The organism is Halomonas alkalisoli (genome assembly GCF_021412585.1).
In the GTDB taxonomy this organism is placed as follows: Bacteria; Pseudomonadota; Gammaproteobacteria; order Pseudomonadales; family Halomonadaceae; genus Halomonas; species Halomonas alkalisoli.
Window position 1 is genome coordinate 1 of the sequence record NZ_JAKCMI010000026.1, and the last position, 57,671, is coordinate 57,671.

45 protein-coding genes and 1 pseudogene (1 of these 46 running past the window's edge) are annotated in these 57,671 nt (G+C 63.0%); 22 read left to right on the top strand and 24 right to left on the bottom strand.

What is annotated here, in order from left to right; translation table 11 throughout:
- From LY622_RS10760 to LY622_RS10780, 5 genes are all read right to left on the bottom strand, one after another.
- A partial coding sequence (locus LY622_RS10760; RefSeq protein ID WP_234290906.1) for a retention module-containing protein occupies positions 1 to 1,184 on the bottom strand: 1,184 nt, incomplete at its 3' end.
- 181 nt (positions 1,185 to 1,365) lie between these two features.
- Positions 1,366 to 1,989, bottom strand: a complete 624-nt coding sequence (locus LY622_RS10765; RefSeq protein ID WP_234290907.1) for a response regulator transcription factor — start codon at positions 1,987 to 1,989, stop codon at positions 1,366 to 1,368.
- The gene (locus LY622_RS10770; RefSeq protein ID WP_234290908.1) at positions 1,989 to 3,419 is read right to left on the bottom strand and encodes an HlyD family type I secretion periplasmic adaptor subunit; all 1,431 of its coding nucleotides are present in this window, start codon (positions 3,417 to 3,419) and stop codon (positions 1,989 to 1,991) included. The genes LY622_RS10765 and LY622_RS10770 overlap by 1 nt, the downstream gene beginning before the upstream one ends.
- Positions 3,419 to 5,590, bottom strand: coding sequence for a type I secretion system permease/ATPase (locus LY622_RS10775; protein ID WP_234290909.1), 2,172 nt, complete (start codon positions 5,588 to 5,590; stop codon positions 3,419 to 3,421). The genes LY622_RS10770 and LY622_RS10775 overlap by 1 nt, the downstream gene beginning before the upstream one ends.
- Positions 5,591 to 5,698: 108 nt before the next feature.
- Positions 5,699 to 7,933, bottom strand: coding sequence for a TolC family outer membrane protein (locus LY622_RS10780; RefSeq protein WP_234290910.1), 2,235 nt, complete (start codon positions 7,931 to 7,933; stop codon positions 5,699 to 5,701).
- A 520-nt stretch (positions 7,934 to 8,453) separates the two neighbouring features.
- On the opposite strand from LY622_RS10780, the gene LY622_RS10785 reads away from it, so the two are divergent.
- The 3 genes from LY622_RS10785 to LY622_RS10795 all read left to right on the top strand — a co-directional run bounded on the left by LY622_RS10785 (position 8,454) and on the right by LY622_RS10795 (position 13,751).
- Complete coding sequence (locus LY622_RS10785; RefSeq protein WP_234290911.1) at positions 8,454 to 8,735, top strand: hypothetical protein; 282 nt, start codon at positions 8,454 to 8,456, stop codon at positions 8,733 to 8,735.
- A gap of 154 nt (positions 8,736 to 8,889) precedes the next feature.
- Positions 8,890 to 10,365, top strand: coding sequence for a tRNA uracil 4-sulfurtransferase ThiI (thiI, locus tag LY622_RS10790; RefSeq protein WP_234290912.1), 1,476 nt, complete (start codon positions 8,890 to 8,892; stop codon positions 10,363 to 10,365).
- A gap of 167 nt (positions 10,366 to 10,532) precedes the next feature.
- On the top strand, positions 10,533 to 13,751 hold the full coding sequence (locus LY622_RS10795) for a transglycosylase domain-containing protein (RefSeq protein WP_234290913.1): 3,219 nt from the start codon (positions 10,533 to 10,535) through the stop codon (positions 13,749 to 13,751).
- On the opposite strand, the pseudogene LY622_RS10800 reads toward LY622_RS10795, so the two are convergent.
- Both LY622_RS10800 and LY622_RS10805 read right to left on the bottom strand, forming a co-directional pair.
- A pseudogene (locus tag LY622_RS10800) lies at positions 13,694 to 13,876 on the bottom strand (hypothetical protein); the annotation flags it as partial. The gene LY622_RS10795 and the pseudogene LY622_RS10800 sit on opposite strands and share 58 nt — an antisense overlap.
- Before the next feature lie 122 nt (positions 13,877 to 13,998).
- Positions 13,999 to 14,271, bottom strand: coding sequence for a hypothetical protein (locus LY622_RS10805; RefSeq protein ID WP_043511071.1), 273 nt, complete (start codon positions 14,269 to 14,271; stop codon positions 13,999 to 14,001).
- 181 nt (positions 14,272 to 14,452) lie between these two features.
- Between LY622_RS10805 and LY622_RS10810 the strand changes: the two genes are divergently transcribed.
- The 3 genes from LY622_RS10810 (at position 14,453) to LY622_RS10820 (ending at position 17,894) form a co-directional block, all read left to right on the top strand.
- Entirely contained in the window at positions 14,453 to 15,082 is a 630-nt protein-coding gene (locus tag LY622_RS10810) for a glutathione S-transferase family protein (RefSeq protein ID WP_234290915.1), read from the top strand.
- A gap of 159 nt (positions 15,083 to 15,241) precedes the next feature.
- Positions 15,242 to 16,570: a glycerophosphodiester phosphodiesterase family protein gene (locus LY622_RS10815; protein WP_234290916.1), complete on the top strand. Its 1,329-nt coding sequence runs from the start codon at positions 15,242 to 15,244 to the stop codon at positions 16,568 to 16,570.
- 160 nt (positions 16,571 to 16,730) lie between these two features.
- Positions 16,731 to 17,894: an LBF_2804 family protein gene (locus LY622_RS10820; RefSeq protein WP_234290917.1), complete on the top strand. Its 1,164-nt coding sequence runs from the start codon at positions 16,731 to 16,733 to the stop codon at positions 17,892 to 17,894.
- Here the strand turns inward: LY622_RS10820 and LY622_RS10825 are convergent.
- From LY622_RS10825 to LY622_RS10855, 7 genes are all read right to left on the bottom strand, one after another.
- Positions 17,876 to 20,269: a DNA polymerase II gene (locus tag LY622_RS10825; RefSeq protein WP_234290918.1), complete on the bottom strand. Its 2,394-nt coding sequence runs from the start codon at positions 20,267 to 20,269 to the stop codon at positions 17,876 to 17,878. The genes LY622_RS10820 and LY622_RS10825 overlap by 19 nt on opposite strands.
- A 35-nt stretch (positions 20,270 to 20,304) precedes the next feature.
- Complete coding sequence (locus LY622_RS10830; RefSeq protein ID WP_234290919.1) at positions 20,305 to 20,736, bottom strand: GFA family protein; 432 nt, start codon at positions 20,734 to 20,736, stop codon at positions 20,305 to 20,307.
- Positions 20,737 to 20,828: 92 nt separating this feature from the next.
- Positions 20,829 to 21,068, bottom strand: coding sequence for a CDGSH iron-sulfur domain-containing protein (locus LY622_RS10835; protein WP_234290920.1), 240 nt, complete (start codon positions 21,066 to 21,068; stop codon positions 20,829 to 20,831).
- A 217-nt stretch (positions 21,069 to 21,285) separates the two neighbouring features.
- Positions 21,286 to 22,017, bottom strand: coding sequence for an NYN domain-containing protein (locus tag LY622_RS10840; protein ID WP_234290921.1), 732 nt, complete (start codon positions 22,015 to 22,017; stop codon positions 21,286 to 21,288).
- Positions 22,018 to 22,458: 441 nt separating this feature from the next.
- Positions 22,459 to 23,067 carry a class I SAM-dependent methyltransferase gene (locus LY622_RS10845; RefSeq protein WP_234290922.1) on the bottom strand — a complete coding sequence of 203 codons (609 nt, stop codon included), beginning with the start codon at positions 23,065 to 23,067 and terminating at the stop codon, positions 22,459 to 22,461.
- A 466-nt stretch (positions 23,068 to 23,533) separates the two neighbouring features.
- On the bottom strand, positions 23,534 to 25,636 hold the full coding sequence (locus tag LY622_RS10850) for a putative bifunctional diguanylate cyclase/phosphodiesterase (RefSeq protein ID WP_234290923.1): 2,103 nt from the start codon (positions 25,634 to 25,636) through the stop codon (positions 23,534 to 23,536).
- A 360-nt stretch (positions 25,637 to 25,996) separates the two neighbouring features.
- Positions 25,997 to 26,266, bottom strand: coding sequence for a hypothetical protein (locus LY622_RS10855; RefSeq protein WP_234290924.1), 270 nt, complete (start codon positions 26,264 to 26,266; stop codon positions 25,997 to 25,999).
- A gap of 315 nt (positions 26,267 to 26,581) precedes the next feature.
- On the opposite strand from LY622_RS10855, the gene metG reads away from it, so the two are divergent.
- The 6 genes from metG to LY622_RS10885 all read left to right on the top strand — a co-directional run bounded on the left by metG (position 26,582) and on the right by LY622_RS10885 (position 33,857).
- Entirely contained in the window at positions 26,582 to 28,624 is a 2,043-nt protein-coding gene (gene metG, locus LY622_RS10860) for a methionine--tRNA ligase (RefSeq protein ID WP_234290925.1), read from the top strand.
- 179 nt (positions 28,625 to 28,803) lie between these two features.
- Positions 28,804 to 30,402: a diguanylate cyclase domain-containing protein gene (locus LY622_RS10865; RefSeq protein WP_234290926.1), complete on the top strand. Its 1,599-nt coding sequence runs from the start codon at positions 28,804 to 28,806 to the stop codon at positions 30,400 to 30,402.
- Between the two features lie 86 nt (positions 30,403 to 30,488).
- On the top strand, positions 30,489 to 31,271 hold the full coding sequence (gene rsxB, locus LY622_RS10870; RefSeq protein ID WP_234290927.1) for an electron transport complex subunit RsxB: 783 nt from the start codon (positions 30,489 to 30,491) through the stop codon (positions 31,269 to 31,271).
- Between the two features lie 22 nt (positions 31,272 to 31,293).
- Positions 31,294 to 31,932: an endonuclease III gene (gene nth, locus LY622_RS10875; protein ID WP_234290928.1), complete on the top strand. Its 639-nt coding sequence runs from the start codon at positions 31,294 to 31,296 to the stop codon at positions 31,930 to 31,932.
- 97 nt (positions 31,933 to 32,029) lie between these two features.
- Positions 32,030 to 33,091, top strand: coding sequence for a carboxysome shell carbonic anhydrase (locus LY622_RS10880; protein WP_234290929.1), 1,062 nt, complete (start codon positions 32,030 to 32,032; stop codon positions 33,089 to 33,091).
- A 16-nt stretch (positions 33,092 to 33,107) separates the two neighbouring features.
- Positions 33,108 to 33,857 (top strand): YdcF family protein, encoded by a 750-nt coding sequence (locus LY622_RS10885; RefSeq protein WP_234290930.1) that lies wholly within the window; start codon positions 33,108 to 33,110, stop codon positions 33,855 to 33,857.
- 36 nt (positions 33,858 to 33,893) lie between these two features.
- Here LY622_RS10885 and LY622_RS10890 read toward each other — a convergent pair whose 3' ends face one another.
- From LY622_RS10890 to LY622_RS10910, 5 genes are all read right to left on the bottom strand, one after another.
- Positions 33,894 to 34,820 carry a carbon-nitrogen hydrolase family protein gene (locus LY622_RS10890; RefSeq protein WP_234290931.1) on the bottom strand — a complete coding sequence of 309 codons (927 nt, stop codon included), beginning with the start codon at positions 34,818 to 34,820 and terminating at the stop codon, positions 33,894 to 33,896.
- Positions 34,796 to 35,206, bottom strand: coding sequence for a ketosteroid isomerase-related protein (locus LY622_RS10895; protein WP_234290932.1), 411 nt, complete (start codon positions 35,204 to 35,206; stop codon positions 34,796 to 34,798). The genes LY622_RS10890 and LY622_RS10895 overlap by 25 nt, the downstream gene beginning before the upstream one ends.
- Before the next feature lie 119 nt (positions 35,207 to 35,325).
- Positions 35,326 to 36,333 (bottom strand): ArsA family ATPase, encoded by a 1,008-nt coding sequence (locus LY622_RS10900; RefSeq protein ID WP_234290933.1) that lies wholly within the window; start codon positions 36,331 to 36,333, stop codon positions 35,326 to 35,328.
- 18 nt (positions 36,334 to 36,351) lie between these two features.
- The gene (locus LY622_RS10905) at positions 36,352 to 36,654 is read right to left on the bottom strand and encodes a cory-CC-star protein (RefSeq protein WP_234290934.1); all 303 of its coding nucleotides are present in this window, start codon (positions 36,652 to 36,654) and stop codon (positions 36,352 to 36,354) included.
- A 17-nt stretch (positions 36,655 to 36,671) separates the two neighbouring features.
- Positions 36,672 to 38,351 carry a carbon starvation CstA family protein gene (locus LY622_RS10910; protein WP_234290935.1) on the bottom strand — a complete coding sequence of 560 codons (1,680 nt, stop codon included), beginning with the start codon at positions 38,349 to 38,351 and terminating at the stop codon, positions 36,672 to 36,674.
- Between the two features lie 318 nt (positions 38,352 to 38,669).
- Here LY622_RS10910 and LY622_RS10915 point away from each other — a divergent pair, with 318 nt between their 5' ends.
- The 6 genes from LY622_RS10915 to LY622_RS10940 all read left to right on the top strand — a co-directional run bounded on the left by LY622_RS10915 (position 38,670) and on the right by LY622_RS10940 (position 46,934).
- A complete protein-coding gene (locus tag LY622_RS10915) occupies positions 38,670 to 38,957 on the top strand; it encodes a hypothetical protein (RefSeq protein WP_234290936.1) in 288 nt (95 codons plus the stop codon).
- 174 nt (positions 38,958 to 39,131) lie between these two features.
- Positions 39,132 to 39,503, top strand: coding sequence for a response regulator transcription factor (locus LY622_RS10920; protein WP_234279152.1), 372 nt, complete (start codon positions 39,132 to 39,134; stop codon positions 39,501 to 39,503).
- Positions 39,503 to 41,566, top strand: coding sequence for a 3'-5' exonuclease (locus tag LY622_RS10925; protein WP_234290937.1), 2,064 nt, complete (start codon positions 39,503 to 39,505; stop codon positions 41,564 to 41,566). The genes LY622_RS10920 and LY622_RS10925 overlap by 1 nt, the downstream gene beginning before the upstream one ends.
- Positions 41,563 to 41,775 (top strand): hypothetical protein, encoded by a 213-nt coding sequence (locus LY622_RS10930; RefSeq protein WP_234290938.1) that lies wholly within the window; start codon positions 41,563 to 41,565, stop codon positions 41,773 to 41,775. Before LY622_RS10925 ends, LY622_RS10930 begins: the two co-directional genes overlap by 4 nt.
- Before the next feature lie 4 nt (positions 41,776 to 41,779).
- A complete protein-coding gene (locus LY622_RS10935; RefSeq protein WP_234290939.1) occupies positions 41,780 to 44,512 on the top strand; it encodes a sensor histidine kinase in 2,733 nt (910 codons plus the stop codon).
- 424 nt (positions 44,513 to 44,936) lie between these two features.
- A complete protein-coding gene (locus tag LY622_RS10940; protein ID WP_305038580.1) occupies positions 44,937 to 46,934 on the top strand; it encodes a methyl-accepting chemotaxis protein in 1,998 nt (665 codons plus the stop codon).
- A 48-nt stretch (positions 46,935 to 46,982) separates the two neighbouring features.
- On the opposite strand, the gene LY622_RS10945 is transcribed toward LY622_RS10940, so the two are convergent.
- From LY622_RS10945 to LY622_RS10955, 3 genes are all read right to left on the bottom strand, one after another.
- Positions 46,983 to 48,122, bottom strand: coding sequence for a DUF294 nucleotidyltransferase-like domain-containing protein (locus LY622_RS10945; protein ID WP_234290940.1), 1,140 nt, complete (start codon positions 48,120 to 48,122; stop codon positions 46,983 to 46,985).
- A gap of 106 nt (positions 48,123 to 48,228) precedes the next feature.
- Positions 48,229 to 48,528, bottom strand: a complete 300-nt coding sequence (locus tag LY622_RS10950; protein WP_234290941.1) for an HlyU family transcriptional regulator — start codon at positions 48,526 to 48,528, stop codon at positions 48,229 to 48,231.
- Between the two features lie 62 nt (positions 48,529 to 48,590).
- On the bottom strand, positions 48,591 to 49,811 hold the full coding sequence (locus LY622_RS10955) for an argininosuccinate synthase (RefSeq protein ID WP_234290942.1): 1,221 nt from the start codon (positions 49,809 to 49,811) through the stop codon (positions 48,591 to 48,593).
- A 184-nt stretch (positions 49,812 to 49,995) separates the two neighbouring features.
- Between LY622_RS10955 and rnt the strand changes: the two genes are divergently transcribed.
- From rnt to LY622_RS10970, 3 genes are all read left to right on the top strand, one after another.
- Positions 49,996 to 50,661, top strand: a complete 666-nt coding sequence (gene rnt, locus LY622_RS10960) for a ribonuclease T (protein WP_066450400.1) — start codon at positions 49,996 to 49,998, stop codon at positions 50,659 to 50,661.
- A 654-nt stretch (positions 50,662 to 51,315) separates the two neighbouring features.
- Positions 51,316 to 53,889 carry a putative bifunctional diguanylate cyclase/phosphodiesterase gene (locus LY622_RS10965; RefSeq protein ID WP_234290943.1) on the top strand — a complete coding sequence of 858 codons (2,574 nt, stop codon included), beginning with the start codon at positions 51,316 to 51,318 and terminating at the stop codon, positions 53,887 to 53,889.
- Between the two features lie 106 nt (positions 53,890 to 53,995).
- Positions 53,996 to 55,984, top strand: coding sequence for a diguanylate cyclase (locus LY622_RS10970; protein ID WP_234290944.1), 1,989 nt, complete (start codon positions 53,996 to 53,998; stop codon positions 55,982 to 55,984).
- Between the two features lie 183 nt (positions 55,985 to 56,167).
- Here the strand turns inward: LY622_RS10970 and LY622_RS10975 are convergent, their stop codons facing one another.
- A complete protein-coding gene (locus LY622_RS10975; protein ID WP_234290945.1) occupies positions 56,168 to 56,521 on the bottom strand; it encodes a Grx4 family monothiol glutaredoxin in 354 nt (117 codons plus the stop codon).
- Between the two features lie 158 nt (positions 56,522 to 56,679).
- Here LY622_RS10975 and argF point away from each other — a divergent pair, with 158 nt between their 5' ends.
- Complete coding sequence (argF, locus tag LY622_RS10980) at positions 56,680 to 57,600, top strand: ornithine carbamoyltransferase (protein WP_234290946.1); 921 nt, start codon at positions 56,680 to 56,682, stop codon at positions 57,598 to 57,600.
- A 21-nt stretch (positions 57,601 to 57,621) separates the two neighbouring features.
- On the opposite strand, the gene LY622_RS10985 is transcribed toward argF, so the two are convergent.
- Positions 57,622 to 57,671, bottom strand: partial view of a putative bifunctional diguanylate cyclase/phosphodiesterase gene (locus tag LY622_RS10985; RefSeq protein ID WP_234290947.1) — the 3' portion only. The gene runs 1,936 nt beyond the window's last position; only the last 50 of its 1,986 coding nucleotides appear in the window; its start codon lies off the right edge, out of view; it ends in the stop codon at positions 57,622 to 57,624.

Here is a 57,671-nt window from a genome sequence, read left to right on the forward strand (position 1 = left end):
AGGGCCACGCTGACCGTCGGCACCTCGGCATCAATCACGCCGTTGTCACTGTCAGTATCGCTGTTGCCCGCCGGATCGGTGACCGTGGCGGTGACACTGACCGCGGTGTCGCTGTTTTCCAGGTCGGTGATGGTGACCACCAGGCCGTCATCCAGCATCGCCTGGGTCACCGGGCCGTTGAACAGCTCGTTGTCCTTGCCGTCGACCACCACCAGGGTGTCACCCACCTGGGTGCCGGCACCCAGGGTGACCGTGGCGTTGATGCCGTCTTCGATCTCCTCGGCGCTGTAGATGCCACCCGAGGCGTCTTCCAGAGCCACGCTGACCGTCGGGGCGGTGGCGTCCAGCACCGCCTGGTCAGTTGCAACTCTTGTTTCTCCAATCTGATCGACAGTGCTCGCGTTGACCGTAATAGGCCCATCGACGAGATTGCTAAGGTCGATCTCAGTCTGGTAACTCCCGTCGGGATTCACAATGGTGGTTGTAGTAGCTGTGTTTCCTTCCTGATCGGTCACTACGATGTTGACGGTGCTGCCTACCGGGACATTAGTTGTCGTCCCGGTAATAGGAACTTGAGTAACGTTTTCACTATTGATGTTGTCGATCGATACCGTGATGGAGCCAGGCGGCAACAGCTCGGGCTCAGGTATCAGTTCCGGCTCTTCCTCCGCTTCAGCAGCCAACAGCCCCGCCCCTTCAATTTCCGGCGGTTCTTCAAACGCTCCCATACCGAACTCGAACGCCAGCGGGTCGACGTTTTCCGCAATACGGGCCAACTGAACGAAGCTGTGGCCGCCATCGGCGCCGCCGCCCGGGCCGGCACCGGCCGCGGTGGCATCGAGCACGTCGAGGAGGTCTATGTCGTCATCGTCCAGGGCGGCTAGCAGGGCCTCCAGGTCTTCGTCCAGGGCGCTGAACTCGTCCATGTCCACAGGCAGGTCGGCATCGAGCTCAGGCGTCATGGCGACGACCTGGCCACCCTCGATGATGGTCGGATCCAGGTTGTCGGCAAAATCGAGCTCGACGCGTCCGTTATCGGACGTGACAAGCGACTCCCCCTCGGCCAGGGTGTCACCCACACGTAGCTCACGCATGTTGCCATCGGCGTCGCGCGCCCAGGCCTGACCGGAAATGGATACGACAGTAGCAATGCTCATGTGGTGACTCCCTGCGGACTTGGTCATTATCGGTGCCTGAACGGGTCGACCGGGAATATCCAGGGCAGGCCCATTACTGGCTTATGCTGTCACATTAGGTTACGAAGCACTGCATTGATATTGGACCGATGGACAGGGCCTGGATGAGAAACGCCCGACACGACGGCCGGGCGGGGTTACGAGCAGTAACGAAAATAGACGCGGAGAATCAGTGGCTGTGATCGGCAATGCCGACTTCCTGCTGGGAAAGCCGCAGCACCAGCTGCATGCGGTCACGGATGCCGAGCTTGCGGAAAATCGCCCCCAGATGCGCCTTGACGGTACGCTCGGTGATATCGAGCTCACGGGCGACGACCTTGTTGCTCTTGCCTTCGGCCACGGCGAGAGCCACTGTCCGCTCCCGTTCGGTCAACGCCGCCAGGGTCTCGCCGTGCATGCGTGCTCGCCCCCCCAGCGCCTTGAAGGTGCCCCCTACCACACTGCTCAAAAGCTCTGGCAGTACCCAGATGCCCTGGTTGCTTGTGACAAGCGCCACCTGACGCAGCAGTACCGCGGGGGAAAGCGCGTGGGCATAGCCGCGGGCGCCGGCATTCAGGGCGAGCGACGCTTCCGCGGGGTCCGGGGTGTAGCTCAGCACGACCAGAACCGCACCACGGTTCACGAGATCCCGTACCAGCGTCTCCCAGCCGTCGAGGTTGCTCATGACCCATGCCAGATCGCCCCGCCCGACCTGCTCCAGGGCCTGGGTCGGCCCCACCCAACTGGATTCGGGAAATGCCATGCGCCAGCGAGGAATCTCGTCGCGCCCGTGACAGACGAAGAAATGTGCCATCAACGCTCCCCCATAGAGTCACTCCATGCCCGCAGCACGGGCTTGAGCAAATACTGCATCACGGTGCGCTTGCCGGTCATGACGTCGACCTGGGCGGTCATGCCGGGTATCACCGACAGCTCGTTCGCGAGCTCCTCGCCGTCGACCGTCCGCACACGAACCAGGTAGTAGGTATTGCCTTCATCGTCGGTGATGGTGTCGGCACTGATATGATCCAGTTCGGCCTGCAGGCCGCCATAGATGGCGAAATCGTAGGCGGTCAACTTGATCGTGGCGGGCTGCCCGGGACGCAGGAAAGCGATGTCCTGCGGAGCGATTCGTGCCTCGACCAGCAGTTGGTCATCGCTGGGTATGATATCCACCACTTCCTGGCCGGCTTGCGCAACGCCGCCGATGGTGTTGATCGCCAGGCGCTGCACCACGCCAGCCACGGGGGAGCGCACTTCCGCCAGGCGGACCCGATCCTCGAGACCGGCACTCGACTCGTCCAGCGCGTTGATATCGCCCAGAGTCTGGGCCAGATCGTTGCGCCAGTCGCTGCGCCGTTCGATACTCACTTCACGCAGCTGTGTCCTCGACTCCTCCACCGCCGCCTCGAGCCTTGCCACCGCCGATGCCGCCTGGTTGCGCTCACCGGTGGCCCGCGACACCTCCCGCTCCAGCCGCAGAATGTCCACCTCTGAAACAGCGCCGGACTGCAGCAGCGGTCGGGTCAGGTTCAGCTCCTGGCCGGCCATGTTCGCCTCGCGCTGGGCGGTGTCCCGCCTGGCTTTCGCCTCGTTGAGCTCCTCCTCGCGCTGGCGGATACGGTCACGAAGGATACTCTCCTGCTCGCGCAGTTCTTCACGGCGGCTCTCGTAGACCTCGCGCTCCTGGGCCACGATATGGGGCGCCTCGGCACGCAGCTCCTCGTCCGGATCGAACGGGGTATCCGTTATCAAGGCACGGAGACGCTCGGCCCGGGCCTTGAGCGTCAAGGCCTGGGCCCGGTTCTCGCGGAAGTTGGCCACGAAGCGGGTGGGATCGATGCGCATCAATACCTCTCCCGCCTCGACCAGTTGCCCTTCCCGTACCAGGATCTCCTGTACCACCCCGCCGTCGAAGGACTGTACCTTCTGCAGCTGGCTTGAGGGGATGACCCGCCCGGTGCCACGCGTCACCTCGTCGATGGAGGCGAAGTAAGCCCAGGTGATCAGCGCTGCCACGGCCAGTGCAAAGGTGTAAAGGAAGGCCCGCGCCCGAATCGGGTCCTGCTGCATGCGCGCCCAGTCGGCGTCGCTGGCCCAGTCGCGGTTGAGGTGGGCCGATGTGACTCGCCGGGAAAAGAGCCGGTCGATGAATGGCCGGAACGGCTTGCCGCCCACCTCGGAAAAGCGCCCGATCGCCTCGAAACCCTGCTGCTCGGCCGTTGGCCCCTTCGGCTTCGCCATCAGTTGGCCCTCCCGATCTGACCCTTGCGCAGGGCCTCGACCACCTTGTCGCGAGGACCGTCGGCGACCACCTTGCCGGCGTCGATGACGATGATGCGATCGACCAGTGACAGCAACGACGTACGGTGCGTGACGACGATCATGGTCTTGCCCTTGGCATAGGACTGCAGGCTCGCCTTGAAGCTCTCTTCGCTGGCATGGTCCATGGCGCTGGACGGCTCGTCCAGCAGCAGTATCTGGGGGTCGTGAACCAGCGCCCGGGCAATGGCAACGGCCTGGCGCTGGCCGCCGGATAGCGACTGGCCGCGCTCACCCACCTGCAGGTCGACGCCGTGGGGGTGTGAGTTGACCAGGCCCTGCAGGCCGGCCAGCTCGATCGCACGCAGCAGCGCCTCATCGTCCACCCCATCGCTCCCGCCGCCCGCCACCACGTTGTCACGCAGCGAACCGAAGAACAGGCTGACGTCCTGGGGCACGTAGCCGATATGGCGCCTCAGCTGGATGGGGTCGAACTGGCGAATGTCCACCCCATCAACCAGAACGGCCCCGCCGGTGGGCTGGTAGAGGCCCAGCATCAGCTTGTTCAGCGTCGACTTGCCACATCCGACCCGGCCCAGCAGCGCCACCTTCTCGCCAGGCTCGATCTTCAACGAGATATCGCGTAGCGCATCGCGCTCCTCTTCCGGATAGCGCAGCGTCACCTTGTCGAAGCGGATCTCGCCGCGAATGACCGGGCGGCTGATGAACTGCTTGCCGTCGGGCCGTTCCACCGGCCGCTCCATCACGCCATTGAGTGACTGCAGCGCCGTTGACGACTGGTGATACTGCGCCAGCAGCGCAGCGGCCTGGCTGACCGGCGCCATGGCCCGGGACGAAAGCAGATAGGCCGCGATCAGGCCACCCTGGGTCAGCTGTCCATCGATGATCAGGTAGACGCCGATGATGATCACGCTGACGGCGACGCTGTGCTGCGCCCATTGCGCCACGCTGGTCACCGAGGAGCTGACCAGGCGTAACTGTGCTGACGTACGCGACAGGAAGGCGCTCGCCTTCTCCCAGGAGCCCTGGATGCGGCTCTCGGCACGCAGCGTCTTGACGGTTTCCAGGTGCGAGATCGATTCCACCAGGGTGGCGTTGCGCTGCGCACCGATCCGCCAGGTCGTCTCGGAAAGCTCATGCAGCTTGCCCTGCGCCGCCATGGCATAGAGCAGGACGAACAGGATGCCGGCAATCACGGGCAGCACCAGTGGCGGGCCGATCAGCGCAATGATGCCGGCAAAGAGCAGCACGAACGGCAGGTCGACCAGGGAGACCACCGTTGCCGAACCAATGAAGGCACGCACCGATTCGAAGGACTGCAGGGTGGCCGCGAAGGAACCCGTGGAAGCCGGCCGCGCCTCCATGCGCAGGCCCAATACCCTGGCCATGATGGAGGACGAGAGCTTGACGTCGGCCCGGCTGGCGGCGAGGTCGACGAAGGCGTTGCGCATCAGGCGCAGCACCAGGTCGAAGCAGAGCACGACAAAGATACCGGCTGCCAGCACCCAGAGCGTTTCTGTCGCCTGGTTGGGCACCACGCGGTCGTAGACGTTGAGCACGAACAGCGGCATCGCCACGGCAAACAGGTTGATCAGCAATGAGCCGATGATGACGTCGCGGTAGAGCTTGCGGTTCTCGCGAATGACGCCCCAGAACCAGTGGCGAGCCCGCTGTTGCTTGACTTCCGGACCACGCTCATCGAAGCGGAAACGCGGACGCACGTAGATGGCCTGGCCGCTGTAGCTGCCGAGCAAGCCATCGAGATTCACTTCGGTAACGGCTTCCCCCAGTTCGGGGAAGATCACCTTGGCCTGTCGTGTCTTGATATCCAGGGCGACGAGCACGCAGGCACGACCCGGCTCGAGCAGCAGGACGACAGGAAAAAGGGCTGGATTGAGCTGCACCAGGCGGCTCTTGACGATTCTTGCCGTCATGCCTGCCCGGGTGGCGGCACGCGGAAAGACGCCCGGGGTCAGCCTGCCATCCTCGAGCGGCAGGCCCGCCGTCAGGGATTCGGCAGTGACACCGTGGTCATGCGCAAGGGCGATACTTTGCAGGCAGGCGAGCAGTTCATCACGCACTGCGGACCGCGCCGACTCCGGCGCCGGTTCAAGATTTTCCTGTCGGGTCACAGCTACCTCTTGCGAAAGCGGGAGCGATGCAGGCCGCAGCGAGCGTGCGGCCTGACATCAGGCAATGGCCCGGCCGTAACCGGGCTCATAGGCAGGCATTGCTCGCTCCTAACCACGCACCGCATAGGCACCGTGATACCCCATCCGGTCGAGCCGGGTCTGGAGCTCATCCAGCTCACGAGAGTCGATCGGCCCCAGACGAACCCGGTGCAGGCCGGAACCGCTGGCGAGGGTGGCCGGACGATCCAGCACGCGGCTCAGCTCATCACGCAGGCCGAGCGCCGATTCCTCCTGTGACAGCGCCGCCACCTGCAGGAACATGGCATTTTCCGGCACGATAGCAGCCATATTGGTGCTCTCGATGTCAGCCAACCCCTGCGGGATGTTGGCATACAGGCCCTGTGGCGTCTCAATCGCCTGCTCGGCCGTTTCCGGCTTTTGCACCGCAGGCTTCGACACGCTGCCGAACACGGCTTCGTCCTGCTGCCCCGGCTGCTGGAGGCGGCTGGCATTCTCCTGGCGAGTCTCCAGGGTTACCTCGACCCGACGATTCTGCTGACGCCCCTGCGCCGTATCATTGCTGGCAATGGGCTGCCGGGAGCCGTAGCCCCGCGTTTCGATCAGGTCACGCGGCACGCCCTGGCTGACCAGGTAGTCGGCAACGCTATCGGCTCGGCGCTGTGACAGCGGATCGTTGATGGCATCGGTGCCTGTGCTGTCGGCATGGCCGGCGATGAAGACGCCGCCGAGGTTTTCCCGATCGCGAATCTGGGTGACCAGCGCATCGAGTTCATTCCTGGCGTTCGGGGTCAGGTCGGCGCTGTTCACGGCGAACAGGGCATCGGCGGAGAGAGTGACATCCGGCCCCCGGACAGGAGCCGGTACGTTCACGCCGCCGGTCAGGTCCGCCAGGGTGAAGCCGGCCGGGCCCTGCACCGGGCAGATCACGCTGGGGTCGAGCTCGACACCGTCACTGCCCATTTCCGCCAGGCTGGGCATGTCGTCACGCGCCACCCCCATCGCCTGCATCAGCTGTCCCATGGCCGCCAGTGTGCGGGCATCAGCGAGCACGACGTCATATTCGGCGTTGACGTAGGCGCGGCTGGCCTCGAAGTACTCGTTTTCGCTGTCCAGCACGTCGAGCAGCGTACGCTCACCGATATCGAACTGCTGCTGGTAGGCCCCGCGAACCCGGTCGATGGACTGGCGGTGCTCGTTCAGGTACTGCATCTGCTCGCGCAGTCGCTGGGTGTCGTTGTAGGCGATCTGGGTGGTCTGCCTGACATCGTGACACGCCTTGTCGCGCAGGCTCACCGACTGCTCGACACGGTCACTGGCGGCACGGAAGGAGGCCAGGTCGCTGCCGCCACGGTACAGGTTCATGCTCGCCACCAGCTCGATGCTGTGCTGGTCGCGACGCCCCGCAATGCCGCTTTCGTTGTTGGTACCGGTACGGCCACGCAGGTCCAGCCGCGGCTGGAAGCCCGCCCGGGTGCCCGCCTGTTCCGCCCGCGACGCCTCGATGTTCTCGATGGCGGCATGGAACTCGGGATTCCCCTCGAAGGCCATGTTGACCGCGTCGGCGACCGAAGGCGGCAGGCGGTCGTCAAGCTGCGGCGCTGGCGCGAGATTCTCGGCAGGCAGGGCGCCCACGATCCGCTGGTACCGTGCCGTCACGTCGTGCAGGTTGGAGGCCTCGGTCATCAGGTTGGACTCGGCCAGTGCCAGGCGGCCGGAGATCTGCTGGAGGTCGACCCCACGACCGGCACCGGAGCGGACGCGATCCTCGATCTGGTTGAAGACCCGCTGATGGTCGGCGTAGTTGTCCTGGGCCAGACGCACCAGGTCGCGGTAACGGCTGACATCCAGATAGGCACGCGCCGCCTCGAGCGCCACGTTCTCGCTGGCACCCAGCAGTTCGTAGTAGCGCACCAGCTTGGCACGGTCCAGGCGCTCGACCTCGCTACGCGTGGCGAAGCCATCGTAGATCATCTGATTGAGCGTCAGTTCGGCGAAATCGGTATCGTAGCTGCCGCGACCATCCCCTTCGGTGTCTTCACGACCAATACCGGCGGCCACATCGATGCTGGGCAGGTAGTTGCCGCGTGCCACACCCACATCATGACCGGCGGCGTTCAGCCCATTCCAGGCTGCCTGTACTTCAGGGTTTGTCATCAGCGCCTGGCGTATCACCTGCTGGAGGTCGGCAGATCCCGGGGCTGCCATTCCCGGTGGCAGGCTCTGTGCTACGGCTGCCGCGATCGGAAGTAGCGTCAACGATGAGCCCAGCGCGACGGCCTTGACCAGACGACGGGTACGAGAGAGGTCAGAGTTCTTCTTCATGGTGTTCCCTTTTCATGAGATCGGACGCCTGTCACTACAGGTATGGTCCGGCTTGAAGTATTCTTTGAATTGTTGTTATTTCGGGGCTCACCCGCCCATTGGAGGGGGTGGTGCATCCTTTCCCGATTCCCTTTCGAAACCTGATCTATCGCTGGCATCATGCGAACCGCTCACACGGCCACACCACAGGGCTGTTATCACGCGTTTCCAGCGTGTCGCGTCCTGAGCGTCATGACACAATGCACTATTTCCGCTCAAATAGCCTGTCATACCACAAGCTATCCAGAACCAGTGACACCAGCCGACAGAATATGAACCACCACAGGCTTTTTTGTGATGTCTGATGGTTTGTAATATAGCGTAACCGAGCTTGTCGTTTTGTCCAACAACTTCCGTGTAAACGCTGACCCAACACTCGCCGCTCTTGATCCCGCGCACCGATCAGGCCCTCTCCCGACCACCGCCAAACATGCTATCGTCAAGCCATCACCGACACGGCCATCATCACAAGGAGACCGCCATGTCCGCATCCGAAATTCAGAAGACTCGTGTGATCAATGAATTGCGCGGGTTCATCAAGAAGCTCCTTCAGGAGCCGGAGATCCTCGAACAATCGCTTGCCATTGCAAGGCGTCATCTGGGCGAGAATAGCCAGGAGGGGGTCGTGTCTCGTATCGCCAACGAAATCTCCGACACCACCGGCATCCATATACCCGAAGACCCCGCCGATCACTCCGAAGCCGACAGGCTGTTTCTCGAGCTGCTGAAGGAAGTGGTAAGCGAGGAGCAGGCCCTCTACTGAGCCCGCCCTGCCCCTGCCTTTATCCGATGATATGCCCGGCCCCGGCCGGGCATGTTGTATCGAACGCCCATGACGACCAGCCTGCCTGCGGAAGCGACACTCTGCTACAATGGGCAACCATCTGATTTTACGCCTCTTTTACAAGCACCTGCCGATGTACTACTTACTCAAGCTGTTTCCCGAAATCACCATCAAGTCGCGCTCCGTCCGCCGCCAGATGACCCGCTGCCTGGTCGGCAACGTACGCAATGTGCTGCGCCCCCTGGGAGAAGGCTTTCGGGTACAGGGCGGCTGGGATGCGCTGCATGTCAAACTGCCGGAAACGGCGACGCCGGCATTGAGCCAGCAGGTGGAGGCCGCCCTGGTTCGTATCCCTGGGGTACATGAGGTGCAGAGCGTCGATGACCTGCCCTTCCTCTCCTTCGACGACACCGCGCAACATTTGCTGACCGCCTGGCAGGCTTCACTGACCGACCGCAGCTTTCGCGTCACCGTGAAGCGCAGGGGCCGGCACGACTTCACCTCCGAAGAGATGGAACGATACCTGGGGCAGGCCCTGCTGGATGCCGTGCCCAGTGCCAGGGTGAATCTCGGCCAACCGGAAGTGGATGTGCGAGTGGATGTCATCGACAACCGAATGCGGCTGGTTCGACACCGGCACCCCGGCCTTGGCGGCTATCCGCTGGGCGTACAGGGTCAGGCAATGACACTGATCTCGGGTGGCTACGACTCACCGGTTGCCGCCTGGAAGATGATCCGGCGCGGGATCAAGACCCACTTCCTGTTCTTCGACCTGGGCGGTGTCGGTCATGAGCAAGCCGTACGCCAAGTCTGCCATCACCTTTGGCAAGCCTATGGTCGCTCACACCGGGTGCACTTCTTCTCGGTACCGTTCGAGGGCGTCGTCGCCGAGCTCCAGCGCAGCATTCCCGATGGCCTGATTGGCGTCGTCTTGAAGCGCATGATGATGCGGGCCGCCAGTCGTATTGCTGCACGCGCAGGCATACCGATGCTGGTCACCGGCGACGCCATCGCCCAGGTCTCCAGCCAGAGCCTGACCAACCTCGCCCTGATCGACGAGGCCAGCGACCTGCCGATCCTTCGTCCACTGGTCGCCGAGGACAAGCAGGACATCATCGATACCGCCCGTCGAATCGGCACTGCTCGCTTCGCCGAGGTGATGCCGGAAGTCTGCGGCGCGATTTCCCAGCGCCCCAATACCCAGGCGCAGCGTCCGCGGGTAATAGCCGCAGAACAGCGGTTCGATTTCAGCGTGCTCGACACCGCCATCGAGCGCCTCACCATGACTCGCTCGGAGCGGCTACTGGAGCAGATGACGACACCGGAGCCGTCGCTTCATGTCGTGCAGGGCGCCCATGAGCTGGCTCGAGAAAAGAATGTCAGCGTGATCGACATTCGCCCCGACGCCGAGCGTGACTCGACCCCACTGACGCTCCCCAGCATCGAGTGCCTGCAGATCCCCTTCTACGAGCTTCAGGCGCAGGCCGAGGCTCTGCCGGCCGATCGCCGCTACCTGCTCTACTGCGATCAGGGTGTGATGAGCCGGGTGCAGGCCCTGCACCTGCTCGACCGTGGCCTCACCCACTTCGGTATCTATCGAGGCGCCTGACAGGGAGCGGCTCGCCGAGCAGCGACTCCCCCCTCTCGGACGGCCCCAAGGGGGCTGTTTTGCCTGACTGAAAATTACATTTCTTTTACCGTTGGTAAAACTACTGTATTTCTCGCGGCGAACTAGGCTACAAGAATAAGAGGGAGAATCGGCAGAGGAAGGGGCGTATGGCACCGTACGATGGTTCGTCACGCCGGAACTCATCCGCTGCGTCCTGGGTCGAGAGAAACGCATCAGGGCGCCGGGCATCCCTGTTCATCGAGGAGCCGCCGCTCGAGCCGGCCCCTGTGCCGGCCAGGTCCCACCGGCTGCTGTATCTCGTGCTGGCTGTGCTGCTGGCCCTGTTTGCCGTGACCCTGGCCACCCTTCTGGTGGCTGAAGCGCGCACCTCCCACTTCCAGGCCCAGGAGCTATCGCGCTATGCGGGTACCCTGCGCTACACCCTCGCCCCGGGACAGAGCGATCGCATCCTGTTTCCCAGCCATGGACCCTTCGACCAGCGGCTGGGCTATACACAGCTGCCCACTATCGAGAAGCGCTTGCTGGGCAGGGGCTACGAGGTAACCCAACAGGCACGATTCTCCCCGTCGCTGCTGGAGTATACCAAGCGCGGTTTCTTCCCCCCCTATGCGGAGAAGACACAAGCCGGCCTGACCCTGCTTGAGTGTCGCGGGGAAACGCTTTACACGTTTCGTCACCCACAGCGCCACTACCCCCATTTCGATGCCGTTCCACCGCTGATAGTGCAGGTCCTGCTGTTCATCGAGAATCGTCACCTGCTCGATGACAGCACGCCGTATGCCAATCCAGCCGTCGACTGGCCACGGTTCACCATGGCCGCCGTGTCCCAGGTCGGCAGGGCACTGGATGTCTCCGGCCAGTCTTCCGGTGGCAGCACCCTTGCTACCCAGCTGGAGAAATATCGCCACTCGCCCGGCGGCCTTACCGGATCGCCCATGGAAAAGCTGCGCCAGATGATCTCGGCCAGCGTACGCAGCTACATGCATGGCCCCCAGACGCTGTCGGCACGCCAGGACGTGGCGCTGGACTACATCAATTCGGTGCCGCTGGCGGCGGCTCCTGGATATGGCGAGGTTCACGGCATCGGTGATGCGCTCTGGGTATGGTTCGGTGAGGACTTCGACACCTTCAATCGACAGCTGGAGGCTGATGGCAGTCGGGGCGATGACTTGGCACAACCAGGCCTGGCCCTGCGCCAGATCGTGGCCCTGATGATTGCCCAGCGGCGCCCCTCCTGGTACCTCAACGGTGGACGCCAGGGACTGGAGCAGCTCACCGACAGCTACCTGAGGCTTCTGGCCGACGAAGGCGTCATTGCCCCTGCATTACGCGACACCGCCCTCGCTCAGCGCCTGACCTTTCGCGATTTCAGCCGCGACCCGGCATCCCGGAAGGTCGAACAGGACAAGGGGCTGCAGACGGCTCGCGGTCGCCTGGGCAACCTCCTGGGCCAGTCGTTCTACGACCTGGACAGGCTCGACCTCAGCGCCCGCACGACGCTGCACGGCGAACTCCAGGAACAGGTCACGGCTTATCTGCATCGCCTGGCCGACCCAGAGTTCGCCAGCGAGGTCGGCCTGTTCGGCGACCGCCTTCTGGCACCGGAAAAGACGCGGGAGGTACGTTACAGCTTCACGCTCTATGAGCGTGGCGAGGACAGCTTCCGCGTACGCGTACAGACCGACAATACCGGCCAGCCCTTCGATATCAACGAGGGCAGCAAGCTAGAGCTCGGTTCCACTGCCAAGCTCAGGGTGCTCGCCACCTATCTGGAAGTCATCGCCGAGCTCCACCGGCGCTACGCCGGCGAATCGGCGGAATCGCTGCGACAGGTAGAGCTGGACCGTCAGGATGTCCTCAGCCGCTGGGTCGTCGACACCCTGGCTACCCGGCCCGACCTCTCCCTGGCCGAGCTGCTCGACGCCGCCATGGAACGCCGCTATTCCGCCAGCCCCAACGAGGCCTACTTCACCGGCGGCGGACGCCACACCTTCAGCAATTTCCGACGTGAAGACAACGGACGCAACCCGACGCTGAAGGAAGCCATGCGCGAGTCGCTCAACCTGCCCTTCATACGGCTGCTGCGGGATCTTGTTCGCTACAGCACGCACCATAACGAGCATCGCAGCCTGCTGCTCGAGGACGACAAGGACCCCCGCCGCCTCGAGTACCTGCAACGCTTTGCCGACCGCGAAGGCCGCGTCTTCCTGCAGCGCTTCTGGCGCAAGTATCGCAACCTGGACAGCAACGAGCGCCTGGAGGTCTTCCTCGGCGGCCTGCGGAGTACCGCGCCACGCCTGGCGGCGGTTCACCGCTACCTGTACCCCGAGGCCGACCGCATCGCCTTCGCCGCCTTCCTCGCCGAGTGGCTCCCCACCGGCACTGCGCTCAGCGAACTCCCGATCGACACGCTCTATGAGCGCCACGCACCGGGCAGCTTCTCGCTCTCCGACCAGGGCTATATTGCCCAGGTCCATCCCCTGGAGCTGTGGCTGCTCGGCTATCTGCTGGACTACCCAGAGGCGAGCTTCTTCGACATTGCCGCCGCCAGCCAGCAGGAACGCCAGGAGGTGTACGACTGGCTGTTCAGGACCCGCCACCGCAGCGCCAGGGATGTGCGTATCCGCACCATGCTGGAAGTCGAGGCCTTCCTCGATATCCATCAGCGCTGGCAGCGCCTGGGCTACCCCTTCGAGCACCTCGTTCCCTCGCTCGCCACCGCAGTGGGCACGTCCGGGGATCGTCCAGCGGCCCTGGCCGAATTGATGGGCATCATTCTCAACGACGGCGTAAGCCTGCCGACGTTGCGCATCGACGACCTCCACTTCGCCGCCGACACGCCCTACGAGACCCGTTTCCAGCACTCCAACCGGCTTGCCCAGCAGGTAATGGAGCCTGCAGTAGCAGCAGTTCTTCGGGAAACGCTTTCCAGCGTGGTGGATGGGGGTACCGCACGGCGGCTCCAGGGCAGCTTCACCCTGGAGGATGGGACGGCCCTGACCCTGGGCGGCAAGACCGGCACTGGCAACAACCGTATCGAGACCGTGACGCGGGGCGGGCAAGTCATCGACTCCAGGGCACGCAACCGCACCGCCACCTTCGTGTTCTATCTCGGTGACAACCATTTCGGCACGCTCACCGCCTATGTGGCGGGCAGTGAATCGGACAACTTCCGTTTCACCTCGGCGTTACCCGTACAGGTGCTCAAGGGCATGGAGCCGATCCTGCGCCCCCACCTCCAGCCCGGAAGAAACACCTGTGTGCCCACCGACGAGACGGATGTATTTCATTTCGCCGGACCGGCGGATCACGTCCCGGATTCGGCCGCCTCCCCCTTGTCGGCACAGGAACTGGCACGGCGATAGGGAATGCCGAACAACAGCGAGTAGAACACCGGCACGGCGATCAGCGTCAACAACGACGCGAAGGCCAGGCCGCCCATGATCGTTACCGCCATGCTGTTGAAGAAGGCATCGGCCAGCAGCGGCATGTTCAAACATATGTTTGATATCCGAGTCGCGTCACGTATACCCCGATCGCAAGACGAAAAAAAGCCCGGCGCTGGCGCGCCGAGCTGGGTATAGCATCAATCGCATCAAGCGTTCAGGACATCTAGCGGCAAGGAACGACCTTGCGCAGGGTATCCTTGGCCCAGAGAACCTGGCCGTCGGGCGTCTTGCCGTGCTCGTTCCAGCGCTCGGTAATCTCGACGCAGAAGGAACCGGCATTTTCCGTACGCACGTCCGGATTGGAAGGACGGTCGCCGCCGATTCTCAACAGGTCGGGATTGTCGGTCGTGTAACGCGGAGCAATGGTGGTGTTACTGGCACAACCGGTGACGAAGAGAGCCACCAGCAGAATGGGCAAACAGCGGCGCAGCGGCATGTTCACAAACCCTCGGAAGTTACGATTTTCGCTCCGGCAGACATTGCCGGTAGCGCTAAATAGCATCGCTTTCCCACCGCCGTCAATCTTTTTCGAACAGTGTTCTCATCGTCTGGATGGCAAGCCTCGCCGGGCTGTGCCAACCTGCCTGAGACCGTAAAAACGCGACAAGGAAACGACGATGATCGACCTCTGGACCTGGACCACCCCGAACGGCCGCAAGGTCTCCATCCTGCTGGAAGAGCTCGGCCTGCCCTATCGTGCCCACGCCGTGGATATTACACAGAGGGAGCAGTTCGACCCGGCTTTCCTGGCGGTAAGCCCCAACAACAAGATCCCGGCAATCCGTGACAATGATACCGGCATCGTGTTGATGGAGTCGGGAGCCATAATGGTCTATCTCGCAGAACAACACGGCCGCTTCCTGCCGGAGGACCTGGAGGGGCGGCACCGTACGCTGGAGTGGTTGATGTGGCAGATGGGCGGTATCGGCCCCATGCTGGGCCAGGCTCACCATTTCCTGCACTTCAACCCGGGAAAGGCACCCTACGCCGAGGAGCGCTTTCACGGCGAGGCGCAGCGCCTCTACGGCGTCCTCGACAGACGACTCGACGAGACGGCGTACCTTGCCGGTGACTATGGCATCGCCGACATGGCCACCTGGCCATGGGTTTCCCGGTTCGAGTGGCAACGCATCGACCTCAACGACTATCCCAACGTGAAACGCTGGTACAAGGAGATAGCCGCCAGGCCGGCGGTGCAACGGGGCTATCACTGCCCGAAGGAAGTGAACGCGATCCCCCAACCCTGATTGCATCGAGCCTGATGGCCGCAACGGTCGCAGAGTCCGGCAAAGCTTCTACGCTAGTAGAGGTTCCCTGACTGTCTCCATCCCGCCATACGCTTGTCATGCGCGGCGCTCACAGTCGGGGTTTCCATAACGCTAACAAGGAAGCCAGCGAGACACCTCATGAAAAAAAATCCCCTGACTCTGCTCGGCAGCCTCGCTGCCCTGATGCTCTGCCTCCTGCTTGGCTCAACGGTCCATGCCGACGACGCCAATGGCCCCGAATGGGACGACACCCTGATCGCCGCCGCCAAGAACGTGACGCTCGGGCCCCGACCGCTGTTCCTGGTCAACGACATGAGCGAAGAGACCACCCGCGAACGGGAGCTCAAGTCGAGACTGATGCGCTGCGCCGCGGAAAACACCGACTGGCAGCCTTCCGAGCTGACCATTGCCCACCGTGGCGCGCCCCTCCAATTCCCCGAACACACCCTGGAGTCCTATCTCGCCGGCGCCCAGGGCGGCGCCGGCATCATTGAATGCGATGTCACCTTCACCGCCGATCACGAGCTGGTCTGTCGCCATGGGCAGTGCGACCTGCACTACACCACCAATATCGTCGAGACCGATCTCGTCGAGAAGTGCAGCGTTCCTCCCGAGTTCGACCCGGACAGCGGCGAGTTGACCAATGCCGCCGATATCCAGTGCTGCACCAGCGATATCACCCTGGCCGAATTCCGTACCCTTCAGGGCACCATGGAAGGCGCCAATCGGGAGGCTACCAGCATCGAGGAGTACCTTGACGGCACCCCCCGCTGGCGCTCGGATCTCTACGCCACCCGCGGCACCCTGATGAGCCACGCCGATACCATCGCGCTGTTCAAGGACCTGGGCGTGAAGATGACGCCGGAGCTCAAGGAGCCCAGCGTGGAGATGCCCTTCAACGGCTTCTCTCAGGAAGACTATGCCCAGAAGATGATCGATGAGTACAAGGAGGCCGGGGTCCCCGCCGGCGACGTCTTTGCCCAATCCTTCCTGCTCGACGACGTGCTGTACTGGCTCGAGAACGAGCCTGAGTTCGGCGCACAGGCCTACTACCTGGACGGGCGATACAACGACGACGACTTCGACCACGCGGACCCGGACAGCTGGTCACCCAACATGGAGGAACTCGTCGAGATGGGCGTACACACCATCGCCCCACCGACCTGGATGCTACTGGCATCGAACCCCGACTTCGGAGAAGACGATAGCCGGATCATCCCTTCGGTCTACACCGAGCGTGCCAAGGAAGCGGGGCTCGAGCTGATGACCTGGACCCTGGAGCGCTCTGGGCCCCTGGCGGCAGGCGGCCAGTGGTACCACAGCACTACCGAGGATGTCATTCGCCGGGAAGGCGACAAGCTGATCACACTGGACGTACTGGTACAGGACGTCGGGATCAACGGCATCTTCACCGACTGGCCCGCCACGGTGGCGTTCTACGACAACTGCATGCAGCGCGACGATTAGATCGCACGACTCCATCGGCCGCGCCACGGCGCGGCCTTCTCTCCCCTCTCAGCCCCGGCTTTGCTGCCGCACTCATCCGCGGCTCCCCTTCGCCGATATACGACTACCCTGAGCATCATGATCTCGAATCCTGAAGCCATCCAACGTCGGCCCATCCTCTATGGCAGAAACCGCTTCCTCCCGGGATCCAGACCAGCAGTACTCGCCGGAACCCAATATCCTCGAACGCCGCGCGGCGGACTATCTTCGCAAACAGAACCCCAAGGCGAGCTATCCACTACAGGCGTGCCGTGACGAAGAGCGCATCGCACTCAAGCGCGCAGGTCGTCAGGCGATAATCTGGTCGGCGATTGCGGGGATCCTCTCCGGGGCCATCATCGGCGGCATGGAGTGGTTCATGCGCAAGGGCATCCTCGATGGGATGCAGGACATGACCCTGATGGAGCAACTGCCCTACTGGGCCGGCTTCTTCGCGGTGGCGGGCGTGGTCAGTGCGGTGGAGATCCTCTTCCTCTACTGGAACGCCTTGCGTGGTGTCGCACGGATCAGCCGGATCACTGGCATCCCGCTCCAGGACAGCCAATACGCAAGGCTGCTACTGAGCGGCATGTCACGCGTTGCACTGGAGCTCCCCAGTCCCAGGCACCGTATCTATGGCATCGACCCCTATGCCCAGATGGGTCGCTGGAAACTGGCCGCCATCTCGGTCATGTACCGGATGAAGGTCGGGGTCAGCAGCTTCATCCTGCGCGTACTGATGCGCCGCGTCTTCGGCCGCATGGCCCTGCGCGGAATGCTGCCGCTGGTTACCGGGCCGCTCTATGCCATCTGGAACGCCATCATCACCTGGCGCATCATGCGCAAGGCCAAGGTCCAGGCCCTCGGCCCCTACAGGATCGAGACCCTGTTGCATCGCCTGGACGCCGACCTCGACCGGCTGGGCAGTACCGCGCGGGATGTGATCCTGCAGGGCATGGGCGAGCTGATCATGCGCAACCAGGATGCCCACCCGAGCCACGTCTATCTTCTCTCCCGGCTTCTCGACGCCTTCGAAGCCAGCGACAGGGAATTAACCATCGACTGGCCGGAGCATCGGCGTCAACTCGACACGCTGGACGAGACAGAAATGCACTGGGTGCTCGAGATACTGACCGTCGCCACGGTGCTGGGAGGCACCTGGCGGGGCAGGCCCCGGCGCTTCCTGCAGGAAGTCCATGAAGCCTGCGGGGTAGCGCTTGACGAAGAGCGCCTGCAGGCGCGGCGCAAGGAAATGCTGGAAGGCCGTCAGCCTGGGTGGGGCTTCCCTCAGAACAGGCCGAGCTGACGATCGATCAGGGCCGAGAAGTCGTCGCCGACGAAAGGAAGGATGGCATCGGCCACCGGCTGCAGCTGCCGGCTCAGGTAGTGGTGATAATCGATGGCGGAGCGGCGTGTCTCCAGCGGCTCAGGGCCCGCCACGGTCATCACATAGCGGATCCAGCCGCCGTTCTGGTATTGCCTGGGCCGGCCCAGCTGCTGATTGTATTCGTCGGCCAGCCGCGCCGCACGCACATGGGGCGGCACGTTGCGACGATAGTCGTCGAGCCTTCGTCGCAGCCGCTTGCGATAAACCAGCCGCTCATCGAACTCACCGGCCAACGTGCGCCGAACGTAGTCACGTACGAACTCGCGGTGCGGCTGGTGGGTGAAAACCAGCCGATACAGTTCCTGCTGGAAGGCCTTGGCTAGTGGAGACCAATCCGCGCGCACCGCCTCGAGGCCCTTGAAGACGATGCTCTCGTCGCCACCCTCACCGCCTACCAGCCCGGCGTAGCGCTTCTTGCTGCCCTGCTCGGCACCGCGGATGGTGGGCATGAGGAAGCGACAGTAATGCGTCTCGAACTGCAGCTCCAGGGCACTTTCCAGCCCCAGCGTCGAGGCCAGATGCTGATCCCACCAGCGGTTGACGCTCGCAGCGAGATCGCGACCGATGGCGCTGGCCTCCGACTCACTGCGACGGCGGCCGAGCCAGACGAAGGTCGAGTCGGTGTCACCGTAGATAACGGTATACCCCTCCTCTTCGATCAGTTCCCGCGTCCGATGCATGATGGCGTGGCCGCGCAGGGTAATCGACGAGGCGAGCCGTGGATCGAAGAAACGACAGCCCCGGGAACCCAGTACGCCATAGAAGGCGTTCATGATGATCTTCAACGCCTGGGACAAGGGCGCATTGCGTTCGCGCTTGGCCGCCTCGCGGCCCTGCCACACGCGCTCCACGATATCGGGCAGGGCGTGCTGCGTGCGTGAAAAACGAGCCCCGCGGAAGCCGGGCACGCTATCCTCCTGCGGCTCACCAAGGCCCTCCACCAGCCCCACCGGGTCGATCAGGAAGGTGCGGATGATCGAGGGATAGAGGCTCTTGAAATCCAGTACCAGTACCGAGTCGTAGAGCCCTGGCCGGGAATCCATCACGAAGCCGCCGGGGCTCTCCTCGCTCACTCCCACGCCGTGGCGTGGCGCAAGATTGGGGGCGACGTAGCCGAGCCGATGCATGCGCGGCAGGTAGAGATGCGAGAATGCCGCCACCGAGCCGCCGCTCCGGTCGGCGGGCAGGCCGGTCACCGCGGCCCGCTCGAGCAGGAAGTCGATCAGCTCGGTCTTGGCAAAGATGCGCGTGACCAGCTCGCAATCCTTGAGGTTGTAGCGGGCGAGCCGGGGCTTGTCCTCGGCGAACATGCGGTTGATCTCGTCCATGCGCTGATAGGGGCTGTCGATGGCCTTGCCCTCGCCCAACAGCTCCTGGGCAACATGCTCCAGGCTGAACGAAACGAAACGCCAGGTTGCCTGACGCAGCATCTCGATACCGTCGATGATCAGCCGCCCCGCGGCCGAGGCAAAGAAGTGGTTGGCGTTGCTACCGTGGGCGCGCCACTCCATGGGCTCGCCGCCACGGCCCAGCAATAACGGCACGCCGAGCTGCTCCGCGTGGCGCTGCAGGATGCGCAGGTCGAACTGCACCAGGTTCCAGCCGATGATCGCATCCGGATCATGCTCTGCGATCCATTCATTCAATCGTACCAGCAGCGCCTTGCGGTCATCGCAGTAGAGCAGGGAAAAGTCCCGGGACTCGGGCGCATCGCCCGACTCAGCCTCCCCTCCATTCGCCGGCCCCAGCATGAAGACCTGGCGCTGACCGCAGCCCTCCAGGGCAATGGAGTAGAGATCGCCCCGCTCGCTGGTCTCGATGTCCAGCGACGCCAGCCTGAGCCGTGGCCGGTACTCAGGCGCCGGCTTGAGCTGGGTCTCGACCAATGCACCCCGGGAAGTCTCTTGGTCCGCGAACCACACCGGAGCGGTGATGTAGCGCTCCATCAGGTAGCGCTCGGGCGGCCGCACATCCGCCTCGAAGACATCGATACCGGCCTCGCGCAGCCGTTTCTCCAGGTTCATCAGCTGTCGATGCTGCCGGCAGTAGAGCCCCAGCACCGAGCGCTGCCGGAAATCACGCAGCTTGAGCGGGCGCAGCTCGACGTCCCGTTCGCCATGCAGCAGGACTTCCGCCTGCACGCGCTGTTCGACGGGAATGAAGGCCACCGAAGGCTGCGCCGTCAGGCTGACATGCCGTGGGCCATCATCGGTCGCCAGCCAGAATGTGACCTCGGTACCCGCGGGTGTGTCCCGCCAATGGCGGGTCAACACGAAACCCTGCTGTCGCTCCACCGTTACCTCGCACCCGCCTGAGCCTGGGTGGAATGTTACTCGGTGACGGGGGGAATGTCGTCGTCAGGGGCGTAGCGCCGGGGCAGATCGTCGTTGATATCCCACCAGTTCGCCTTGCTCTCGACGTGAAAGTGCGTGTGAGGCCTGGCCCCGACGGGTTCGTTGACGATTCCCATGCGAATACGCAGGACTCCCGGGTGTCTGGCGTTCCTGCTGAACAACGGTGATCCGCACTTTCGGCAGAAGACGCGCTCGTGCCCAGGCGAGGACTCGTAGCTGACCAACAGCTCCGAGCCCGACACGAGAGATACCGCCCGCGCATCCACGGGCGCATTGCTGGCGAAGGCACTGCCCTGTGCCTTGCGACACATCGAGCAGTGGCAAATATCGATGGCGCCGGGCTCGGCCAACAGGTCGATCCGCACTCCGCCGCAGAGACAGCTCGCCGTATATAGTCGATCACTCATGACACACCACTCTCTCGGGTATGGCGCCAGCGTGGTTGGCACCTCCGTTTTTCGGGTAGGCTCCGGATGAACAACCTATCGAGAGATGGTATCTAGAGCGTCTTGTGGGTGCCGTTGCATAGCGGCGGCGTGGCGGTGTGCTTGCAGCCGCAGAAGTAGAGCGTCTCGTCCCGTTGCGCCTTGTAGACCACCGGCTGCAGTTCGGTCACCTTGTGGGACCCGTCGCAGAACGGCTGGGTGACGCTGCGACCGCAGGCACACCACACATAGGTCTTGCCGGCGACCACATCGACGGCATAGGGCGCCTTCTGGGCAATGCGGGCTTCGGTCATGGCGTTTGCCCCCGGTCGAGTGATGAGCCTGCTTCTACCCTACTCCAGTGGCCGCGAGGCGTCACGCCCCCAGCGCCCCTCACTCAGGGCTATCGCAGATCGCGGTAACGCTCGAGGCTGTTCCAGCGCCCCTCACTCAGGGCTATCGCAGATCGCGGTAACGCTCGAGGCTGTTCCAGCGCCTCTCGCTTTGGGTAACTGCGATTGCCCTGGCCCCTCACTTCTTTCGCTTGTCATGAATGTAGATGACCTTCGAGCTCTCGCCCCGCGAGGGCCTCTCCTCGATATCGAAAAGCTCGGTTGCCGCCACCAGCTCCCCGAGCTTTCGGTAGCCATAATTGCGTGAATCGAAATCCGGAAACTGCTTCACGATATTGCTGCCGACCGCGGCGAGCGGCGCCCAACCGCTGTCGTCCGAAGACGACTCGACCGCATTGCGCAGGGAGTTGACGAGCGTGGCATCCGACTTCAGCTCCCGGGTAGAACGCCGGATCGTCTCCGGCCCCTCCTCCTCGCCTTCGCGCAGCACCTCGGTATAGATGAACTTGTCGCAGGCCGAGACGAAGGGAAGAGGCGTCTTCTTCTCGCCGAAGCCGAAGACCGTGAGCCCCGACTCCCGGAGCCGGGACGCCAGGCGGGTGAAGTCGCTGTCGCTCGACACCAGGCAGAACCCCGTGAAGTTCCCCGTATACAGCAGATCCATGGCATCGATGATCAAGGCACTGTCGGTGGCATTCTTGCCGGTCGTGTAGCCGAACTGCTGGACCGGCTGTATGGAGTGCCGCAGCAGGGTCTCCTTCCAGCCCTTCAACTGCGGCCCGGTCCAGTCGCCGTAGATTCGCTTCACATTGGCGACACCGTACTTGGCAATTTCCGCCAGCAAGCCATCGACGATGCCCGGCTGGGCATTGTCCGCATCGATCAGGACCGCAAGGTTATTATTATCCATCGTTCATCCTTACCTCTTATCATTGTTGGGCATCTTCCTACCTGGGCGAGTGCGGCGCAGCGGCAAAGAACACGAGAAAGCCCTGCAGGTGACGCGCCACCACACAAGAAAAAAACGTTGTTGGAGGTAGCTTTAGCTCCGTCCGACGCATCGGCGACAGCGGTGTTGCCGCCGCTTCGGTGAGTCGCACAAACGCTAGCGCTACAGACGAGTAGAAGAAAGGCCACCCAACCGCCCACCACATAAGAAAAGAACCCTGTTGGAGGTAGCTTTAGCTCGCGACCGCGGTGTTGCCTAGCCTTGCCGATGAATACCAACAGCAGCGTTGCGACAAAAGTGCAAAAATAACTGCCTTTGTTCCACCACCTAGTTGGCCAACCGGTCCAATGGCAGAAATCGGCCAGAAACGGACATTTAGGAAATGCTGATGTAACGCCGCAATCACGCGCTTGTCACGTGCATTTCCTTGTTAAGTGGCTTTTTGACAAAGGCACGGTAGCTTTGCGCATTCTTGCCACTCATGGTGCTTGCGCCAACAACTTCATCGTGGAAATACTGAAAGCCTCCAAATAGCTCCCGCAGTTCTTCGGGCCTGCTGTAGCGCATAGATATTCCCAGACCCGACGTAAAAACCGTCCCTTCTTCTGAACAAAACTCAGAAATGTGAAGGAACCCGCCGGGCTTCAATACACGTGCAATCTCCGCAACTGCTTCGGCCCGCTCCTCCAATGAAGGAATGCACGTAAAAACCGCACAAGCCACGACTGCGTCGAATGACCGGTCGTCGAAGGGCAGTACTGCTTTAGATGAATGCAACAGAGAAAGCCCTGGGAACATCCTGCACCCGCGCTCAACCATTACAGAAGACGGATCTATACCGATCACATCGGTGTACCCACACTCAGTTAACTCCTTAACGATCCGACCGTAGCCACACCCAAAATCAAGCACCTTGGCCTGCAGGTTAACCACACCGCAGAATCGTTCCCGATCTATTTCCAGGTTGAAGTTGACTTGGCTTGCGACTTGATCCCAGCCTTCTGAGGCCATGCTATTTCCCACTTAACTATTCAGCATTTATTCGCCGTGCGGAGCATGGCGAATAAATGTTGCATATTACGGATGAACACGCTGGAACCTTTGTCGGCGTGGCCGCTTCGGGTCGTCTCCGACCCTTCGTTGCATACCCCACTAGCTGCCGATGCCGAGCTGCCCTCATCAGGCCAGGGTAACCTCCGCCAGTCGCGAGCGAAAGCTACCTCCAACAATCGCCGATGCAACCACAATGGCTGTTCGGGTCGCTTCCAGCCCTTCGTTGGACACCCCACTAGCTGCCGATAACGAGCTGCCTTCACCCGGCTACGTCAACCTCCGCCTGTCGCGAGCTAAAGCTACCTCCAACAATCGCCGATGCAACCGATTTGGGCTATTTGTGTCGTCTTCTGCCCTCCCACAATCGTCGCTGCAACCGATTGGGGCTATTGGGGACGCTTCCTGCCCTTCGTTGCATCCCCCGCTAGCCGCCGACATTTTCCCACTTGGACCAGTGCGGCGCTCCGTCAATCGACTCGGCAACCGCAGGCAGGGCAAAGAAGTACCCCTGCCCCTGGCGGCAACCCAGTTGCAGCACGGCTTGCCCCTGCTCCTTGGTTTCGATCCCCTCGGCGAGAACGATGAATCCCAGGCTGGCTCCCATATCGGCCACCGCGCGGACGATGGCCTGGTCCCGGGGATCGTCCAGGATGCCATGCACGAAGCTGCGATCGATCTTCAGCTTGTTGATGGGGAGGTGCTTGAGATAGCTCAGCGACGAGTAGCCCGTCCCGAAATCATCGATCGCCAGGGAGACCCCCATGCGCCGTATCTCATGCAGTCGCTGGATGGTCATCTGGTCCGAGTGCATCAGGGATGACTCCGTGATCTCCAGCTCCAGGTATCTGGCGGGCAGGTCGGCAGATTCGAGGATACGCCGAAGCTGCGTGACGAACCCCGGCTGCGCCAGTTGGGGAGCCGCCACGTTGACGGCGATGTGTCCGAACTCCAGGCCGCCATCCAGCCAGGCCCGCCCCTGCTGGCAGGCCCGCCGCAGCGCCCATTCGCCGAGCGGCAATACCAGGCCGGTGCGCTCCGCCAGGGGTACGAAAACAGACGGCGGGATATTGCCTTCCCGGGGATGCTGCCATCGTGCCAGGGCTTCCACCCCTGTCCATTTCCCGGTTCGCAGATTGACCTGGGGTTGGTAGTGGAGCAACAGCTGATCCTGCCTCAGGGCATCCCGCAGGTCGTTTCCCAGTCGCACCCGCAGCATCGCCTGCTCGGTCATGTCCTGGTCGAAGAAGTGATAGCCAGAGTCATGGCGCTTGGCCTGGTACATGGCGGCATCGGCCTGCTGGATGAGCGCGTCGGCCTGTTCACTGTCATCTGGATAGATACTGATGCCGATGCTGGCCTGGACATGCAACTTCCAGTCGTCGAACTCGATCGGCGCCTCCATGGCCCGCAGCAATCGATCCGCGGTCTGGACCGCGTCCTCCGGCATGACCAGGTCCCGGATCAGAATGATGAACTCATCGCCACCGAAACGTGCTGCCGCGTCTTCTCCACGAGCGTGCTCGGTGAGCCGCCGCGCGAATTCCTGGAGCACCCTGTCCCCCGTGGCATGGCCGAGACTGTCATTGATCGTCTTGAAGTCATTAAGGTCCATGAACATCACGGCCAGGCGAGTGCCATGCCGCTGGCTATGCGACAGCGCCAGCCCGAGGCCTCGCCGGAAATGCGCCCGGTTCGGCAGACCGGTCAGTGCGTCGGTGTTGGCGAGCTGCTCAAGCATCCGCTGGATCGCCTTCTGTCGATCGACCCAGGTCACCAGCAGGCTCAGGCCCAGGATCAGGCCGGCGAAGCCGCCAATGGCCGCGGCCATGCCCTCCTGGTACAGCAGCGAACCATGCGCGGCGGCCAGAGGGCTTTCATAAAAGCGGGAGGCGCCCATCGCCGTGTAGTGCATGCCGGCCACCGCAAAGCCCATGAAGACCCCGGCTATCAGCGTCATGCCGCTCTCGGAAAACGCCGGCAGGCTGCGCACGCGGAAGTGGAGGTAGAGAGCCGCCAGGGCCAGCAGAAAGGCCACCACGATAGAGAGAACGAAGAAGGGGAAGTGATAGCGCAGGCCTTCCATGTGCATGGCTTCCATGCCGGTGTAATGCATGCTGCCGATGCCGACGGCCATCAGCAGTGCTCCCACGAGAAGCTGTTGCGCCTTGAGGCTCGGGTGAGCCATGAAGTGCAGCGCCGCGCCGCTGCCTAGTATCGCCGGCACCAGGGACAGCACCGTCAGCCCCATGGTGTACCCCATATGCTCGTGCCCCTCCACGGAGAAGGCCAGCATGGCACTGAAGTGCATCGCCCATATGCCACAACCCATGGCCACCGCGCCGCCGAGATGCCACCAGGTCTTGCTCGTGGGCGAAGGCGAGGCGACCATGCGGTCCGCCAGCATCAATGCCGTTAGGCCCGCAAAGCAGGCAATGGCAATGGAAAGCGTGACCAGCAAGGGATCGTAGGTGCCTTCCAGCAACGGGCCCAGCGTGGGGTCGGAGGTATCGAAACGCCAGAATTGCATCTTGACTCCTGATCGGCCGGCTCCGCTTGTCGCGCGCTAAAGCTGCCTCCCACAGTTGGTCGATGCGACGTATGGTGGCAGTTTTGAGTCAACTCCTGGGTACGCTACCGCAGGGGAATTGGGGCGAATGGTCGCCTTCCCTGGCAGTAGCAGCACACATTGCCGCCGCATGCCGACACACCCGGGTGACGCTGATACATGCTTTTGCACTACAGCCTAATCACACATTTGTTAGTTTGCGTAGGGAAACTTCGGATTTTGATGGATCTTGATAAAGAAGGGAGTCATGTGGATGGCGCGGTGCGGGGAAATTCCGGCCCATGCAGGGATGGGCCGGCGAAGCACTAAGATGGAATCGCTTCAGTCGCAGGGAACGACAGCGCGGGCGGTATCCTTGGCCCAGAGGGTCTGGCCGTCGGGCGTCGAGCCGTGGGCATTCCAGGTTTCGGTCACTTCGACGCAGTAGGACCCCAGGTCCTCGACGCTTCTTTCGGGGTCCGCCGGGCGGTCGTTGCCGATCCGCATGATATCGGGGTTTTCGCTGGTATAGCGTGGCGCTACGGCGTTGGCACCGCAGCCGGCGACCAGTGCTGCCACCATGAGCAGGGGGAGTGCGTGTCGCAGTTTCATCGTATCATCCTCACTAGAATGTGCTGCATTCGTGCGATTATTGGATGATGCGTAACGGGCAATGCGTTGAGTGCTGCCAGGGTCGTCAGTCCGTTTGACGCACCCGCCAGCAGTTCCGCCATTCTAAACGAGTGTTCCATTCGCTGCCACCCGGGGGCACCGCAGCCGGCCAGAGGTTCCTGCCAGCAGGCCCGGCATGCCTGCCCAGTGCACACCTGGGGATCGTCTCGGCCCATGGCCGTGTCAGCGGGTGCAGTGGGCGGCGAAGATGGCTACAATCGAGGGTCTGATTTTCTTGGGAATTCCAGAGCCGATATGTCGAACTACACTAGCGCCCCGCGCAAGATCCTGGTCACCAGCGCCCTGCCCTACGCCAACGGCTCGATCCACCTTGGCCACCTGCTGGAGTACATCCAGACGGACATCTGGGTACGCTTCCAGAAGAGCCGTGGCCACGAGTGCCATTACGTCTGTGCCGACGATGCCCATGGCACCGCCATCATGCTGCGTGCCGAGCAGGAAGGAATCACCTCGGAGGCACTGATCGAGCGGGTGTCCCGCGAACACCAGCAGGATTTTGCCCGCTTCGGAGTGGCGTTCGACAACTATCACTCGACCCATTCCGACGAGAACCGCTACTTCAGCGAGCTGATCTACACCCGGCTTCGCGACAAGGGGCACATCGCCACCCGCGATATCGAGCAGATGTATGATCCGGTGAAGGGATTGTTCCTGGCCGACCGCTTCATCAAGGGCACCTGCCCCAAGTGCGGCGCCGAGGATCAGTACGGCGACAACTGCGAGGCCTGCAGTGCCACCTACACCCCGGCAGACCTGATCAAGCCGGTGTCGGCAATCTCTGGCGCCACCCCGGAGGTGCGCAGTTCCACCCACTACTTCTTCAAGCTGCCGGACTTCGCCGACTTCCTCAAGCGCTGGACCCGTAGCGACCATGTCCAGACCCAGATCGGCAACAAGCTGCAGGAGTGGTTCGAGTCCGGCCTCAACGAGTGGGACATCTCCCGCGATGCCCCCTATTTCGGCTTCGAGATTCCCGATGCACCGGGCAAGTACTTCTACGTCTGGCTCGATGCCCCCATTGGCTATCTCGCCAGCTTCAAGAACCTGTGCGACCGCGAGGGCATCGACTTCGACGCCTACTGGGAAAAGGACAGCAAGGCCGAGGTCTATCACTTCATCGGCAAGGATATCGTCTACTTCCATGCCCTGTTCTGGCCCGCCATGCTGCACGGTGCCGACTTCCGCACGCCCACGGCGGTGAACTGCCACGGCTTCGTTACCGTCAACGGTGCCAAGATGTCGAAGTCGCGCGGCACCTTCATCAAGGCCGCCACTTATGCCGAACAGCTGGACCCCGAGTACCTGCGTTACTACTTTGCCGCCAAGCTCACCTCACGGGTCGACGACCTCGACCTGAACCTCGAGGATTTCGCCGCTCGCGTCAACGCGGACCTGGTGGGCAAGGTGGTCAACATCGCCAGCCGCTGCGCCGGCTTCGTCAAGAAGCTGGGCAATGGAAGCCTGTCCGCTCACTGTGCGGAGCCTGAGCTCGTGGCACGCTTCATTGCCGCCGGCGACGGCATCGCCGAGGACTTCGAGGCCCGCGAGTTCGGCCGTGCGATCCGCAAGGTGATGGAGCTGGCCGACGAGGCCAACACCTACATCGCCGACCGGGAACCCTGGGTACTGGCCAAGCAGGATGGGCGCGAGCAGGAAGTACTCGATATCTGCTCGGTTGGCCTCAACCTGTTCCGTCAGCTGATGGTCTACCTGGCGCCGGTGGTACCGGCCATGGCCGAACAGGCGCGGCAGTTCCTGCAGCTCGACTCGCTCGACTGGCACAGTCGTCACGAAGTCCTTCTGGGCCACGACATCGCCAAGTTCAAGCCGCTGATGACCCGCGTGGAACGGGAAAAGATCGATGCCATGATCGAGGCATCGAAGGAGGATCTGGTGGAAGAACAGAAGCTCAAGGAGGCGGTCAAGGGACCGCTGGCCGAAGACCCCATCGCCCCGGAGATCGCCTTCGACGACTTCGCCAAGGTCGACCTGCGAATCGCCCGTATCGCCAAGGCAGACTACGTGGAGGGGGCGGACAAGCTGCTGAAGCTGACCCTGGACCTGGGCGGCGAGAGCCGCACCGTCTTTGCCGGCATTCGCGCCGCCTATGCCCCGGAGGCCCTGGAGGGCCGGCTCACGGTCATGGTCGCCAATCTGGCGCCGCGCAAGATGCGCTTCGGCGTCTCGGAGGGCATGGTACTGGCAGCAGGCGATGACGGGGGCATCTACCTGCTCTCGCCCGATTCGGGTGCTGAACCCGGCCAGCGCGTCAGATGACCCCAAGGCCAGCATGAGTACACCAGCAAGGGCACGGCTTCAGCCGTGCTCTTGCTGGTTCAGCACGCCTATTTTTATTAAAGACATGTAGTTTTTGGCCGATAACCGTGTAAGAGATCACCTACTTCAGCGTCGTCAGCCTCTTGCTCCACTGGCGACAAACGACACAGGCGCGCCATATGACCGCACTGTACAGCTCCCTGCGTAATCGTTTCCTCCTGTCGCTATGTGCCGTGCTGTGCCTGGCCCTGCTTGCCCTTGTAGCGATTGCACGCTTCCAGATCATGCCGATCCTGCTGGAGGACGAGGAACAGTATGCCGGCAGTGAACTCGACCGAGTCGAGCGCGCCATCGGCAGTGAACTCAATCACATGCGGCGCCTGGTGGAAGACTGGGCCTTTTGGGACGACACCTACGACTTCGTTCAGGGCGAACGACCGGAGTATGTCGACTCCAACCTCTATGAGAGCACCCTGGAAACCCTCGATCTCGACCTGATGATCTTTCTCGATGCCCACAATCAGCCCAGTTGGGTGGTGGGCTACAACGACGACGGCGAGTTCACCTCATGCCCCGGCACGGCATCTCCCTGCGACTGGGCCGATACTTATATCGACTTCCTGCAAGCCAGGCTCGAGAGTGAAAACGAGGAATCACAGACCTGGTTGCTGGCCAAGCCCGAACTGGCCATGGCGGCCATGTCGGGCATCTACCAGAGCCGGGAAGAGTCCCCGTCAGCCGGCTGGCTGCTGATGGTGCGCCCCCTCTCGGCGCCCTGGGTCGAACAGCTGCGCGACACGACCGGCATCGACCTGAACCTGACCAGCATCGCATACGACAATGACATGGCTCGCGACAGCCTTGAGCGCATATCAGCCAATCGCATGGCGGCCAGCCGAGCGGTCGAGGCCATGCCCGACGACCAGCTGGTTCGCATCGATACGCTGCTGCCCCGCCAGCGCTATCAGGCCAGCCTGGAAACCTTTCGTTTCGCCCTCTACTGGACAGTCGGCGTACTGGTCGTGACCCTGCTGGTTGTACTGTGGCTCCTCGAGAGAATCGTGCTGGCGCCGATTCGCCAGTTCTCGCACTTCACCCAACGCGTGCATCATGATGCGATACCGCCCACCATGCCCGCGTCCCTGCTGCAGCGTCGCGACGAGATCGGCACCCTGGCCCAGGAGTTTCGTAATCTCCTCGACCATCAGCAGCAGCAGTCCGCCCTGCTGCTCGAATTGTCGCAACATGATTCGCTGACGGGCCTCGCCAACCGCCGCCTGTTCGATGAACGTCTCGGAAAGGCCATGCACGTGGCGCAGGCTTCGGGCCATGAGGTGTCGGCATTGATGATCGATATCGACCACTTCAAGCTTTACAACGATCACTACGGTCATCTTGCCGGCGATGAGTGCCTGATTGCGCTTGCTGAGTGCATGCAAGACCATCTGGGCTCCCAGCTCTTCCTGGCAGCCCGCACGGGTGGGGAGGAGTTCAGCGTGCTGCTGCCGGACACCTCGCTCGAAGCCGCCATCGATCATGGGGAGGCGCTGCGCCTGGCCATCCAGGAGCGAGCCCTGCCCCATGCCACCTCGCCAACCGCCACCTGCGTGACGGTGAGCATCGGCGTTGCGAGCTGCCACCCCAGCGCGTTGAGTGATCCTACTGCGCTGATGCAGGCCGCCGACAGGGCGCTCTACCGGGCCAAGGAGAGCGGTCGGAATCGGGTCAAGGCCGGCGCTGCCGGTCGACACGAGACGACCACGACGCCGTCGAGCTGACGCGGCAACTGGCTGTACGCCGGTACCTGTTCAGCATCAAAGCACGTACAATATCGGCCTGTCGACGAGCCCAACAAGGAGCCACTGTGACGGGCCAGCACGTTCTGATCGACACCATCGACGACGCCCTGCCGCAGACCCAGTGCGGCAAGTGCGGGCACCCCGGCTGTCGCCCCTATGCCGAAGCCATCGTGGCCGGGGAGCCGATCAATCGCTGCCCGCCAGGTGGCGATGCCACCGTCGCGCGACTCGCCGAATTGACCGGGCGCGAGCCCACGCCGCTCGAAGAGCCCCACCAGCCCCCCCTGGTGGCCTTGATTCGCGAGGCGGAGTGTATCGGCTGCACCAAGTGCATCCAGGCCTGCCCGGTCGACGCCATCCTGGGGGCATCCAAGCGCATGCATACGGTGATCGCGGCGGAGTGCACCGGCTGCGAGCTCTGCGTCGCACCCTGCCCGGTCGACTGCATCGACCTCTTGCCCCATCCCGGCTGGGTGGCAGCCGACAGCGAGGCAGCCAAGCAAGAGTATCTGGACGCTCGTGCCCGCAAGGGCCGCCAACGCTTCACGGCTCGCAACCAGCGCCTGGCACGCCAGGCACGGGAAAAGCGCCTGGAACGCCAGCGGCGCCTGATACGCCAGACCTCACGCGCCAGCCGCGGCGCTTCGGACAACCGGCTCGAACAGCGTCAACGGCAGATGGCGGTCAACGCCGCCGAACAGGCCCTGCGCCGGGCCAGGCAGCAGTTGGCCCATGCCGAGCGCCAGGGCACTGTCGACGCGATCGCGTCGGCGCGGGATCGGGTAGCACAGGCCAGCAGTCTGCTCGACGACGCCCGCGCATCCCTCGACATCACCCCATCCCGCTGACCTCCAGAGAATCGGCCCCGAGATGAACGCCCAGAAACGCCACGAGATCTTTACACGACTGCGAGAGCACAATCCCGAGCCCACCACCGAGTTGCACTGGTCGACCCCCTTCGAGCTGCTCACGGCGGTACTGCTCTCCGCCCAGGCCACGGACGTCGGCGTGAACAAGGCCACCGCAAGGCTGTTCCCGGCGGCCAATACGCCACAGGCGATACTCGACCTCGGTATCGACGGGCTCAAGGAGCACATCAGGACCATCGGCCTGTACAACACCAAGGCCGAGAACCTGATGAAGACCTGTCGCATTCTGGTCGAACAGCATGGCGGCGAAGTCCCGAGAACCCGCACCGACCTGGAAGCGCTGCCCGGCGTCGGCCGCAAGACCGCCAACGTGATCCTCAATACCGCCTTCGGCGAACCGACCATTGCCGTCGACACTCATATCTTCAGGGTCTCGAACCGCACCGGTCTGGCGAAGGGCAAGGATGTGGTGGAAGTGGAAAAGAAGCTATTGCGCCATGTCCCCAGGGAGTTTCTACAGGACGCCCACCACTGGTTGATCCTGCACGGACGCTACACCTGCGTGGCGCGCAAGCCGCGCTGCGGCAGCTGTGTCATCGAGGATCTCTGCGAGTTCAAGGGCAAGATCGACATCGCCTGAGCCACGACTTCGACCAAGGGCGGTTTTGCATATTCGCGCAAGCTGTTGGACGATAGCGACTCAGGCAAGCCGACAATAACAACGATCGAGCCGCTCCATGCGCATCCACGACCGCCCCATTCAAGAACGAATCGAGGCGCTGCTCTCCCTCTCCCGGGAGCACGCCGACACCTTCTGCAGCCCCTCCGCCTGGCTGGCTCGAGAGCGCTATCTCGCCGCGCATCCCACGCGCATCGTGGTCATGAAGTGCATGGACGGCCGTATTCACATTCCCCATGCCACCCGCACACCGCTGGGCATAATCACGCCCTTTCGCAACCTTGGCGGCATCTTCCATCTCGGCTGGCCCTACCTGGGCGAAATGCTCACCGATACGGTGTACGAGGCGACTCGCGGCGGCCATGGTGTGCTGATGATCATCACCTATCACTTTTCACGGGGCGAGAAGAATCGCGGCTGTGCCGGCTTTGACTGTGACGCCGAGGCTGCCCTGTCCCACGCCCGAGAGATCCGCGCGCAGGCCGAGCAGCTGTTCGGCCATGACCATCGTCATGTCTATCCCCTGGTCTGTGGCTTCGAAACCGACGGCGACGCCTTGATCGTGCATGGCGACGGCGACACACGCCTCGACATGAGCGAACTGTGCCTGGCCGACACCAGCGACCTGGAGCGGCGGGTCACCGTCCTCTGCCCCGACATGCCCAGCGATATTCGTCGCGACCTGCTGCCACTGCTGGAAGGCAACCTGCAGCATGTGGATTCACTGCGGGGCGTCGCCCGCAAGCTCGATATCGAGCATCGGGAATGGGTGATCTGCGTGGGTCGCGGCTTCGACTTCCTGCACCTGCCCAATACCGCCCTGATCGTCGGGCCCTATAGCCCCGACCTTTCGCAGCCCGTCGGCACCGCCGCAGCCATCATCGATGCCAACATGAAATCCAGCAGGATTCCCGATGACGGCTTCCTGCTGCTGGCCTCGACCCCCTACCAGGAGGTCGGCGTCGACCGAGCCCGGGCCGTGATGAAGTCCCACTTTCTCACGGAGTTCGCCACTCAGGTCATCCACCGCGAACACCCGAAACTGGCCAAGCGCATGCTTCGGCGTACCGCCGTGGTCCATTGGCCCAGCCGCCGGCTGGAACTGCTCAGCGACGCCTGACCCGCCGGAGATCGACATGAGCGACCTTAAATTCCTGCTGTTGCCACCCACCCTCAATGTGCTGCTGGTATTGCTCGGGTTGATGCTCGGGCTTCGGAGCCTGCTTGGCGCACTGCTGGCAATGCTGGGCCTGGTCGGGCTGCTGGCACTCGCCACCCCAGTGGCCAGCCACGCCCTGCGCCAGGGCCTGGAGCCCTACCCCGTACCGATGCCCAGCCAGTTGGAGACCGCGCAGGCCATCGTGATCCTGGGCGGCGGCCGCAACTACGATGCCCCGGAATTCGATTGGGGCGATGCCCCCGCCAACGCCACCTGGCGACGCCTTGCCTACGGGGCGCATCTGCATCGCAGCGTCGAGCTGCCGATACTGGTCAGTGGAGGCCGGGTGCATGACGAGCACAGTGCCGAAGCCAGCCTGATGGCGGCAGCGCTGCGCGAGGTCTTCGACGTGCCGGTTCGCTGGCTGGAAGGCGAAAGCCGAAATACCGCCGAGAATGCGCGCTTGAGTGCCGAGATGCTGCGCACCGACGGCATCACCCGGGTGGCATTGGTATCACAGGCCTGGCATCTGCCGCGTGCCGTGGCGGAATTCGAGGCGCAGGGGTTGAGCGTGGTGCCGGCGCCCACCGAGTTCAGCAGTCCCCCGCCCAAGGGGGTTGCCGCCTGGATACCCCGTGCGTATCACCTCAACCAGAGTACCCGGGCACTGAACGAGTGGCTCGGACGGGGCGAACAGGCACTGCGCCGTCAGCTGCGGCGACACTGAAGACCCCGCCTCTCTCTCCTGCCGGCTCCTGCCGGCTTAGGCCATCTCCGGCAGTGGCGGGGGCATCACCTCCGCCCAAGGGCGCAGGGGGGCGGTGAGCTGGGCGGGCCAGTCGCGGTCGTTGGCCACCTGGGCGCGTTCGCGGCTACGCTCCAGGGCCGCCAGATCGATCTCGTGGCAGGCCCAGAGCGCCTCGTCGTGGGTGGTGGCCAGCACCCCATCGGCAGGGAAGCCGTGATCCATGGGAGCATAGAGGGCCGCCTCGCCGGTGTTGACGTCCAATGCCGGGCTCCAGGGCGCCTCGCCCGCGGTTACCGCCTGGGCCACGAAGAAGCGGTTCTCCAGCGCCCGGGCCAGGCAGCCCACCCGCACCCGGGTCGCGCCGGCCGCGGTGTCGGTGCAGCTCGGCACCAGCAGCAGGCGCACTCCAGCCTCGTACTGGGCTCGCACCGGCAGCGGGAACTCCACGTCGTAGCAGACTGCGATCCCCACCCGGTGGCCATCGCAGTCGAAGCCGTGCAGCGCATCGCCCGGCTCGATCACACCGCTGGACGTCTCGTAGCCGGTGAGCTGCAGCTTGTCCTGCCAGCCGTGCAGGCCGTCCGGGGCGAACCAGTCGGCACGGTTGCGGTAGCGGCCGTCGCCCACCTCGATCAGGAAGCTGCCCGGCACGATATAGAGATCGAGTTCCCGGGCGAGGCGGCGGTAGAGGTCACACCAGGCCTGACGCAACGGCTGCAGTGCCGCCAGGGAAGCGTGCAGGTCATCGCGCACCTCGGGGGCGAAGCCGGCCGCGAGCTCCAGACTCAGGTACTCGGGGAGTACTGCGACCCGGGCACCCAGCGCCTTGGCCTCGCCCAGGCAGGCCGCCTGGCGACGAGCGAAGGCGTCGAAGTCCGCCGGCATGCCGATCGGATACTTGGCCACCGCCACCCGCATCACGCCTCGGCCCCCACCTGGCACAGCCACTCCTGCAGGTTGTAGTAGTTGGTGACCCGGGTGATCTTGCCGTCGCGTACCTCGAAGAAGGCGCCGCCCGGCAGCACGTAGCGCTGGCCCCGGGCCGGCGGAAGCCCCTCGTCGGTGGCACGGTACTCGCCGTGCACCACGTACTCGGCGGCCGCCCGCGCCCCGTCGGGCGTGGCCATGACGACGACATCCTCAAGGCGCTCCACGTAGCTGCGATCCATGCGCGCCAGGAAGGCACGGAAGGTCTCGCGGCCACTCTCCCGCTCACCCTGGTTGAGGTCGTGCACCACCGCCTCGTCGAGGCAGGCCAGCATCGCCTCCCAGTCGCCGCGGTTGAAGGCCGCGTAGTAACCCTGAATCAGTTGCACGCTGTCGGACATGGCCCCTCCTGCCAATCACGGTGATTCGAAAGGCGCCAGTGTAGCCAGAGTGAGGCCTCGGGGGCACCACATGCCCGACACGAAACTATTGCTCCACGACAGGCTCCTGGAGCCCACGCTTAGAAACCGAGCGCTTCCAGTCGATCGGCCAGCCCTTCGAGGACGTCGATTCCTTGGACGTCGGTGGGCAACCAGGGAAGGCGCGGGCGCGGCAGTCTCGTCAGTTGGTCATCGATACGTGCCAGATAGGTGGCCTCCTGCTCGCGACGGGCACGCAGGAACTCCCCATCGGCATCATCGGGAATCACCCGATTGACCAGGGTGCCGGCCACCGGGATATTGACCGCCTCCAGCGCCTCGACGGCACGCACGGTCTCCAGGATCGGCAATCGCTCAGGTGTCATGACGAACAGAAAGCTCGTCTCCTGCGGATTTTCGATGCGGCGACGGGCACGGTGAAACAGCCGCCGCCGATCGATCAAGGTGCGAGCGATATCCCGGGTCCTGTCATCCAGGTCGCTCAGCGGATCTTCCTGGGGGTCGTCGAAGGGGGTCGCCACATCGCGACCCCGCTTGGGCGTCAGGTGCGACAGGACCTTGCCCAGCTCTTCGGACTTGCGGCTGTGGGACAGGAGCCCATCGGTCCAGGCGGCCATCGCCTCCGGCAGCGTCAGCAGCCGCAGCGTATGGCCGGTGGGCGCGGTATCGAAGATGATCAGGCCATAGGGCGCCTCGTCGTCAGTCACCAGCCGCGAAAGTCGCTCCAGCAGCGCGGCTTCCTGGGTGCCGGGCGACTGCCGCGTCAAGCGCATCTGGCGCTCGAGCTCCTTCATCATCTCCGGCGCGGCATAGCGGCGCATCTGCTCGGTGACACGGGACAGGTGCGCTTCGACCTCGATGTCCGGGTCGATCTCCATGGCATCCAGGTTGGGGAGCAGCCGACGCGGGGTATCGCCCAGCTCCCGGTCGAAGACGTCACCCAGGCTGTGCGCCGGGTCGGTGGAGACCACCAGCACGCGGCGATCGCGCCGCGCCGCCAGCACCGCCAGCGAGGCGGCTACGGTGGTCTTGCCGACACCGCCCTTGCCGCCTACCCAGAGCAGGCGTTTATCTAGAAGATCCTTCATGCTTTTCTCAACATGTGCCTAACAGCACTTGAAATGATCCAGCGGCGAGCGCTCCATGCCCATGCGGCGGTGCCAGTCGTGGAAGCGCTCGAGCAATAGCGGCTGGAGCTCCAGGGTGTAGTAGGCGGCCGGATTGGGTACGCCCATCATCTCGGAGAACACCAGCAGCATGAACAGGTCGTCCTCGTCTCGCCGTGCCCGGGCAATTGCACCGCGGTAGCGCGAAGAGTAGACCTCCTCCGCGAAGAAACGGGCCTGGCCGAGCCAGGCCCGAATCCGTTCGAGACGAGGATCATGACCGCTGCCATGATCGTCGTGCATACGCTAATCCTCCACTGTCAATTGTCGGCCTGCTCGGCCATCTCGGCCCGCGAACGCTTGAGGGCCGACGCGCACTCCATGGCCACCATGATCGCGGCAATCAACACCACGATATCGACAATCAGCAGGAAATAGTTGCCCTGCTCGAAGAAGGTGCGCAGCTGGATCAGCAGGGCCGCTATGGTCATTACCAGCAGGAAGCAGAGCGGCACCAGCGTGTACCACATGGGACGACGCAGGCGCACCAGCATCACGGTGATGACCAACAGCGTCAGGCCGGCAAGCAGCTGGTTGGTGGTGCCGAAGAGCGGCCAGATGATCATGCCACCGGTGCCGTCGGCGCCACCGGCACCGAAGGCCAGCAACAGGCAGCTGCCCACCGCCAGCAGGGTTGCCGGCGCGTTCTTCTTCATCCAGGGCTGGTTATAGATCTCGCCCCACTCCTGGAAGATATAACGCTGCAGACGCAGCCCGGTATCCATGGTGGTGCCGGCAAACAGCGCCGCCATCACCGTGAGCAGGGTCGCCGCGGTCGCTTCCGGCAGGCCAAGGCCATTGTGGATCATGAAGGCACCGCCTTCGACGAAGGCCGTCACGCCACCGGCCCCGAAGGCGGTATACATGGCTTCCCAGTCGGCGAAGGTCGCAAAGCCGGCCGTGGCGGCCAGGATCGCGGCGAGTGCCAGCATGCCTTCGCCCACGGCCCCGAAATAGCCCACGAAACGAGCGTCGGTTTCCTTGTTGAGCTGCTTGGAGGTGGTGCCCGAAGAGACCAGTCCGTGGAACCCCGAGATGGCACCACAGGCGATGGTGACGAACAGCAGCGGCAGCATCGAGGGCGTCCCGGCGGGCACGTTGTCGTTGACCATCGGTGCCACCAGGGTCGGGTTGAGCAACAGGATGGCACCGTAGAGGACGATCAGGCCGATGAACAGCTGGAGTCCGTTGATATAGTCACGTGGCTGTAGCAGCACCCACACCGGCAACAGCGAAGCGATGGCCGCGTAGGCAAAGAGAATCAGGATCCATACCGCATTGCCGGAAAGCCCGGCCACCTCGGCGGGCATCTGCAACGGTACGGAGGGCCCGATACCGATCAGGGCATAGAGCGCAATGACACCGATGATCGAGACCATGGGCAGGCTCAGCATGCGGCGATAGATCAGTTGCCCGATGATCAATGCGACCAGGATCGCGCCCCAGACCGGCACCACGGCGCTGGAGAAGTTCATCATCAGGCCCGCGATCACCACGGCGAATACCGCATTGACCATCAGCAGCACGAGGAAGATGACGATCATGAAGATGCTGCGGGCGCGCTTGCCGACCACGTCGCCGGTCAAGGCCCCGACGGACTTGGCCCTGTTGCGTACGCTGGCCCAGATGGCGCCGAAGTCATGCACACCGGCAAAGAAGATGGTCCCGAAGACCACCCAGAGAAAGGCCGGAAGCCAGCCCCAGATCACGGCGATGGCGGGCCCCACGATGGGAGCCGCCCCGGCCACCGAGGTGAAGTGATGCCCCCAGAGGATGAAGCGATTGGTTGGCACGAAGTCAACGCCATCTTCGTACTCGTGGGCGGGCGTCCTGAAATCCGGGTCCAGGCGGTAGATCTTCTCGGCGATGAACTTGGAGTACAGGAAGTACCCCGCCGCCATCGCGGCAAGACCCAGGACCAATAAAACGATTGCGCTCATTCTGGTCGGCTCCTTTGCAAGGATTCTTGGTTCTTTTCGGCTCACGTGTTGCGCGAGCGGTGGCGCGTGCAGTGCCGAATCACTGCACGTTCGAGGATGAATTGCGCGAGGCCGACATCATCCGGAAATGCCGTGGAACACCCAAAGCCTAGACCACGAATGGCCTCTCTCACCATGCCTGTGCACGAATGCCATACCATGGCGGTCAACAGGGAGTGCCGCTGCCTTCCGCCTAGTCAAAGGTCTTAATGTCCTTACCAAGGCGAACACGTTACGCTGCCTTCAACGTCAGACGCTTTCCAGAATATCGAGACTCCCATGCAAGAGATCCTGCTTCACTTCGCCATGGCCGCCACCTTCGGCGCCTTCACCGGCTCGCTGTTCCGCCTGACACGCCGGCCCGGCTATGAGCGCCCCTTCATGTTCCCGGTCGTGGGCCTGATTGCCGGCATCACCGCCTACATGATCTTTTATGTCCTGGCGTCGACCACCGGCGCACCGACCTGGCTGCTGCCCATACTCATCGTGCTTCAGGTCTGGCTGTGGCTGGGGCCATGGGGACCCAAGTTCAAGCGACTCGAAAAGAACGGGGACGAAGGCCGATAGCGCCGTCGTCTCTTGCCCTTTCCCTATTCCGTGCTTCCCATCTGCCCGTTGTGATGGCGGGCTTTCAGTCGTTGCCGTCCGGGCCCTCCTGCCAAGGTCGTCTTTGCCGGCCTCCCCGCGCCCACTAGACTGATCAGCAACAAGGTATAAAAGATCCCATATAAGGAGTATCCGATGGCCAAGGTGCTGGTGGTAGACGATGAACCCAACATCGTTCTGTCGATCGAGTTCCTGATGCAGCAGGCCGGCTTCGATGTGGCCACCGCCGAGGATGGCGAAAGCGCACTGCAGAGCGTCGCGGAAACGCCACCGGATCTGATCCTGCTCGATATCAGCCTGCCAGGCATCAGTGGCTTCGATGTGCTGGAGCAGCTGCGCGGCGACCCACAGCATGCCAGGCTGCCGATCATCATGCTCACGGCCCACGGCCGCGAGGTCGAGCGTGAAAAGGGGCTGGCTCTGGGGGCCGACGACTATGTGACCAAGCCCTTCTCCACCCAGGCCCTGGTCGAGAAGGTCAAGGCCCTGCTCAGCGAGGATGCCTGATGATGCGGGGCAAGCTCCCGAAGCGTCAGCGTTTGATCGGCCTGTGGCTGCTGCTCAGCGGTATCAGTATCTTCGGCGGGGCCATCTTTGCCGCCTGGCTGGATAGCCTCTTCCAGCCGCAGGGGCTGGCCCGGCTGGTGCTCTGGCTGGGCTGCTTCTCCGGCGGCGGCACGATCTTCCTGGTGGGGCTGCTGCTCGAGAGAATGCTCTTCACCCCCTTGCGCCACCTGCAGGTTCAACTCGCCCGCCTCGTCGCCAACCCCGACGCCCGTGAGGACTACCCTCCAGAGGGCTGGCTGCGCGGCCTGGGCCCCGATCTCATGCGGGTTCGCGAAGCCTGGCGTGCCGACCGCCAGCGCCTGGCCACCGCCCACGCCGAGGGCGCCCGCAGTGCCGCGCGCATCCGCCAGGAGCTCGAGACGCTGCTGCAGGTCCTCGATACCCCCCTGCTGCTCAGCGATCATCACCGACGCCTGTTGCTGTTCAACCAGGCGGCCGAAACGCTCTTCGGCGATAACCCCGGCCTCGGGCTCGGCAAGCGCCTCGACGCCCTGCTGCCGGTCTCCAGCCTTCAGGACGCCCTGGCCCAGCTGCCGGAAGATGGCGCCCCCCGTGAGCTGCTGATCCCCTGCGACGAGCGCTGGCTGCACGTGGTGATGCGTCGCGTGCCCAACAGCAACGGCGAAACGCTGCTCACGCTGACCGATGCCACCGCCGCCTGGACCAGCGAGATGGGCGCCCGGGCCGGGCTCGCCGACATGCTGCCGCCCCTGCGGCGCCACGGGGCCAGCTTGAGCAGCGCCGCTGAGGCGCTGAGCAGCGCGCGCCATGCCGGCCGGCTGGACGATACCCTTCGCACCCGTCTCGAGTCCGTGATCGATGAGGAGAGCCAGGCCCTGGGCCAGGGCATCGAAAGTCTCGGCAAGCTAATCGAGGACATGCAGCAGCAGGGTGAGCGCCTGGTGCCGCTGTGGTCCAACGACCTCTGGCAGTCGCTCAATGAACGGCTCGGCGACGACCCGCTGGAAGTCCTGCCCATCGGCATGCCCGCCTGGTTCAAGGGCGACGCCCCGGCGCTGCTGGTACTGCTGGAATCCCTGCTGGAGCGCCTGCGGCACCATGCCGGTACCACCTCCTTCGAGGGCGAGATGCTGCTCGGCAACCGGCGTGTCTATCTCGACCTGATCTGGCCCGGCAAGCCGCTCTCCCAGCGCGAGCTGGCGACCTGGAGCGACCAGCGTCTCGACGCCCTGCCGCTGTCGCCCCGTGTCGGTGACCTGCTGCGCCAGCACGCCAGCGATGCCTGGAGCCTGGCCGACAGTGACGGCAAGTACGCCAGGCTGCGCTTGCCACTCCCCGCCGTGGAAAGAGTCGGCGCCCCCCGCACGCCGGCGGCACCGCGCCCCGAATTCCATGACTTCGGCATCGCCGACCTGCCGCCGCCCGATGCCGAACTCGCCCGCAGGCCCCTGCGTGCCCTGGAGATCGTGGCCTTCGATACCGAAACCACGGGCCTCGAACTGCGCCGCGGCGACACGGTGATCAGCATCGGCGCCTGCCGTATCGTCAACGCCAGGCTGCTGGCCAGCGACGTCTTCGACGTTCGGGTCGACCCCGGCAAGCCGATCCCCCCGGCCAGCACGGCGATCCACGGCCTCACCGACAGTGACGTCAGCGGCGCTCCCCCGCTGCCGGTCCTGCTGCCGCGCTTTCGCAACTACATCGGCGACGCGGTGGTACTGGCGCACAACGCCGCCTTCGACCTGCTCGCGTTGCAGCCCCCGGGGGCCAGCGTCACCCTGGATATGCCGGTGCTGGATACCCTGCTCATATCGCGGGCCCTGGACGAGAGCCTGGATGGACATGACCTGGATACCCTGGCCGATCGATATAGCCTCCGATTCCCTCCCGGGACGCGACACACCGCGCTGGGCGACGCCCGGGTCACGGCGGAGCTGTGGCTGGCCCTGCTTCCACGCCTCGAAGCGAGGGGGATCGAAACCCTGGAGCAGGCGCTCGCGCTGCAGGCCAGCGCCTTCGACAGGGAGGACGCCTGCACATGAGCGAATCCAGGAACGAAACCCGCACCCATGCGCGACTGATCACCTTGATCTGCCTGGCCGCCCTGCTGTTCTCGCCTCCTCTGGTACTGATCTTCGATCGCCCCGCCGAGCAAGGCCTGTCGTGGTTGCCCCTCTATCTTTTCGTCGTCTGGCTGATAGTGATCGGGCTGGCCGCCTGGCTGATGGAACACCGGCAGGAGGATAGCTGACGCGATGAGAACCGATCCGGTGGTGCTGACGGTCGCCTTCGGCTACCTGGCGCTGCTGTTCGTCATTGCCGCCTGGGGCGACCGGCGTGCCGAACAGGGCCGCTCGGTGATCGGGTCGCCCACCGTCTACGCCCTGTCAATTGCGGTCTACTGCACCGCCTGGACCTTCTATGGCAGCGTCGGGCGTGCCGCCGAGTCCGGCCCCAGCTTTCTGTTGATCTACCTGGGCCCGACCCTGGCCATGCTCATGGCCCCCTTCATGATTCGCAAGATGGTGCGCATCGCCAGCACCCAGCGCATCACCTCCATTGCCGACTTCATCAGCGCCCGCTACGGCAAGAGTTCGAGCCTCGGCGCCCTGGTGGCACTGATCGCCCTGATCGGCATCACCCCCTATATCGCCCTGCAGCTCAAGGCCATCACCCTGAGCCATGCCGTGCTGGTCAACTATCCGGAAGCCGCCGACTTCCGCCTGGCCGACGAAAGCTTCTGGGTCGACAAGTCCTTCTGGGTCGCCCTGGTCCTGGCGGTGTTCATCATCCTGTTCGGAACCCGCCACCTGGACGCCAGTGAGCGCCACGAAGGCATGGTGGCGGCGATTGCCTTCGAGTCGCTGGTCAAGCTGGTCGCCTTCCTGACCGTCGGCGTATTCGTGGTGTTCGTGCTGTTCAATGGCCCGATGGACCTCTTCAGCCAGGTGGCCGAGAGCCCGCGACTGGTGGGAGCCCTGGGTCTCGATGCGGTGCCGGGCGGCGCAACCGGCTGGGTCGGCACCCTGGTGCTGGCGTTCCTGGCGTTCCTCACCCTGCCCCGCCAGTTCCAGGTGCTGGTGGTGGAGAACGTGGACGAACGCCACCTCAGGCGCGCCAGCTGGCTCTTCCCGCTCTACCTGGTCGCCATCAACCTGTTCGTGATTCCCATTGCGATGGCTGGAATGCTGCTGCCCTTCGGCAACAGTGACCCGGATAGCTTCGTGCTGACGCTGCCCCTCTCTGCAGGGCTCGAGGGCATACCCCTGCTGGTCTTCATCGGCGGTCTCTCGGCGGCAACCGGCATGGTGATCGTCGAGACCATCGCCCTCTCTACCATGGTCAGCAATCAGCTGGTGATGCCGCTGCTGCTGCGCTCCAAGCGCCTGCAGCTCAGCTCCCAAGGCGAGCTGGCCGGCTGGCTGCTGGGCATTCGCCGGGTGGCCATCGTGCTGATCCTGCTGCTGGGCTACCTCTACCATGCGCTGATCGGCGACTCTTACAGCCTGGTCACCATTGGCCTGGTCTCCTTCGCCGCCGCCGCCCAGTTCGCACCCGCCTTGTTGATCGGCATGTACTGGCGCGGCGCCACCCGAGTGGGCGCCAGCCTGGGCCTGATCGCCGGCTTCCTGATCTGGGTCTACACCCTGCTGCTGCCCGGCTTCGCCCAGTCGGGGTGGCTCGATCCCGACTTCCTCGAACGGGGGCTCTGGGGGGTGGGCTGGCTGCGCCCCTATGCGTTGTTCGGCCTCGAGGGCTGGGACATCTACAGCCACTCGCTGCTGTGGAGCATGCTGGCCAACGTCGGCATCCTGGTCGGCGTTTCCCTGTTTACCCGCCAGAGCCCGCTGGAGCAGACCCAGGCGGCGCTGTTCACCAATGCCATGAACCCGGGGCTGCAGCACACCTCCCTGTGGCGTGGCCAGACCACCCGCGGCGAACTCCAGAGCCTGCTCAGCCGCTACCTGGGGGCCAACGCCACCGCCCGGATACTCGCCGACCAGAAGAGCAGCCGGGACAACTCCGACCCGGCCCCCCCGGCGATGATCGCCCGCGCCGAACAGGCCCTGTCGGGGGCACTGGGCAGCGCCTCGGCAAGGGTGCTGATCAACTCCGTGGTGCGTGGCGAGGCCCTGGACCTGGAGTCGATCCTGAGCATTCTCGACACCACCTCCCAGACGCTCGAGTACAACCGCCGTCTCGAACAGAAGTCCAACGAGCTGGCCAAGATCGGCGAGGAGTTGCGTACCGCCAACGAGCGCCTGCGCGAGCTCGACCGACTGAAGGACGAGTTCGTCGCCATGGTCAGCCATGAACTCCGTACACCGCTCACCTCGATACGCGCCTTCGCCGAGATCCTGCGCGACGGCAAGGACCTGCCGGAGGACAAGCGCATTCATTTCCTCGAAGTGGTGGTGCTGGAAAGCCAGCGGCTCTCCCGCCTGATCGAGGAGATACTCGACCTGGCGCGGCTGGAAAGCGGCAGGCTGACCCTGACGCCGCAGAAGCTGGACCTGGTGTCGTTGACCCGGCACAGCGTCGACGCCGTCCACCGCCTGCAGGAAGACCGCGGGGTAACGCTGCAGCTGGATATCGACATGGATGAAGCGCCAGTCATCGGCGACCCGGACCGCCTGGAGCAGGTCATCATCAACCTGCTCGACAATGCCGGGAAATTTGCCGACGACGACGATCCCAAGGTTCGCCTCCACCTGACGCGGCACAAGGAGCACTTTCGACTCAGCGTGGAGGACAACGGCCCCGGCATCGCCGCGGAGGAGCGCGAGCGGGTCTTCGAGAAATTCCACCAGATCAAGCGCTTGAGCAGCAGCGCCGGCAAGGCCAAGGGGCGCCCCAGGGGAAGCGGCCTCGGCTTGCCGATCAGCCGTGGGATCGTCGCTCACCTGGGCGGCAGGCTCTGGGTAGAGGACGCCCCCCAGCTCGAGGGTGCCTGTCTGGTCATGGAGCTACCCCAAGCGCCGGAGTGAACACAGCGCCGCGACTATTATGCTGCAACTGCTAAAGAACGACTCCTGCCTGCCGATATCCCCTACTGCCGGCAAGGCATAACGAAACTGCCTGCCCAAGCGTTCAGCTAGGAGCCTGTCGGATTTGACCGATCGTCACGAGAGATTTGGATTTCGAGACAAGTTTATCGATCTGATGAGGCGAATAGCCCGCTATTTAACGAATCAGATCGAATGAAATTGGCCGAAAGACCGGATCTCGCAGTAGATCAGCGTTAAGTCCGACAGGCTCCTAGCCCGACTTACGCCCAATAACGACAAGAATCCGCAAGCAGGCCGCTGCCGTGACGCGACGCTGGCACAGACCGGTGCACGCCACGATTCGCTGCTTCGTCAAATACTCGCCCTGAGACAAGTAACGTCCCATAGAGAGAGCTCCTCCCTAATGAATCGACTAACACGCCTGACACTCACGCAGAAGCTGCTGGGCGCGATCGGCCTGCCGTTACTGCTGGCGTTCATCGCGCTAGGCTTGATCGTCAATACTCAGTTGAACAATGCCATCCCACCGATGCTGGAAGACACCAGTGCACGGCAGGTCGAGGCACGCGCCAACGAAATCAGCCGCTGGATCGAAGGTTACCGGACCCTGCTTTCCGGGCTTGCCAAGGACGAACGGCTCGCCGAAGCGGTACCCGTGGAAGAGCATCTCGACTGGCTGGCCAGCCGTCATCCTGGCGATGCCACCATCGAGTCGTTCTATTTCGCCGATGCCAGCGGCGATACCGTGACCCACACCGGGGCCAGGGCCGACATCTCCGGTCGCGGCTACTTCCGGGAACTGGTCACCGATGGCACGACAGATCGCCTGCTGGCCGACCCGGTGCTCTCCCTGGTCAGCGGCCTGCCCACCGCGATAATTGCCGAGACGATCTTCGATGAAGCGGGCAACCGCGTCGGGCTGCTGGGCATCACCCTGTCGATGGATGCCGTGTCGGAGATCACCTCCGCCATCGACGTCGGCGAGGGCAGCTACGGCTATATGGTCGACAGCAGTGGCATGATCGTGGCCCATCCCGATCCCGACCTGCGCATGAACCTCAACGTCACCGAGGCCGACCAGGCCGGCTTCCAGGGCGCCGACGCACTGGGCCAACGCATGCTCACCGGCGAAGCCGGTATCGGACGGGTGGTGTCGCCCTTCGGTGGCAACGTGACCATGATCTGGAGTCCGATCCCAGGGACCGGGGGCTGGGCGCTCGCAGCGGCCATACCCAGCAATGTCTTTACCGCTGTCTCGACGAATCTACTGCTTTCCCTGCTGATCGTGGGCGTCGTGATCCTGCTGCTGCTGCTGGTCATCGTCGCTTTCTCGGCGCGCAAGGCACTGGCACCCATCAAGCAGACCGCCCAGGCCATGGCCGATATCGCCCAGGGCAAGGGCGACCTGACCCGCCGACTGACGGCCCATAGCCAGGATGAAGTGGGCGAGCTCGCCATTCAGTTCAACGGCTTCGTCGAGCGCATGCAGCGAACCCTGCAGGAAGTTCGCGGTAACGCCCGTACCGTGCTCGCCGGCGCCAGCGACATGGCCGACGGCACCCAGGAGCTCTCCTCGCGGACCGAACAGGCCGCTGCCAACCTGCAGGAGACCTCGGCATCGATGGAGGAGATTCACTCCACCGTCTCGCACACCGCCCAGGCGTCCGAACAGGCCAACGGCCTGGCCACCAACGCCGCCGGCGTGGCCGAGCGCGGCAACCAGGCCATGACCGAGATGCAGGCCAAGATGGCATCCATCGATGCGTCGGCCAACAAGATCAGCGACATCATCGGCCTGATCGACTCGATCGCCTTCCAGACCAACATCCTGGCATTGAATGCCTCGGTGGAAGCCGCCCGTGCCGGCGAGCATGGCAGGGGCTTCGCCGTGGTGGCTCAGGAGGTGCGCAATCTCGCCAGCCGTTCAGCGGACGCGGCCAAGGACATCCGCGGGCTGATCGATACTTCGGTGAAACACACCCAGGAGGGCAGCCAGATCGTCAAGGGCGCGGCCGAACGCATGCAGGAGCTGCGTCAGAGCGTGATCCAGGTCTCGGATGTGATCAGCGAGATCACTGCCGGCGCCCGTGAGCAGACCTCAGGTATCGAACAGGTCAACACCGCCGTGGCGGAGATGGATACCATGACCCAGCAGAATGCCTCCATGGTTCACCAGAATGCCGGCCTGGCCGCCACCATGAGAGACAATGCCCGGCGTCTCGATGAGCTGATGTCAGAATTCATTCTCGGTGAGGAGTCGTTCGTCGAGGCCCGGCCCAGCCGGCCGACGAGCCATCCGGCCCTGCCCTTGGCACCCGCCATCTCGCAGCAGAGAGTGAAGGGCTCGTCCAAGCGCCAGCAACCCGTGCGAGAAGTGGAAGAGGACTGGGAGACCTTCTGAGCCCGCTGAAAGCTTGCTGCCTCCAGGGAGGGAGGCAATACCCCCAGATCAACGCGCTCTCGAACTCCCCTGGACCAGCCTGACCAGGCTGCGGATCGCCTGCATGTCATGGCGAAGCAGCAATCGCTGGTCGTCTTCCAGACGAACCACATCGACCCATCCATCGGGAAAGGCTTCCGCCTTGAGGCTGGCCTGCTGCGCCAACAGCACGTTCTCCTGCAGCCGATCCAGGGCGGCAATCAGGCCGCGGGCCTGGGCAGCTGTCAGTACTTCCTTCAGCACCAATGCGGGCAGTCGCAGGCGCGTATCGATGACACGCACGCCATGGCGAAGCGCCAGCAGCCGCACGGCATTGACCAGCGGCATCAAGCCCTGCAGCTTCAGGTTGATGGCGTTCTCGTGGGGCGCCCCCTCGCCATTACCCGCCAGGCGACCGAAACGGTCCAGGGCCACGGGTGTCTCATTCAGCAGTGCCGCCATCTCATCGAGGAACAGGCTCGAGCGTGGCATCAGTTGCTGAACGTGGTCGCTCAGCGATTCGGCGAGGCCAACGTCGCCATGCACCGGATGGAAATCGAGCAGGATATTACTCTGCTGGACGCGCTTGATGCGTCGATCGCTGCTCCACAGCGTCAACTGGTCGCGCCATTCGGAGAGCCGCTTTCGCCACATCGGCCAGCGCGCCATGACATGGCCGCTACACAGCGGGATCCCCGCCTCATCCAGCCGTGCCGTGAACCGCTCCCCCAGTGACTGGAAGAAGCCATCGATCTCTGTATGCCGCGCGTCCGGGTAGTCGGCGATGATCATGGCGTTGTCCTGGTCCGGCCCCAGCAGGCTCTCATGGCGAGCACCGGAGCCGAGGATCAACACACAAAAAGCGACAGGTGGCTCTCCCCAGCCCAGCCCCTTCATCTCGTTGAGCGAAAGCTGGATGGCCCTGCGGTAGAGCAGTTCGTTATGGTCACTGATCAGTTGGCTGATGCGCCAGGCGGGAATATCGAGCCGCTGCAGCGCCTCGACCAGGCGCGCCTGCCAGGCGTGAGCCACCGCCAGGTCCGGTTCGGGCCCCAGCTCGGTCAGCGCATCACGCAGGGGGGCAAGCAAGGAGGGAAGCGTCTCGGGGGCGGGCAGAGTGTCGGCGGCAAAGAGTTCACGCCAGGACGAGGCACGGTGCAGTAGGCGCATGAAGGCTCCCTGAATAGGCTCCCCCCAGTGTAAGGCCGCACCGTGCTGTTTTCCCTTGTCCTAATGGATAAGGGCCCTAATAGACAAGCCTGATGGCAGGAGCGTATCAGCCCCGCTTGAACATCTCGTCGCCAACCTGATCGATATAGCGCTGGGCCTTGCTGACCATCAGCTGGTCACAGGCGTCGCGGCCGGGCACCAGGTCGGAGCGCTCGAAGCGATGCTCGAGGATTTCGCCGTCAGCGCCCGGCTTGCGGATCCAGCCGCTGACGCGGCACTGGCCACCCTGGTCGGCCGGCTCGGAAATGATCTGGTAGCCCTTGTACTCGACGGCCTCGGCAGCCGGCGCGCTTTTGGGCGTATCGTCACCTGAACCGAACAGGCCAGAGAACAGTTTCTTCAGCATGGGTCTCTCCTGCGCTCGCGAAGCATAGTCTCCCTCCTGCACGGAGGGAGACTCGCCTGGGATCAATCCTGCTTGCGGCCCTTGCCGGCAGCAATACGCAGGCGCAGGGCGTTGAGCTTGATGAAGCCCTCGGCATCCTTCTGGTCGTAGGCGCCGGCATCGTCCTCGAAGGTGGCGATGGATTCGTCGAACAGCGACTGCTCCGACTTGCGCCCGACCACGGTGGCACTGCCCTTGTAGAGCTTGATGCGAACCACGCCGGAGACATTCTTCTGGGTCTCGTCGATGGCGGCCTGGAGCATGCGGCGCTCCGGGCTCCACCAGTAGCCGTTGTAGATCACCTTGGCGTACTTGGGCATCAGCTCATCCTTGAGGTGAGCCTCTTCACGGTCCAGGGTGATCGACTCGATGGCCCGGTGAGCCTTGAGCATGATGGTGCCGCCCGGTGTCTCGTAGCAGCCACGGGACTTCATGCCGACATAGCGGTTCTCGACGATATCGAGACGGCCGATGCCATTGTCGCCACCCAGCTTGTTGAGTGTCTCGAGTACCTCGTGGGGCTTCATGGTCTTGCCGTCGAGGGCCACGATGTCGCCACGCTCATAGGTGAGCTCGACGTAGGTGGGCTGGTCGGGCGCCGCCTCTGGCGAAACACTCCAGCGCCACATGTCCTCTTCCGCCTCGGCCCAGGGGTCCTCGAGGATGCCGCCCTCGTAGGAGATGTGCAGCAGGTTGGCATCCATGGAGTACGGCGACTTCTTCTTGCTCTTGGAGAAGTCGACGGGGATGTCGTGCTGCTCGCAGTAGGCCATCAGCTTTTCGCGGGACGTGAGGTCCCACTCGCGCCAGGGTGCAATGACCTTGACGCCGGGCTTGAGCGCGTAGGCGCCCAGCTCGAAACGCACCTGGTCGTTGCCCTTGCCGGTGGCGCCATGGGAGATGGCGTCGGCGCCAGTCTCGTTGGCGATCTCGATCAGGCGCCGGGCGATCAGCGGACGTGCGATGGAGGTACCCAGCAGGTACTCGCCTTCATAGATGGTGTTGGCACGGAACATCGGGTAGACGTAGTCGCGAACGAACTCCTCGCGCAGGTCCTCGATGTAGATCTCCTTGACGCCCAGGGCCTCGGCCTTGGTGCGTGCCGGCTCGACTTCCTCGCCCTGACCGATGTCGGCGGTAAAGGTCACGACCTCGCAGCTGTAGGTTTCCTGCAACCACTTGACGATGACGGATGTGTCCAGGCCGCCGGAGTAGGCGAGCACGACCTTCTTGACATCGGACATTCGGGGCTCCTTTCTGGTAAGCGTCATAGGCCGTCAAGTATAGCGTGGCTGATGCCCGACGAATACCGGCGGCGGGACGTGCGAGCGGCAAACTGCTAGACTTTCGCGGATTCAGCGGGGCCTGGCCCCGACTTCTCTCGAGCCGACCAATAAGGAACACGATGCTCACGATAAGGAGAGGCGCATGAGTGAGGCGATCGCCCGCGAGCTGATGGCCCAACGGTTTCGAAGCTTCCTGCCCGTCGTCGTGGATCTGGAAACCGGTGGCTTCAATGCCGAACGAGACGCAATACTCGAGATCGCCGCGGTGACCCTGACCATGGACCCGGAGGGCAACCTGATCCCGGACGCCACCTACGCGTTTCATGTGCAGCCCTTCACGGGCGCCAACGTGGAGCAGTCGGCACTCGACTTTACCGGCATCAAGCTCGATGACCCGCTGCGCCAGCGTGTCGCTCTCAGCGAATCCGACGCCCTGGGGGAGATATTCAGGCCGGTGCGCAAGTCGATCAAATCCCATGGCTGCACCCGGGCCGTGCTGGTGGGCCACAATGCCGCCTTCGATCACGGTTTTCTCAATGCCGCCGTCGCTCGCTGCGGCATCAAGCGCAACCCCTTCCACCCCTTCTCCAGCTTCGATACCGCGACCCTGTCGGGCCTCATCTACGGCCAGACGGTACTGGCCCGGGCGTGTCGCGCCGCCGGCATCGCCTTCGACAACCAGGAAGCCCACTCGGCGCGCTACGACACCGAACGTACCGCCGAGCTCTTCTGCGCCATCGTCAATCGCTACAAGGATCTCGGCGGCTGGGCCCTGGCACAGCGGGAGCAGGGGCTGGAGGAATTCTAGGCCGACACGACACGGACTCGCGAATTCGCCTCGCGGGTCCGTGTCGACTATCCGAAGCGACTGTCCAAAACACTAGCCAGGGAGATCAGTCGTTTCCGCCCTGCTCCTCCTGCTCCTTGGCAGGCATCGCTGGACCTTGATCGACTTTTTGCGAATGAGTGCGATCAGCAGCAACGACGAAGGCTGACCCAAGCGCTCAAACCGCCATCAATTCAATATCCTTATAGATATATTTGATATTAATGTAATGCAGGTCACTTTAATTAATAGTATCCTCCACTCGTCTAGCACCCAAGATAGCCGAAGTTAAATTAGCCGATCGCCAAAGAGCAAAAAGTTCAAATATATTTAATTTAAATAAAGTAACAATAATTCAATCAATAACTGTTGCAATTCCATTTCATACCTGAAGCGCACGCAGCCCTCATCGATAACGCCAACAATCTATCCCAGGCCGAAGAACCGAAAGAAAAAAAGCATTTTTTCTCAGCGACAGGAACGTTGGCACAGTTAAGTGACTCCTACTTTACTCATTATCCAATGCAGTATTAGAGGATCTTTTGACCTCACAATTTGCTTACCCTGACGGCTCTATGGGGACCCCTTGGGATTCTCACCTTGAGGGAGAGCACTAACACTGCTGGAGATATTGAAGTGACCGACGAACTCAGCCTGCTGGAAGCCCAGCAGGGCGTCCACGAACTCATTGCCCAGCAGGCCCCACTGGAGCAGACCCTTGAGGCGATTGCCCATTGGATCGGCATCCAGTTCCCCGGTGCCGTGGTGGCCTTCATGCGCTTCGACCCAGCGCGCTGCTCGCTCAGCCTGTTTCCCAATCATCGCTTCTCTCGAAACTATTCCGAGCGGCTCCAGAATGTTCCCATCGGTTCTGCAGCAGCCTCTTTCGGGGCCGCTGCCTATCTGCGCCGGCAGGTCATCACGGAGGACATCCAGACTGATTCGCGCTGGGAGCGCTTCCGTAGCGCGGCTTCTGCCGAGGGGCTTCGTGCCTGCTGGTCGAGCCCGGTGGTCACCGCGAAGGGTGATTTACTGGGCACGTTCGGCACGTATTACCACGCGTCCAGCGCGCCCAGCGAATTGAGCAAGAGACGACTTCGCCAAGCCGCGGCCCTGGTCGCCCTGGCAATTGTCAAGGATCGAGACAGCCATCATCACCGAACGCTGGCCGAGTGGCATCGTTCGCTTTTCGTGAACCATCCCCATGGCGTTTACGAGTTCGATTTAGAGGGCAGGTTCCAGCGCGGCAATGCCGCCCTGGAATGGATTACGGGCTACCCCGAGAAGGCCCTGGTTGGCCGCCACTTCAACGACTTTGTCGATGCTGATTACCGCGAGCTGACCCAGGAGGCCTTCGATGCTGCCAAGGCCGGTACTTCACGCCAATACGAAACCGTGGGCACCCATGCTGAAGGACACCCTTATCACCTCGAAGTTACCAATTTCCCAGTGATGGTCGACGGCGAAATCGTGGGCGTCTACGGTATTTGCCATGACATCACTCAACGCAAGCGTCAGCAAAGCGAGCTCCGTCTGCTTCAGCGAGGCATCGAGGCCAGCCCCAATGGGGTTCTCATGGCTGATGCCACCCAGCCAGACATGCCCCTCGTCTATGCCAATGAGGCCTTCTGCCATCTGACGGGATACGCCTTGGACGAAGTGCTCGGAATGAACTGCCGCTTCCTGCAAGGCCCCGAAACCCACCCTGGCGACGTCGAGGCGATCCGGCAAGCCCTGTCGACCTTTAGTAGTGTTCAAGTCACGTTGCTCAATTATCGCAAGGACGGTACGCCGTTCTGGAATCGGCTGGCTATCAGCCCAGTCTTCAACGAGAAAGGCAGCTGCACCCACTTCATTGGCACCATGGTAGACATCACCCGAGACCGTAACCAGGAAGCCCGTATTGCCTATCAAGCTACCCACGACTTGCTCACTGACTTGCCCAACCGGTCGGCGCTGGAGGCTCGCCTCGAGCAGGACTTCCGCTCGAGCAAGCGCAATCAGACATTGCTGGCGGTGATGTATCTCGACCTTGATGGCTTCAAGGCAATCAACGACGGCCTGGGCCACGCCACCGGCAACCAACTGCTGATGGCGGTGGCCGATCGTCTTCGTCTATTGCTTGGCTCCAACGACACCCTGGCACGCCTCACCGGAGATGAGTTCGTCTTCCTGATGCCCGACTTCAAGTCCCGAGACGAAGCGGAAGCCACCGCTGAGCATGTACTTTCAGCTTTGGAGCGTCCGTTCGACATCAAAGGGCGCCCCTTGCATATCAGCACCAGTATTGGGATTGCCAGTAATGATGAGGATGTTCATCAGGCCCATGAGTTGCTACAGCACGCTGATATTGCTGTGGAAGCGGCCAAACAGCAGGGACGCAATACCTGGCAGTGGTATGAAGGTGATGAAAGGCGAAACATCAGCGAGCACGCGCTGCTGCGTCATGACCTTTATACCGCGCTACGTGAAAACCAGTTCGAGCTTTATTACCAACCCATCGTGGATGCCGTCAGTGGACAGATCCGCAGCGTCGAAGCGTTGGTCAGGTGGCACCATCCAAGACATGGGCTGGTGTCTCCTGGAATTTTCATCCCTATCGCCGAGCAGACTGGCCAGATCATACCGCTGGGCCGCTGGGTACTTCGACAGGCCTGCCAGAACCTGGCCGACCTTCACGCCAAAGGCGAGCGCGTGTTTCCAGTGGCCGTCAACATCTCGTCGCTGCAGTTCCGCCGTGACGGTTTCCTCGATGAGCTACGACGCATTTTGGACGAGACCGGCCTTCCGCGCGAACTGCTGGAATTGGAGATGACCGAGAGCATTCTTCTGGGGGGCGCCAAACAGGCCATCGAGATGATCCGTACCCTACGTGGAATGAACATCACGGTTGCCATCGACGATTTCGGCACCGGTTTCTCCAGCCTCAGCTACCTGCGCGACCTGCCTATCCACAAGATCAAGCTGGACCGTGCCTTTATTCGTGACATGCTCACCAACCACAGCAATGCCGCCATCGTTCAAGGCATCATCTCCATGGCCCATCACATGGGCCTGGTGGTAGTCGCCGAAGGTATCGAAGAGCCTGAACAACAGCAAGATCTCATCCGGCGCGGGTGTGACCTGCTTCAGGGGTTCCACTTCGCCAAGCCAATGCCGCTGGAAAGCCTCCGAGCCCTGCCTGACACTCTACCCGTTGACCCTGCTTGATGGCACACGGGGCCAGGTCACGGAAAATAAAAGGAAACGGTGTTTTTCCATTCAAGAAGCATGTCTCGCTTTTCCTTTTTCAAGCTATCGCTCTGGAGACTCGCCGGTGACGCTCAAGCTGCTTACCGCCCGCCTGGTCATGGCTGTCGTTGTGCCTGTGATTCTCGTAACAGCCACCCTGTATCCGATCTTCCAGGCACATCTTGACGCTCGTCTCGATAGTACTATATCCACAGCCAACGCCAAGATTGAAGCCGGCGAAAGATCATTAAAGAGAGAAATCAACGCCAGCATCAATCATCTCTTGGCAACGGCCGAAATGCCATTGCTCAAGCGTTACCTCAATGGCGTGGGAGTCGCCCAGTCTCCGTCTCAGGAAGAGATGGAACAGTTCACCGCAGCCCAGCTGCACACCTTGCTCGATACGCTGTTGCCTCATTATGTCCGTTACACCCAGTTCAGCTTGATAGGGCTCGACGGGCGAGAATTGCTGCGCGTCGGCCATGACCCACTAGACCAGGCAGAGCACCATGTCACCGCTATCTTCTTCCGGGAGGCGATGGCACTTGCACCACGTGACCTCTACATCTCCCCTCCTCGCCGTCATTTGCCACATGAGAGTGGTCATGCCGTTGGCATCCCTGTGATGGATATCACAACGCCGGTATTCGATACGGATGGCACTCGCAAAGGTGTACTACGATTCACGCTGGACTGGCAGTACCTGGCGGCCGACATCCAGCAAAATCTGGTCATGAATGCTTGGGGCCATCCCTTTATGGTGGACGCAGAGGGAACCTGGCTACTTACCGAGGCAAAGGGGCCGCTATCCTTCGGCGGCAGCTTCGCGACTGACTCACCCGAGGTATGGGAAGCCCTCAAGTTACGCCATCGCGGCGAAACGGCTCTCAGCCATCGGCTGGTCATATTCAGTGCGTACGATGCCCGCACCTATCACTACCAAAGCCTAGCCGGCATGGTAGCCAGCCAACCAGGGCGGGACCCCTGGCAGCTAGGTGTCATCATTGACAAGCCCAGCCTCAGCGAGCTACTCGCGGAAGATATCACACCGCTACTGATCACCCTGCTGCTTTACGTTCTGTCCATCACCTTCGGCGTGTTTTGGGCAATCAGCCACCATCGGCAGCAGAGCCTGAGACACCGAACGCAGCGGCTTTCCCATGAGGCTCACCAATATGCTCGTGACGTAAGAGATCTCTACGAGAACGCGCCCTGCGGCTACCATTCACTGGATAGCGATGGCCGCGTGGTCAAAATCAATCGAACCGAACTCGTTTGGCTGGGATACAGCGCTGCTGAGGTGATCGACAAGCGACTTTATCGGGATTTCATCACTCCCGAGACTCGCGAAGCCTTCGACGCCGCCTTCCAGGGAGTCCGGGGTCCGGATCAGGAGGGAGCGGCCGAATGCGAGCTGCTCACCCGCAGCGGAGCGCGGCTGCCCGTGATCATCCAGGCCACGGCTTACATCGCTGCTCACGGCTTCGTGCATTCCAGGGCAATGGTCTTCGACCTGAGCGAACGCAAGGAGATGGAGGAGACACTGGCGCGACAGGCCATGACAGACCCACTGACAGGGCTGGGTAACCGTCGTTTCCTTCAAGATCAGGCGGCCATGGAGATAGCCCGAGCACGACGCAGCGGAGCCCCGCTCAGCCTGATCGCCATCGATCTGGATCACTTCAAACGCATCAATGACGAATACGGCCATGACGTAGGGGACCTTGTCCTGCAGGCTTTCGCCAGGACGGCCAAGGAGCAGCTTCGTGAGGGCGATGTGCTGTGCCGGATGGGCGGCGAGGAGTTTGCCGTCCTGCTCCCTGACACCGCCAAGCATGCAGCCCTTCAGGTAGCCGAGCGACTCCGCCAGGCGCTTGAGACCTCACCGGTAGAAGTCGACCACGATGTCAGCGAAGGGGGGCAGCTCCAGTACACCGCCTCCCTGGGTGTGACGATGGTGATGGCCGAAGAGTCTTCATTGAAGCCGGCGATCAAGCGCGCCGACAGGGGGCTTTATGTGGCCAAGGAGCAAGGTCGCAACCAGGTGAACTGGCAGAACGACACGGCTGACTGAACTGAACTGGGCTGGGCTGGGCTGGGCTGGGCTGGGAGAGCGTACGTATCCCCGGGATCGTCAACGCAGGGCGCTTGCCGAAGAAAGCTCCCACACAGGCCCGGCCGAAACGACACGGACCCGCGAGTTCGCCTCACGGGTCCGTGTCGACTATCCCAAGCGACTGTCCAAGACACTAACCGATCAGGCGTTACCGCCCTGTTCTTCCTGCTCCTTGGCACGTGCCGCCGCGGCCTTGATCAGGGTCTCCAGTTCACCGTTCTGGTGCATCTCGCCGACGATGTCGCAACCGCCGACCAGCTCGCCTTCGACCCACAGCTGCGGGAAGGTCGGCCAGTTGGCGTACTTCGGCAGTTCGGCGCGGATATCCGGGTTATCCAGGATATTGACGAAGGCGAAACGCTCGCCACAGGCCATCAGGGCCTGGACGGTCTGGGCTGAGAAGCCGCACTGGGGCAGCTGGGGGGTGCCCTTCATGTAGATCAGGATGGGGTTTTCGCTGATCTGGCGCTGAATGTTCTCGAGGGTGGTGCTCATGTGCGCTCCTGTTGGATCAATGGTACTGACGGCGCCGCCGAATACCCGACTACGACGCTCAGACTTTGCTCATGGCCCTCATTCTACTGATGACGAGCGCATTGCGCATCCCCCGCGGGCTGGATAGGATGGGGGTTTTTTCGCGCGGAGAGATCCCCATGGCGACACGCCATTTCCTGACCCTGCTGGACCTGAGCCCGGAAGAGCTCCACTACCTGATCCAACGCGCCATCACGATCAAGAACCGCCTGCGTGCCCAGGGGCCTACCTATTCCCCCTTCACCAACCGCACCCTGGCGATGATCTTCGAGAAATCCTCGACTCGCACTCGCGTCTCCTTCGAGACCGCCATGGCGCAGTTCGGCGGCCACGCACTGTTCCTTTCTCCCCGCGACACCCAGCTTGGCCGGGGTGAGCCCATCGAGGATACCGCCCGGGTGCTGGCCGAAATGGTCGATGCGGTCATGATCCGCACCTTTTCCCATGAGGGGTTGGAAGCGTTCGCCGCCGCCAGTTCGGTGCCGGTCATCAATGCGCTCTCCGACGACTACCACCCGTGCCAGCTGCTGGCCGACGTGATGACCTGGACCGAGCTGCGCGGCAGCGTCAAGGGGCGCACCGCCGTATGGGTCGGCGACGGCAACAACATGTGCCACTCCTGGATCAACGCCGCACGGCAGTTCGATTTCCAGCTGCGTATCTGCTGCCCCGAAGGTTATGAACCGCGCCAGGACATTCTCGATGCCGCAGGCGATCGCGTGAGCATCCTGCACGACCCCCAGCAGGCCGTTGCCGATGCCGACCTGATCACCACCGATGTCTGGGCCTCCATGGGGCAGGAGGAGGAGCAGGCCAAGCGTGAAGCGGACTTCGCCGGCTACCAGGTCAGCGAGGCCCTGCTCGACCGTGCCAGTCACGACGTGCTGTTCCTTCACTGCCTGCCGGCCCACCGTGGCGAAGAGATCAGCGAGACGCTGCTCGATGACCCGCGCAGCGTGGTATGGCAGGAAGCCGGCAATCGCTTGCATGCCCAGAAGGCACTGATCGAGTTCCTGCTGCTGGGGCGGGTAGAGGACTGACCAACCTGCCTGTTCCGCCGGCTAGCGCCCGGCGGCACAGGTGGACAACTCGAGCAGCCCTGTCAACGCAT

Excerpts from the sequence above, each read along its gene's own strand:
- nth (WP_234290928.1), top strand. The coding sequence starts at position 31,294 with ATGAACGCCCAGAAACGCCACGAGATCTTTACACGACTGCGAGAGCAC.
- LY622_RS10885 (WP_234290930.1), top strand. The coding sequence starts at position 33,108 with ATGAGCGACCTTAAATTCCTGCTGTTGCCACCCACCCTCAATGTGCTG.
- LY622_RS10795 (WP_234290913.1), top strand. The coding sequence starts at position 10,533 with ATGGCACCGTACGATGGTTCGTCACGCCGGAACTCATCCGCTGCGTCC.
- LY622_RS10910 (WP_234290935.1), bottom strand. The coding sequence starts at position 38,351 with ATGAGCGCAATCGTTTTATTGGTCCTGGGTCTTGCCGCGATGGCGGCG.
- LY622_RS10845 (WP_234290922.1), bottom strand. The coding sequence starts at position 23,067 with ATGGCCTCAGAAGGCTGGGATCAAGTCGCAAGCCAAGTCAACTTCAAC.
- LY622_RS10905 (WP_234290934.1), bottom strand. The coding sequence starts at position 36,654 with ATGCACGACGATCATGGCAGCGGTCATGATCCTCGTCTCGAACGGATT.
- LY622_RS10925 (WP_234290937.1), top strand. The coding sequence starts at position 39,503 with ATGATGCGGGGCAAGCTCCCGAAGCGTCAGCGTTTGATCGGCCTGTGG.
- LY622_RS10770 (WP_234290908.1), bottom strand. The coding sequence starts at position 3,419 with ATGGCGAAGCCGAAGGGGCCAACGGCCGAGCAGCAGGGTTTCGAGGCG.
- LY622_RS10830 (WP_234290919.1), bottom strand. The coding sequence starts at position 20,736 with ATGAGTGATCGACTATATACGGCGAGCTGTCTCTGCGGCGGAGTGCGG.
- LY622_RS10945 (WP_234290940.1), bottom strand. The coding sequence starts at position 48,122 with ATGCGCCTACTGCACCGTGCCTCGTCCTGGCGTGAACTCTTTGCCGCC.
- thiI (WP_234290912.1), top strand. The coding sequence starts at position 8,890 with ATGTACTACTTACTCAAGCTGTTTCCCGAAATCACCATCAAGTCGCGC.
- LY622_RS10820 (WP_234290917.1), top strand. The coding sequence starts at position 16,731 with ATGGCAGAAACCGCTTCCTCCCGGGATCCAGACCAGCAGTACTCGCCG.
- LY622_RS10835 (WP_234290920.1), bottom strand. The coding sequence starts at position 21,068 with ATGACCGAAGCCCGCATTGCCCAGAAGGCGCCCTATGCCGTCGATGTG.
- LY622_RS10840 (WP_234290921.1), bottom strand. The coding sequence starts at position 22,017 with ATGGATAATAATAACCTTGCGGTCCTGATCGATGCGGACAATGCCCAG.
- LY622_RS10850 (WP_234290923.1), bottom strand. The coding sequence starts at position 25,636 with ATGCAATTCTGGCGTTTCGATACCTCCGACCCCACGCTGGGCCCGTTG.
- metG (WP_234290925.1), top strand. The coding sequence starts at position 26,582 with ATGTCGAACTACACTAGCGCCCCGCGCAAGATCCTGGTCACCAGCGCC.
- LY622_RS10865 (WP_234290926.1), top strand. The coding sequence starts at position 28,804 with ATGACCGCACTGTACAGCTCCCTGCGTAATCGTTTCCTCCTGTCGCTA.
- LY622_RS10855 (WP_234290924.1), bottom strand. The coding sequence starts at position 26,266 with ATGAAACTGCGACACGCACTCCCCCTGCTCATGGTGGCAGCACTGGTC.
- LY622_RS10940 (WP_305038580.1), top strand. The coding sequence starts at position 44,937 with ATGAATCGACTAACACGCCTGACACTCACGCAGAAGCTGCTGGGCGCG.
- LY622_RS10785 (WP_234290911.1), top strand. The coding sequence starts at position 8,454 with ATGTCCGCATCCGAAATTCAGAAGACTCGTGTGATCAATGAATTGCGC.
- LY622_RS10780 (WP_234290910.1), bottom strand. The coding sequence starts at position 7,933 with ATGAAGAAGAACTCTGACCTCTCTCGTACCCGTCGTCTGGTCAAGGCC.
- LY622_RS10915 (WP_234290936.1), top strand. The coding sequence starts at position 38,670 with ATGCAAGAGATCCTGCTTCACTTCGCCATGGCCGCCACCTTCGGCGCC.
- LY622_RS10955 (WP_234290942.1), bottom strand. The coding sequence starts at position 49,811 with ATGTCCGATGTCAAGAAGGTCGTGCTCGCCTACTCCGGCGGCCTGGAC.
- LY622_RS10935 (WP_234290939.1), top strand. The coding sequence starts at position 41,780 with ATGAGAACCGATCCGGTGGTGCTGACGGTCGCCTTCGGCTACCTGGCG.
- LY622_RS10975 (WP_234290945.1), bottom strand. The coding sequence starts at position 56,521 with ATGAGCACCACCCTCGAGAACATTCAGCGCCAGATCAGCGAAAACCCC.
- LY622_RS10765 (WP_234290907.1), bottom strand. The coding sequence starts at position 1,989 with ATGGCACATTTCTTCGTCTGTCACGGGCGCGACGAGATTCCTCGCTGG.
- LY622_RS10880 (WP_234290929.1), top strand. The coding sequence starts at position 32,030 with ATGCGCATCCACGACCGCCCCATTCAAGAACGAATCGAGGCGCTGCTC.
- LY622_RS10805 (WP_043511071.1), bottom strand. The coding sequence starts at position 14,271 with ATGCCGCTGCGCCGCTGTTTGCCCATTCTGCTGGTGGCTCTCTTCGTC.
- LY622_RS10900 (WP_234290933.1), bottom strand. The coding sequence starts at position 36,333 with ATGAAGGATCTTCTAGATAAACGCCTGCTCTGGGTAGGCGGCAAGGGC.
- LY622_RS10895 (WP_234290932.1), bottom strand. The coding sequence starts at position 35,206 with ATGTCCGACAGCGTGCAACTGATTCAGGGTTACTACGCGGCCTTCAAC.
- LY622_RS10920 (WP_234279152.1), top strand. The coding sequence starts at position 39,132 with ATGGCCAAGGTGCTGGTGGTAGACGATGAACCCAACATCGTTCTGTCG.
- LY622_RS10950 (WP_234290941.1), bottom strand. The coding sequence starts at position 48,528 with ATGCTGAAGAAACTGTTCTCTGGCCTGTTCGGTTCAGGTGACGATACG.
- LY622_RS10930 (WP_234290938.1), top strand. The coding sequence starts at position 41,563 with ATGAGCGAATCCAGGAACGAAACCCGCACCCATGCGCGACTGATCACC.
- rnt (WP_066450400.1), top strand. The coding sequence starts at position 49,996 with ATGAGTGAGGCGATCGCCCGCGAGCTGATGGCCCAACGGTTTCGAAGC.
- LY622_RS10810 (WP_234290915.1), top strand. The coding sequence starts at position 14,453 with ATGATCGACCTCTGGACCTGGACCACCCCGAACGGCCGCAAGGTCTCC.
- argF (WP_234290946.1), top strand. The coding sequence starts at position 56,680 with ATGGCGACACGCCATTTCCTGACCCTGCTGGACCTGAGCCCGGAAGAG.
- LY622_RS10815 (WP_234290916.1), top strand. The coding sequence starts at position 15,242 with ATGAAAAAAAATCCCCTGACTCTGCTCGGCAGCCTCGCTGCCCTGATG.